Source organism: Neobacillus pocheonensis, assembly GCF_050477905.1.
In the GTDB taxonomy this organism is placed as follows: domain Bacteria; phylum Bacillota; class Bacilli; order Bacillales; family Cytobacillaceae; genus Neobacillus; species Neobacillus pocheonensis_A.
On the sequence record NZ_JBCNAD010000076.1, the window covers coordinates 1 to 53,267 of the forward strand.

42 protein-coding genes and 1 pseudogene are annotated in these 53,267 nt (G+C 35.8%); 41 read left to right on the forward strand and 2 right to left on the reverse strand.

The annotated features are described in order from the left end of the window. Nucleotides 1-210 precede the first annotated feature (210 nt). The 6 genes and pseudogenes from ABES02_RS28080 (at nt 211) to ABES02_RS28105 (ending at nt 4,971) form a co-directional block, all read left to right on the forward strand. The gene (locus ABES02_RS28080; protein ID WP_430141109.1) at nt 211-1,218 is read left to right on the forward strand and encodes a DNA/RNA non-specific endonuclease; all 1,008 of its coding nucleotides are present in this window, start codon (nt 211-213) and stop codon (nt 1,216-1,218) included. Nucleotides 1,219-1,288: 70 nt separating this feature from the next. Next, entirely contained in the window at nt 1,289-2,077 is a 789-nt protein-coding gene (locus ABES02_RS28085) for a DUF4230 domain-containing protein (protein WP_430141111.1), read from the forward strand. A 164-nt stretch (nt 2,078-2,241) separates the two neighbouring features. Beyond that, nucleotides 2,242-2,499: pseudogene (locus ABES02_RS28090) on the forward strand (ATP-dependent DNA ligase); the annotation flags it as partial. Further along, a complete protein-coding gene (locus ABES02_RS28095) occupies nt 2,447-2,887 on the forward strand; it encodes a type I restriction enzyme endonuclease domain-containing protein (protein WP_430141112.1) in 441 nt (146 codons plus the stop codon). The pseudogene ABES02_RS28090 and the gene ABES02_RS28095, both read left to right, overlap by 53 nt. A gap of 58 nt (nt 2,888-2,945) precedes the next feature. After that, a complete protein-coding gene (locus ABES02_RS28100; protein ID WP_430141113.1) occupies nt 2,946-4,082 on the forward strand; it encodes an AlbA family DNA-binding domain-containing protein in 1,137 nt (378 codons plus the stop codon). A 19-nt stretch (nt 4,083-4,101) separates the two neighbouring features. Next, nucleotides 4,102-4,971, forward strand: coding sequence for a hypothetical protein (locus ABES02_RS28105; protein WP_430141115.1), 870 nt, complete (start codon nt 4,102-4,104; stop codon nt 4,969-4,971). Nucleotides 4,972-5,060: 89 nt separating this feature from the next. Here the strand turns inward: ABES02_RS28105 and ABES02_RS28110 are convergent, their stop codons facing one another. Continuing rightward, entirely contained in the window at nt 5,061-5,399 is a 339-nt protein-coding gene (locus ABES02_RS28110) for a hypothetical protein (RefSeq protein ID WP_430141116.1), read from the reverse strand. A gap of 130 nt (nt 5,400-5,529) precedes the next feature. On the opposite strand from ABES02_RS28110, the gene ABES02_RS28115 reads away from it, so the two are divergent. The 27 genes from ABES02_RS28115 to ABES02_RS28245 all read left to right on the forward strand — a co-directional run bounded on the left by ABES02_RS28115 (nt 5,530) and on the right by ABES02_RS28245 (nt 43,589). After that, entirely contained in the window at nt 5,530-5,733 is a 204-nt protein-coding gene (locus ABES02_RS28115; protein ID WP_430141117.1) for a hypothetical protein, read from the forward strand. Between the two features lie 140 nt (nt 5,734-5,873). Continuing rightward, a complete protein-coding gene (locus tag ABES02_RS28120; RefSeq protein ID WP_430141118.1) occupies nt 5,874-6,020 on the forward strand; it encodes a hypothetical protein in 147 nt (48 codons plus the stop codon). A 27-nt stretch (nt 6,021-6,047) separates the two neighbouring features. Then, complete coding sequence (locus ABES02_RS28125; protein ID WP_430141119.1) at nt 6,048-6,272, forward strand: sigma factor-like helix-turn-helix DNA-binding protein; 225 nt, start codon at nt 6,048-6,050, stop codon at nt 6,270-6,272. A gap of 948 nt (nt 6,273-7,220) precedes the next feature. Next, nucleotides 7,221-9,842 (forward strand): tRNA-guanine transglycosylase DpdA, encoded by a 2,622-nt coding sequence (dpdA, locus tag ABES02_RS28130; protein ID WP_430141120.1) that lies wholly within the window; start codon nt 7,221-7,223, stop codon nt 9,840-9,842. Between the two features lie 127 nt (nt 9,843-9,969). Then, nucleotides 9,970-10,785: a hypothetical protein gene (locus ABES02_RS28135; RefSeq protein WP_430141121.1), complete on the forward strand. Its 816-nt coding sequence runs from the start codon at nt 9,970-9,972 to the stop codon at nt 10,783-10,785. Between the two features lie 216 nt (nt 10,786-11,001). Beyond that, nucleotides 11,002-11,184: a helix-turn-helix domain-containing protein gene (locus ABES02_RS28140; RefSeq protein WP_430141123.1), complete on the forward strand. Its 183-nt coding sequence runs from the start codon at nt 11,002-11,004 to the stop codon at nt 11,182-11,184. Between the two features lie 132 nt (nt 11,185-11,316). Beyond that, complete coding sequence (istA, locus tag ABES02_RS28145) at nt 11,317-12,819, forward strand: IS21 family transposase (protein WP_430141124.1); 1,503 nt, start codon at nt 11,317-11,319, stop codon at nt 12,817-12,819. Next, complete coding sequence (gene istB / locus ABES02_RS28150; RefSeq protein WP_430141125.1) at nt 12,819-13,538, forward strand: IS21-like element helper ATPase IstB; 720 nt, start codon at nt 12,819-12,821, stop codon at nt 13,536-13,538. The genes istA (ABES02_RS28145) and istB (ABES02_RS28150) overlap by 1 nt, the downstream gene beginning before the upstream one ends. A 15-nt stretch (nt 13,539-13,553) precedes the next feature. Next, nucleotides 13,554-15,005 carry an IS21 family transposase gene (istA, locus tag ABES02_RS28155; protein WP_430141126.1) on the forward strand — a complete coding sequence of 484 codons (1,452 nt, stop codon included), beginning with the start codon at nt 13,554-13,556 and terminating at the stop codon, nt 15,003-15,005. Beyond that, nucleotides 15,002-15,766 carry an IS21-like element helper ATPase IstB gene (istB, locus tag ABES02_RS28160; protein ID WP_430141127.1) on the forward strand — a complete coding sequence of 255 codons (765 nt, stop codon included), beginning with the start codon at nt 15,002-15,004 and terminating at the stop codon, nt 15,764-15,766. Before istA (ABES02_RS28155) ends, istB (ABES02_RS28160) begins: the two co-directional genes overlap by 4 nt. Before the next feature lie 152 nt (nt 15,767-15,918). Further along, nucleotides 15,919-16,812 (forward strand): queuine tRNA-ribosyltransferase, encoded by an 894-nt coding sequence (locus ABES02_RS28165; protein ID WP_430141128.1) that lies wholly within the window; start codon nt 15,919-15,921, stop codon nt 16,810-16,812. After that, nucleotides 16,812-17,552, forward strand: a complete 741-nt coding sequence (locus ABES02_RS28170) for a hypothetical protein (protein WP_430141129.1) — start codon at nt 16,812-16,814, stop codon at nt 17,550-17,552. Before ABES02_RS28165 ends, ABES02_RS28170 begins: the two co-directional genes overlap by 1 nt. Next, nucleotides 17,549-20,269, forward strand: coding sequence for a hypothetical protein (locus ABES02_RS28175; RefSeq protein WP_430141130.1), 2,721 nt, complete (start codon nt 17,549-17,551; stop codon nt 20,267-20,269). The genes ABES02_RS28170 and ABES02_RS28175 overlap by 4 nt, the downstream gene beginning before the upstream one ends. A gap of 171 nt (nt 20,270-20,440) precedes the next feature. Next, nucleotides 20,441-23,731 (forward strand): protein DpdE, encoded by a 3,291-nt coding sequence (gene dpdE, locus ABES02_RS28180; RefSeq protein WP_430141131.1) that lies wholly within the window; start codon nt 20,441-20,443, stop codon nt 23,729-23,731. Between the two features lie 3 nt (nt 23,732-23,734). Next, nucleotides 23,735-26,287 (forward strand): protein DpdF, encoded by a 2,553-nt coding sequence (gene dpdF / locus ABES02_RS28185; protein ID WP_430141132.1) that lies wholly within the window; start codon nt 23,735-23,737, stop codon nt 26,285-26,287. Continuing rightward, a complete protein-coding gene (gene dpdG / locus ABES02_RS28190; RefSeq protein ID WP_430141134.1) occupies nt 26,284-27,159 on the forward strand; it encodes a protein DpdG in 876 nt (291 codons plus the stop codon). The genes dpdF and dpdG overlap by 4 nt, the downstream gene beginning before the upstream one ends. Next, entirely contained in the window at nt 27,156-30,230 is a 3,075-nt protein-coding gene (gene dpdH, locus ABES02_RS28195; protein ID WP_430141135.1) for a protein DpdH, read from the forward strand. The genes dpdG and dpdH overlap by 4 nt, the downstream gene beginning before the upstream one ends. Then, nucleotides 30,220-30,930, forward strand: coding sequence for a hypothetical protein (locus ABES02_RS28200; protein ID WP_430141137.1), 711 nt, complete (start codon nt 30,220-30,222; stop codon nt 30,928-30,930). The genes dpdH and ABES02_RS28200 overlap by 11 nt, the downstream gene beginning before the upstream one ends. Nucleotides 30,931-30,950: 20 nt before the next feature. Continuing rightward, nucleotides 30,951-35,498 (forward strand): protein DpdJ, encoded by a 4,548-nt coding sequence (gene dpdJ / locus ABES02_RS28205; RefSeq protein ID WP_430141138.1) that lies wholly within the window; start codon nt 30,951-30,953, stop codon nt 35,496-35,498. Next, entirely contained in the window at nt 35,495-36,031 is a 537-nt protein-coding gene (gene dpdK, locus ABES02_RS28210) for a phospholipase D-like domain-containing protein DpdK (RefSeq protein ID WP_430141139.1), read from the forward strand. Before dpdJ ends, dpdK begins: the two co-directional genes overlap by 4 nt. Next, nucleotides 36,024-38,267 carry a protein DpdD gene (dpdD, locus tag ABES02_RS28215; RefSeq protein ID WP_430141140.1) on the forward strand — a complete coding sequence of 748 codons (2,244 nt, stop codon included), beginning with the start codon at nt 36,024-36,026 and terminating at the stop codon, nt 38,265-38,267. The genes dpdK and dpdD overlap by 8 nt, the downstream gene beginning before the upstream one ends. Before the next feature lie 236 nt (nt 38,268-38,503). After that, nucleotides 38,504-40,018, forward strand: a complete 1,515-nt coding sequence (locus ABES02_RS28220; protein WP_430141141.1) for a hypothetical protein — start codon at nt 38,504-38,506, stop codon at nt 40,016-40,018. Beyond that, nucleotides 40,011-40,760 (forward strand): HNH endonuclease, encoded by a 750-nt coding sequence (locus ABES02_RS28225; RefSeq protein WP_430141142.1) that lies wholly within the window; start codon nt 40,011-40,013, stop codon nt 40,758-40,760. Before ABES02_RS28220 ends, ABES02_RS28225 begins: the two co-directional genes overlap by 8 nt. Nucleotides 40,761-41,152: 392 nt before the next feature. Beyond that, entirely contained in the window at nt 41,153-41,809 is a 657-nt protein-coding gene (gene queC, locus ABES02_RS28230) for a 7-cyano-7-deazaguanine synthase QueC (RefSeq protein WP_430141143.1), read from the forward strand. 3 nt (nt 41,810-41,812) lie between these two features. Further along, a complete protein-coding gene (queD, locus tag ABES02_RS28235) occupies nt 41,813-42,289 on the forward strand; it encodes a 6-carboxytetrahydropterin synthase QueD (RefSeq protein WP_430141144.1) in 477 nt (158 codons plus the stop codon). Then, nucleotides 42,286-43,014, forward strand: coding sequence for a 7-carboxy-7-deazaguanine synthase QueE (gene queE / locus ABES02_RS28240; protein WP_430141145.1), 729 nt, complete (start codon nt 42,286-42,288; stop codon nt 43,012-43,014). Before queD ends, queE begins: the two co-directional genes overlap by 4 nt. 35 nt (nt 43,015-43,049) lie before the next feature. Continuing rightward, nucleotides 43,050-43,589 carry a VUT family protein gene (locus ABES02_RS28245; protein WP_430141146.1) on the forward strand — a complete coding sequence of 180 codons (540 nt, stop codon included), beginning with the start codon at nt 43,050-43,052 and terminating at the stop codon, nt 43,587-43,589. Nucleotides 43,590-44,259: 670 nt separating this feature from the next. On the opposite strand, the gene ABES02_RS28250 is transcribed toward ABES02_RS28245, so the two are convergent. Further along, nucleotides 44,260-44,550: a hypothetical protein gene (locus ABES02_RS28250; protein WP_430141147.1), complete on the reverse strand. Its 291-nt coding sequence runs from the start codon at nt 44,548-44,550 to the stop codon at nt 44,260-44,262. A gap of 694 nt (nt 44,551-45,244) precedes the next feature. On the opposite strand from ABES02_RS28250, the gene ABES02_RS28255 reads away from it, so the two are divergent. The 8 genes from ABES02_RS28255 to ABES02_RS28290 all read left to right on the forward strand — a co-directional run bounded on the left by ABES02_RS28255 (nt 45,245) and on the right by ABES02_RS28290 (nt 53,205). Further along, entirely contained in the window at nt 45,245-45,373 is a 129-nt protein-coding gene (locus ABES02_RS28255) for a hypothetical protein (protein ID WP_430141148.1), read from the forward strand. Then, a complete protein-coding gene (locus ABES02_RS28260; protein WP_430141149.1) occupies nt 45,370-46,248 on the forward strand; it encodes a phosphorothioated DNA-binding restriction endonuclease in 879 nt (292 codons plus the stop codon). The genes ABES02_RS28255 and ABES02_RS28260 overlap by 4 nt, the downstream gene beginning before the upstream one ends. Nucleotides 46,249-46,513: 265 nt before the next feature. After that, nucleotides 46,514-47,581, forward strand: coding sequence for a hypothetical protein (locus ABES02_RS28265; RefSeq protein WP_430141150.1), 1,068 nt, complete (start codon nt 46,514-46,516; stop codon nt 47,579-47,581). A 139-nt stretch (nt 47,582-47,720) separates the two neighbouring features. Continuing rightward, nucleotides 47,721-48,704 (forward strand): tetratricopeptide repeat protein, encoded by a 984-nt coding sequence (locus tag ABES02_RS28270; protein ID WP_430141151.1) that lies wholly within the window; start codon nt 47,721-47,723, stop codon nt 48,702-48,704. Between the two features lie 97 nt (nt 48,705-48,801). After that, nucleotides 48,802-49,596 carry a hypothetical protein gene (locus ABES02_RS28275; protein WP_430141153.1) on the forward strand — a complete coding sequence of 265 codons (795 nt, stop codon included), beginning with the start codon at nt 48,802-48,804 and terminating at the stop codon, nt 49,594-49,596. Between the two features lie 150 nt (nt 49,597-49,746). Further along, nucleotides 49,747-49,869 carry a hypothetical protein gene (locus ABES02_RS28280; RefSeq protein ID WP_430141154.1) on the forward strand — a complete coding sequence of 41 codons (123 nt, stop codon included), beginning with the start codon at nt 49,747-49,749 and terminating at the stop codon, nt 49,867-49,869. Nucleotides 49,870-49,966: 97 nt separating this feature from the next. Further along, a complete protein-coding gene (locus tag ABES02_RS28285; protein ID WP_430141156.1) occupies nt 49,967-51,445 on the forward strand; it encodes a MutH/Sau3AI family endonuclease in 1,479 nt (492 codons plus the stop codon). Nucleotides 51,446-51,660: 215 nt separating this feature from the next. Next, complete coding sequence (locus ABES02_RS28290; RefSeq protein WP_430141157.1) at nt 51,661-53,205, forward strand: hypothetical protein; 1,545 nt, start codon at nt 51,661-51,663, stop codon at nt 53,203-53,205. Nucleotides 53,206-53,267 lie beyond the last annotated feature (62 nt).

Below are 53,267 nucleotides of genomic sequence, written 5' to 3' on the forward strand. Positions count from 1 at the left end.
AGCCTTACCTATCTGTATGAATAAGGAGTTTAACATAACTAGGTTAATAACATTAGGATTATCATATGGGGAATGGAGTCAAGATTAAAGGGTTTCAGCTTTAGCTTGGAATCCTTTTTAAATTATATAAATTTATTCGTTTTTTGAAGTATTTTAGTAGTATAATAGTTTTGGTATTTCTACAGATATTTACAAAAAAGGGGACAATTTATGAAGAAATTAACCTACTTATTTATGGCGTTTTTATTAGTTTTCCTTGCATCTTGTTCATCAAATGAAACAACTAGCAAAGAGGAAAAAATCAAAATAAATGAAACTCAAGAAGTAAGCAAAAAGAAAGAAGCCACTGTTGAAAGCAAAAAAAGTACACCTAACGATGAAGTTGAAAAAACGACTAGTGAAAGTGTAGTCAGTCCAAGCGTTTCTGCCACTAGTACACCAACGATAACAAGTGTTAATGGGGACTTTGACTACAGTAAATATACACTAATTGTAGTAGATGGCGGAGATATGTCAGGTTATAGAAAGCCAAATGTCAGAGTTGATATTGGTTTTGGCGACAGGGAATATTGGGCCTTTACAAATGAATATGGACAGCTAATTCGGGTTGAGGCGAAAAATATAACACTTCAAAATTCGAATACGGATCATGTTTTGTCATCAGGTAGATATTACTCTGATGAAGCGGATGTTCCTGGTACAGAGAGTCCAACCTTGGATAAAGGGCATGTGATTGCTGATTCTCTTGGGGGAGTATCTAACGCCTATAACATTACACCTCAAGACAGCACTCTCAATAGGCACGGGGACCAAGCTTACATGGAAAAAGTGATTCGGGATGCAGGAGGTGCTACAGATTTCGTAGCAGTGATTCAATATCCAAATACTCAGACGCAAGTTCCTAGCCATTATAAATTCACCTACAAAATTCAGGGCAGATCCATTACAGATGAATTTGACAATGTAAATCCAGATGAAGTGAACAAAAATTTAGGGAGAACGACAGGTACGAGCAGAACGCCATCGAAAACAGACAGTGCACCAGCAACCGAAACGGTAAGTAGCAATGAAGATGTCAGCAAGGTGGATACCAATCATAATGGACAAGTTACGATTGCTGAAGCCAAAGCAGCTGGTTTTCAAATGCCAATTACACGAGATTCATGGCTCTATAAATATATGGATGATCGAGATGGTGATGGCTCAGTAGGTGAATAAATGGGGTTATGCGGCGACTCTTTCTTCTTATTGAAGTAACGGGCAGGAGATTAAAAGGATAAAAATTGTAATGTTAAAAATGAAGGGTGAAAAAATGAATACCAATAGAGAAATTATAGAAGAAAAAGATGAAAAAATTTCACAGCTAGAAAGACTATTAATAGAATTAAAAGAAGCACAACAGCAAAATGCTGCAACTATTGCGATAGATCATAACTTAAGATCTGTATCTCCACCGAAAGGAATATTTAAGTCTTTCTTAAAAGCTGGTAGATTGAAGATTATTTTGGTCTTGGTCATCCTTGTTTTTTTAGTCATCATAACTTCAGTAGGAATTCGGCAATTTGCGGGCAATACCTCCAAACAAGAGTCTGTCGTGTTTGTTGAACATGTTCAAAAGCTAGCCACATTGGCAACAGCTAAAGCTTATATGAAAGGGGTTATACACGAAAAGGATAATAAGCATTTCTTGAATATTGATCTACCAGGAACAAACCGAGAGCTAATATTAGTTGTACCTGCGACGGTTATTGCTGGTGTTGATTTGAAAGGGATTACTTCTAAGGACATGGTTATTAATGAAGAAACAAAAGAAATAGATATTACCCTTCCACATGCAAAATTTATCCAGGAACCATCAGTACAGTTAGATAAAATACAAGTAATGGACAAGGGTGGGATTTTCCGTGGTGATGTTAAATGGGATGAGGGGTTTGACATTGGAGCTAAGGCACAAGAGCAAATTCGTCAAGAAGCCCTCTCTGTTGGTTTACTTGATACTGCAGATAAAAACGCTGAAAAAGTTTTAAAGGAATTCTTTAAGAATATTGGCTATACGGTAAATGTCACGTTTAACTAATAGGGAGGCCTACCCATGCTACTTGAGACAGGCCTGTTCTGTAATTTATATTGAGGGAACCATAGAGGAATTGTTGGTGTTATAGTCAAACATTTCATAAATGACAACAAACCACCAATGATAATTGCTAAGCTATGTTTTACAATTATTATGAGGTGGTTTAATTGTTTTTTGCACCAATGTTATTACAAAAGGTAGACCAGCCCTTTGATGATGAAGCTTATCTTACAGAACTTAAGCTGGACGGTATCCGGCTAATACTTTCAAAGATTAATAATAAAGTCAGGCTTTACACCAGACACAACAACGAGGTTACAAGCAAGTTTCCAGAACTCTTAAATATAGACATTCCGGAAGGTACGGTTCTAGATGGAGAAATTATCGTCACTGATCCAGCTAGAAAACCCGACTTTGAAGCAATGTGACAGGGTTATTTCTGCTGCTGATGTGATTAGAATGATGATGGAAGTACGAAAAGGTATGCAAAGTGAATTGCGCTTCCAAGATGAACTAGGTCTTTCAGAGGAAGAAGTAGCTTTTTATCATATTATTGAAAACTTGGGTAATAAGGCATTCACAAATGAATTTATGGCTGAACTGGTTCATAAGGTGCTTGCAGCAATGAAAAAACAGTTCAAAGTTGATTGGACTAATCCTCACCGTTCTGATGTTCTTTCAAAGGTAAATCTCGCTGTGAAGATGGTCTTAATAAAAGAGAAAATTACAGGGGAGCAATTGAAGTTTTTGACAAATGCAATTGTAGAACAAGCCAAAGAACAGTACAAGGATTGGCCCAGAAATTTTGCTTAAAAGTAATGGTCCTCTCATTATTTTGAGAAGGACCTTTTAATTATGGAGGGGAATAAAAATGTTTAATAAGCCTTTTGATAATATTAACATCGACGATATTAATTTTCTAAAAGAAAATGCTGTACCAGAAGGAACAAGTATCGATTATAAAGAACAACTTCACCTCAATTCACGGGAGCAGAGAAAAGAATTTGCAGCAGATATCACTTCATTTGCAAATACAAATGGTGGCTACCTAGTGTTTGGCGTAAGTGAAAACGAAGGGGTAATTAATGAAATAAATGGTGAGGTATTTGGCAATATAGACCATTTAAAACAGCAAATAGAAAACCTTTTAAGAGATATGGTTGAACCAAGAATGAATGGGCTGCAGATGAAGGCTATTGAAATAAATGCTGAAAAAAGTATTTTTATTATACGTGTTCAGAGGTCATTTAGTGGTCCTCATATTGTGAGGGGGAGAGAGTTTTATGGTCGGAATACCTCTGGGAAATACCAACTTGAATATAATGAAATAAAGAGACGATTTTTAGAAAATGAGGGCTTGTATAAGGAGATTAAGGATTTTCATTTAGAAAGACTTTTTAAAGTAAAAGCCGACGAAGGTTATTTAAAATTAGCTCCTGGTCCCACGATTATGTTAAATGTTTTACCTCTAAGCGCATTCGGCTTCGATGCTTCTGTACTTGATTTGGGAAGTCCCTATGATGAAAGAGATTTTGGACCTTTGTACCAGGCAGGTGTAGACTATCACATAGGTTTTGAAGGGATTGGGTGGAGGACTACAATTCAACACCAATGTTATGGTTATCATCATATTAATAGAAGAGGAATTGTTGAAATTGTGGACCGTGGCATTTTAAGAATAATAGGAGAGGGACAGCGAATTACAATTAATATACCAATGATAGAGCAAAAACTTAATGAGGTTGCGAACAAAATCGCATCGAATTATTTAAGATATGGCGTAGAAGGTCCATTTGTTCTTAGATTTGCGTTATTAGATGTTGGGCAAGCAGTATTTATTAATCAAAATGGCGAAGTAACACAGTATAATATTTTACAAAATGATCTCCTGTTTCCGGACATGATAATAAATGATTTCTCAGAGTTCAGGTCGTTCTCAAGTCAAGTTGGGGATTTATTATATAATGCTGCCGGATATACTCAAAGACCGACTCTTTACATGCAATAACTAGAAAGGGGATGAATTTTTGTTAAAGATTACTTATGGAGAAGAAGAATATACCTGGGATGAATGGGAAGAAATGCATAAAAACTTCGCAGAGTCCCTTGAACTGCCACAAGATTTATTAATTGATAAGTTTATAGCAGACGGAATGATAATGCATGATGTCGGATATTCCATTTCAATATCTATGTTAACTGAGATTTATCACATTATTGCAAGTGCTCGTTTTAATCTAATAAATGCTTTTAATAAGTTATATGAAAGTAATGTAATTTCCCACGGGAATAGTTATTTAGCTCATACATGGATGAGGGGTGAATACCTTAAAAATAGTATTCTTATATATAATTCTGTCGAAGATTACGTTTATCAAATGATATGGTTTGCTTATGACCTCCATGGGACAAGATTGGATGGGCATAAAGCATACCAATCTGCTTTGAAAAAATGCAACTTTGGTAATTTATCAAATGAATTGGAAAGGATTAAAACGGACAATTCAAAAGAGTTACTTTCACTAATAAAAAAGTATCGGTTCAATCAAAATATTAAACATCTGAGAGAAAAATTGGCGAATAACCTAAAACATAGGGGTAACCTACAGTTTGATGAACTGAGCAGAACAAGACTTTTTGGCTACACTCAAAAAAATACTAAGGGTGAAGTTACCTTTAGCAGTGATTGGCTAGCCCCTGTTACTGTTAATATTGATGATACTATTGATGAATTATCTGAAATACATAGATATTCTATTGAATTTGTAAATGATATTTTTAACTATATCAATGTATTTGAATCATTTGAAATAGTAAAGGGTCCAACTTTTAATCCTTTGATCCAAATTAAAGAGATTAGTAAAAAAATTAATAAGTATTACAACAATGCAAAATAATAATCGGTAAAACGAGCCAATAAGCTTATATAGCTGGGTATCGTTCTCTTCCCCGATATAATAGGTTAAAAGTTGAAAGAAGACCACGTTTAGTGGTCATTATTTTTGTACCCAATTGAATCAGTACTAACGCATCGGCTATGTTTAGTTCTTTTTAAATACCCCGACTTCAACATTCGGTGAAGTTCGTCAGAAGATTTCCCGTTAATTACTGCAGAAACGTATTCCCTTCCAATCGGTTCCCCTTTTATCGTATAGCCCCGACGATTCAGTATCCTGGTGATTTCTTCAATGCTATTCGTGAATGCATATTCCTTAATGATGAATTTTTCTAAGGTATCGGCTTCGTAATTTTCGGCTAAATCCACATAATCCTGCAGCCTTTTTATTTCTTCTTGTGCTCTCCGAACAGTGATTAAAGTCGGCAAGTTAAACTCCCCCTTTTTTGAATCAATTCGCCAAATGCTCATTTCAACCTTCAAACAGTTTTGTGAACAATAACGGTTGGTCATACTGTAATTCTGGAGATTAATAAAAATTTCAAGAATGAGGGATAAAATGAACGAATTGCTTGAAGCCAAACTGACTATATCAAAAATAAAAACCCAACTGTTGGATCTTGCTGGTGAACTCGTTGCTGATGATTTAACGGATAAGGCGTATGCGATACAAAGGATAATGAGGGTTGTGGAGCATATCGAAGAGCATGATGTTGAGGTGAAGGAGATAATTGCAGAGTTACCGAAACCGAGGTTGAGATAATTTGTTCTTCTGTCAATACAAGGGTTAAGCAAAGTTAGCGTCTTTCATTCCGGAAAAGTTCACAACTCGCCCGTCAATATATTCCAAAATGATATATGCTTAATTTGATATGATAGCAAACGCTCTGAGGGGGCAATTTGATGGAGAATTTAATAAAAATAACGTGGGAAGACGCTGTTTATTTTATGGATATGGTGGATTCAACACAAAGTCCAAATTTTGTTCCAAAAATGTATAGATCAAAACCGTACTTGAAAATACTTTCCGAAAAAGATTCAAATGAATAGAAGCGTTTTATTGGGATAAATCAAGCTATGAGCCATGTGCTAAATGAGAGAGAGCAAATAATTCTAAATGAAATGTATGGTGTAAATAAAGAGAGGACCTACTTAAAAACAGTTGCAGAATTGTTGAATCTATCCCCGGAACGTGTTCGTCAATTACGTAATCGTGCTGAATACAAAATGATAAGACGTCTATTAGTTAGAATTAAAGATGAATCTAGTTTTACCGAGCGAGAAGGACAAAGTCGTTCTTGAATAATATCACTGGATAATAGGCATAAAAATTTTTGGGGGCATCAAGGCTTTAAGCCCTTATGTATCAAGGGTTTTGACCTGGTGTCACTTGGTGGCAGACTGGGGGCAAAACCAATCATACTACCACCAATTACATCTGTTTAAAACATACATAGTTAAAATAAAAGCCTATTAAATCAACAACTTCAAACTAAATCTGTTATAATCCGATTGGCTTTTCAACCTTGACAGGGTTGTGTTCAGTTGAAACCGTGGGATTCCTTTGGGCCGTTATAGGTGCCATGCTTGGTGCCCAAATTTTTAAAATTACAAATCACAAGAAAACACTAGAAGTAAAGAAACCTTGATTTATCAAGACTTGAGGGCACATCGAGAAACTAGGAAAACAGGTGCCAGCAAACTTCAAAACTGCTTGAGTCATGAATATCATAAATTGAATCCAGACATTATTAATATTATAATTTAGAGCGTTGTATTAAAGTACAATTCTCTTTTTTGTTCCCATTATATTATGAGGAAAAATTATCGTAGGACAGATAACATAAATATCAATTATTAACTTAACCATGCTACTTAGTATTTAACATATTCTGAAGGAAAGTTTCAAAATTCCCTTTGATGGATTTATGTCACCAAAATTTAAAACATAAGTTTCTATTAAACAAAGTAAAACTATCAAAAAGAACGTTAGTTCGAGTATAATGTATCTAGGAGAATTTAAAAGTCTTTAAGTTATTAGAAAAATGATAGACAAGAAATAGTTACTAATGTTTTCTTGCTTTTGTTATTGTACAATAATTAAGGAAAACGTAATGGTTTTTTTTGATGGGATATATAGTAAGGCTAAAATCGTATATGTATATAGGGAAAACGAAATAATATTTTCGCAAGGTGGAAATTGTTTTAAAACATTAATAATAAAAGTTGTATTACTTGAGGTGGGAGAACATGAAACTATTAATTATTACCTCGTGTACGAATTCTAAAATATATAGCCCTGAACAGCAATTAAATAAATCGGATTTTTCAGATTCTAATTCTCTTTTGGAAAAAGAAAATCAACTTGCACCTTTTAAGGCTATGGCAAAAGATATGTATACAGGACGACAGCATTTATGGATTATGGAGGGGATAAATAACCTAAGGGAAAAATATGGTGATAGTATAGTTGATTTGGCAATTGTCTCAGCTGGATACGGATTAGTAAGTGAGGACCAAGAAATTGTTCCTTATAATGTAACATTTGCTAATATGAAAAAGGACGAATTGACAGATTGGTCTAATAAACTAAAAATAAATGAACATACCAGTGAAAAGATTAAATCCTATGATATGGTATTTTTTTTATTAGGAGAAGAATACCTTAATAGTCTTCAATTACCTTTTGAGGAAACAAGACAGGATCAAAAGTTAGTGTTTCTTGGTAGTAAAGCTAGTGTAAAATTGATTCCAAATAATAATCCTTATCATTATGTTGAAGTGGGTAACAAAGATGCTAATGATTTTGGAAAGATGTCAATTAGTTTAAAAGGGTATTTATTCAAAATCTTGGCTAAAGAAATAGTTGAAAATGGGTTAACTGTACTGGATAAGATTTATGATGATCCTCAAAGTTTTCTACAAACACTAGAAAAGTACCGAAAAGATGATAGTCAGCAACTTTCACTCTTTCCCGATGAACGTAAGGAAAAAAGAAAAGGAAAAGTTATGAAAACAAAAATAAAACAAACAAGTAAAATTGTAATAGCAGAAAGTATGTATGCAAAAAACTATGGCATTCATAAATTAAATTATTTTATGCCAGAAAATGATGATCGAGTAGACCCTAACTTTAATTGGATTACGGAAGAGCACACAAAAGATAGAAACCCACTCGATGATTATTATTCACATGAAATTTATGATAAACCAAATTATGATGGCGTTCTTATTTCAAAAATAAATATTGATCAGAGTGAAAACCGTAAAGACTTGATATTAAATGCAGGTGGTTTGCATAAATTTTTGAGACTTCCTAATGATATTCCTTTATACGGAGATTGTGGAGCATTTAGTTATATAGAGGAAGAGATACCACCATATACAACTGATGAGATTCTTGATTATTATGATCAAATGGGCTTCAATATTGGTACTAGTATAGACCATTTGATTATTGGTAAAATTGCTGAAAACGAAGAAATGAGAAACTTCCGTTATAAATTAACATTGAAAAATGCAGCTGATTTTCTAATAAAACACTCCAAGGGTAATTATAAATTTACTCCAACTGGTGTTGCTCAAGGATGGGATGTTGAATCCTACAAAAACGCATTTGTGGAACTAATAAAAATGGGTTATAAGCATATTTCTCTGGGTGGTCTTGCACTCGCTAAGTCTGAGGAAATTTTAGAAATCTTAAAAGCAATAGCACCAATTGTTCCTGAATATCTAGAAATTCATTTATTTGGAGCGGCAAGATTGGAATATATCGACATATTCCACAAACTAGGGGTAACTTCTTTTGATTCAACAACATTCTTAAAGAAAGCTTGGGGAAGTGCTACTGGAGGAAATTATTTTACTGATATAGAAAAGTATGCGGCAATTCGTATCCCACAATCTGATATACATCCAAAAGTAAAAGAACTTGTTAATAGAGGAATTAATACCGCTGAAGCCTTTCTGGATCTAGAACAAAAATCTTTGAAAAGCGTTAGAGAATTTGATCAAGGGAACATTGATATAACTAATACAGTGGAAACGGTCCTTGAATATGATTCATATATCGAAACATTAAAGGATTATAATGATAAATATAAGAAGGAAAAGACGCTAAAAAATAAATTTATTTCAGAGAAACTTGAACTAAAAGAATCTGAAGTGTTAAAAATTGAAAAAGACATTGTAACTGTATTTAATAAACTTATAAAAAAGAAAGAACTTATGAATATGAATGAATTCCTATTAAGGGATTTAAGTTTTAACATGTTTATGAGTAATAACGAAAATATATTAAAAAATTCAGGTAGGGACCTACTACTTGCAGTAAAGGAAATTGCTGAAAGTAATCTGAAAAAGGCTTATACTGATAAAAATGTAAAAAAACAAATCTTGGATATTAAAGAAAAGATACTTCAATTAGAAGAAAAGGAAATAGAAAAAAAGGTAAAAATTAGCAAATATTTAATAGGATCCTTGAGTTTTAAATCGCTTATCATTGATTTTAATAACTTAGACGTTGATATTATTTCAAATGTGGTATTTAAACAACTACAAAAATTTCAGGTTGCGGAATCTGAAGCAATCCAGGAAAAGAAGTTAGCTTTATATGAGAGTACATTAAAAGATTACTTTGCGGCTAATTATGATCGGATATTTTCTGCTAATAAACTAAGATCCCTGTATCAGAAAGTATTAAACGACAAGCCTTGGAAACATTGTTCTTGTTCGATTTGTAAAGAAGTGGGGGTTGAAGTGATAATTTTTAGGGGAAATAATCGGAACCGTAGAAGAGGATTTCATAATACTCATGTATTCTATAATCAATTAAAAGAAATTCAATCGGAAAAAGAAAGGTCACTATCTTGACCTTTCTTTTTTTTACCCGTACTTAATAAGTATAAGTATGTTTATAAATATTGTATATTTACATTATGACTTGTTAACAAATTGACTAGACTTAATAAAAAAATTTATTTAATCATGGTGATGAAATTTGTTAAATTTAAACATTAATGATGTGCAGAAAATAATAATTAAAGAGAATAAATCAATTTATAGTTACGTTGCTACAAAAGAGGAAATTTTGAGTTGGAATGCCAATATGTCAGCAACTCCTTCGTATTTTTTAAATGATATTTTAATCGTTATTAGTAAAAGTATAAAGGAAAAAATAGGAAAAGATAATTTATCAATTGAACTATCTGATCCAATAATAATAAGCAAATTCAGTAATATTCAAAGTAATGAAAAACAACTCGTAATCTTTAAGGAAAAAAATTTACCAGAGCTTCTCCTTAATTCTATTTTAAGTAGTAGTACTTTGAATAATCTAGTCGAAATGAAAAGTACTAATCTGAGTAAAAAATCTTTAAAATTGATAACATTTTCATCACTTGAAAAATTAATAATTGAAATTTACGATACCAGTTATTTTGAAAACACCTTGGAAATTGTTGGATTATTTCAAAATTATTTAGAACAGTTAATTTGTGTAAATGATATGTATTTTCCTAATAGTTTGCGGGAAGTTCTCAATATTAAAGATGAAACAATAATACATAATATTAATTCATGGTATATATTTTTATGCTTTTTTAAAGAACAAATAGAAGATAATAAAGTTGATATTGTGATACCAAACCTATCAAAAGGAATAAAATATAAAAATTGGACTGGTTCATTTTTCAATCGAGCTAATCCAATCTGGCAGGAACTATACGGTAATACAAGACAACATTATCCTTCAAAGAAAAATAGGATCGAGATATATAAACATTGGAAAAGATTAACGGAATCGTCTTTTGAGTAAGGCGATTTTTTTATTGAAATTAATTTCTTTTTAGAAATTTTCGACCGGTTGAGAGTATATAAAAGATCGTAAAGATGGCTATATTTGTATTGATGTAAGTGCTAGACTAAATTGAACAGTTTTCGACGAATAATTTTGAACACTTATTTACTAAAACGATACTCCACCTTATGATAGATTTTTATACTTCTATGATTAGGCGGAGGATTTGAAAAGGTGGATAAGTTTGAAATGTATGTAGAAATTAGAGGAATGCTTAACCAAAAATACAGTATTTCCACAATTGCTAGGAAACTAAATATATCTAGAAATACTGTTTACAAGTATATTCGTAAATCACCAGAGGAAATGGCGGAGTGGACGGCATCAACAATGACTAGAATGTTTATGGCAGAATAAAAATGTAGGTTATGGCACCTAATTTGTGTTGGTCACAGGGGGTCTTTACAAATAAAAAAACCACTTGTCAACATTCCCAAAAACACATACACTTCCTGTTGGGTACAAAGCAGTGCAGGAGGTATTTAGGAGATGTTGGCAGTGGCCGAGATTAATTATATCAGACATGAAGTTAACAATAAAGACTGTACATATTCAGATGTAGCAAAAAGAACTGGAAGAGATCCAAGGACGATTAAGAAGTATGCAGAAAGGGAGGATTTCAACCAAAAGCCAAAGAAAAAACAAACTAGGGTTGCTCCTGTATTGGGGCCTGTAAAGGCAATCCTAGATGAATGGATTAAGGAGGATTTGAAAAAGAAAAAGAAGTTTCGTAGAACTGCCAAGAGGATGTGGGATTTGTTAAGAGATAACCATGGCTTTAAAGGCTCTGATCGTACTGTTCGAGAGTATGTTTCCATGAGAAAAACAGAGTTCCTCAATGTGGTAGATGAGGCTGCACTTCCACTAGAGTCGATACCAGGAACAGCCCAGGTGGATTTCGGGGAAGCTCCATTTATTTACGGAGGAGAAGATATCGTTTTGCCATACCTTGTGGTTTCCTACCCATTTAGTAATGCATTTTATTTTCAAGTCTTCCCTTCTCAAAACAAAGAGTGCTTTCTCGAGGGGATGAAAAGAGTCTTCCACCATATGGGAGGAGTTCCAAAAGCCATACGATTCGACAACCTATCACCTGCCGTTAAGAAAATACTGCCGAATGGCGAACGGCAATTAACAGAGGAATTCCAGAACTTCGTTCTACATTACGGTTTCCAATGTGAATTCTGCAATCCCAATAGCGGAAACGAGAAAGGTCACGTGGAGGCAATGGTCAAGTATGTCCGGAATAATTTTCTCTTACCGGGATTGCATGTTATCAATCTAGACGATTTGAATAAAGAGCTATGGGCCAAGGCAGAGAAAGACCGCGAAAGGAAGCATTACCAAAAGGAATGGACGATTTCAGAGCTATTTGAGGAAGATCGGGAAGCATTTCTCCTATTGCCGCCTAAAGAATATGAATGTGTAAGGTACGAGACCATGAAGGCCGATAAATATGGTTATATCAAGCTAGATCTTAACCTGTATTCGACTTCTCCAAGATATGCGCTAGGCAAGGTCTTAGCGAAAATCTCATATAACAAAGTAGAGATTTTGAACGATGACCATCAACTCGTTGTCAGCCATTCCCGAATGTATGGCCAATACAGAAAGTCCATGAAATGGCAGCCATATCTAAATTTAATGGCCAAACGGCCTACGGCACTTAAATATACCAGTTTCTATGATCAGCTTCCGGAAGAATGGAAAAGTTATTTTGGTGTTTGTACAGTGGCCGAAAAGCCAGAAGCACTAAATCTATTATCGATAATTTTGAAGGACCACGATTTCAGTGTAATTACGAAAGCATTGGTCATTGCCTCGGAACATGGGCATCCCTCCGTGGATGCCATTAAACAAGTATTCTACCAACTTATTAACGGACGTGGAATCCGTAGTGATATTAAGCCAAACATATCGCTACCTAAACTACCGGAAGCGACACGAGGCCTCGATCATTATGACCAGCTCCATAAAGGAGTGGACGCATAATGAATGAGCAAATTAAAACCTATGCAAAGCGATTGAAGCTGAGCTGGATCAAGGAACATTTTCATGAAGTGGAAGGCTCAAATAATAAAGAGTATTTATTTAAGCTCTTTGAAGCAGAAATCCAGCAACGTGAAGAGCGCAAGGTTAACCTCCTGTTAAACCAGGCTACGCTTCCAAAAGTGAAAGGAAAACCGTTTGATTGGAGCGAAGTTCAGATTCCGGCAGGAATGACAAAGGATTATCTGTTGAATGGAGAGTTCATAGAAAAGCAGGAGAATAACATTTTCTATGGAGGAGTAGGCGCAGGTAAGACCTACCTCGCCACGTTGATTGGTTTAAATGCCATACATAAGTTTGGCAAGTCCGTAAAGTTCTATACAGTTGCAGGATTGGTAAATAGGCTTCTTGAGGCAAACGAAAAAGGGACTTTATCGAAATTGTTTAAGCAAATTGAGAAACTGGATTTATTGATCCTCGATGAACTAGGATATATTCCTTTGCATAAACAAGGTGGAGAGCTATTATTCCAAGTCATATCAATGTGCTATGAGGCTAAGAGCATCATTATTACTACCAATCTGCAGTTCGGTCAATGGAACCACGTGTTTGGTGATCCAATTTTAACAGAGGCAGTCATTGACCGGCTGATTCACCACTCTCATCTGGTGGTATTCAACGGGGACAGTCATCGCTATAAAGAGTCATTATTACAAAACTAGAAAAAATGTTGGCAAGTGGTTACATTTTTAACTGCCGTTTCATGCATTTTTTGCTTGCCAAATACAACTAGAAGTAAGAAGTTAGACATTCATAAGGATTTGATCCTTTATTGGTTAAGAGAATATCCAGATTTAACTGCAGCTCAAGTGCAAGACTGGCTTAAAGAAAAATATCCTGAATTCGTAGTTGGGGAAAGTACAGTTAGAAGCTATGTAAGGTGTCTTCGAGAGGATTATCAAATCCAAAAAGAATCAAGCGCTAGGGATTATCAAGCAGTCCCTGACCCTCCAATGGGTGAACAAATCCAAGCAGACTTTGGATATAAAACGGTAAAGAACCAATTTGGTAAACCAGTTAAGTTAATGTTTATTGTATTTGTCTTGGCCCATTCAAGATACAAATACGTTGAATATCAGAATCGCCCTTTCACGACAAAGGATGTAATTTCGGCTCATAGGAATGCATTTAAGGAATTTGAAGGTGTTTCAAAAGAGATATTATATGACCAGGATCGGCTAATTGTTGTGTCTGAGAACGAGGGGGATATTTTACTCACTGAAGAGTTTCAACAATTTGTAAATGAAATAAAATTTGAAGTTAAACTCTGTAGAAAGGCTGATCCAGAAAGTAAAGGTAAGGTTGAAAACGCGATTAAGTTTATCAAGAATAACTTTATTAACAATAGAATTTTTCATAACATTGATTCTTGGAACGAGCAGTCTCAGAAATGGTTAAAAAGAACAGGAAATGGCAAAATTCATAACGGCACAAAAAGAAGACCCGCCGATGTGTTTCTCCTCGAAAAGCAACACATGAGACAGGTCAACTCTCTAAATCATATTCATAAAACAAGTATAGCAAGAAGTGTACGAAAGGACAATACAATCCTGTATCTCTCGAACAGATACTCTGTTCCGTTAGGAACATTTCAAAAGTATTCAGAAGTACATTATTATGTGACAGATGATAATAAAATAGTAATCTATGTCCAGGATTCAGGGGAAATACTGGCAACACATTACATTAACCCTGATAAAGGAAAACTCATTCAAAATAATTCCCATAAAAGGGATAAATCGAAGGGAATTAAAGAGCTTATTGAAGTCATTAGTGAGCATTTTTCAAATAAATCACTAGCTACCAAATACCTAAATGAGCTACGAAATAGGTATCCACGTTATATTCGAGACCAGTTAGGCCTAATAAAAAAGTGTATGGAACTTGGCTCAATAGAATTAATAGATGAGGCATTAGATCTCTGTATGGAAAGGCAACTATTTAGTGCGAATGACTTTCAAGATGTTGTATCCCTTCTTAAACGACAACGACAAGTGAACAGTGTAAACGTCAGCGATCAACAGATTGATACAGATTATAACGACATCGTTGAGTTAACGCTAACAAATACTGAGGCTAATCAGCGTCCATTAGAAGATTATTACACAATCATGGAGAGTACAAAATGAAACAAATTAAATATCTTCAAGACTCACTCATTTCGCTTCGTTTGGTGGAAACATCAAAAAGGCTCCCTTCTCTTCTAGAAGAAGCGGAAAAGGAGCAGCTTAGTTATATAGCTTTCCTGAACAATGTAGTAGAATACGAACGAAAAATGAGAGACGAGAAAAACATGGAAAAACGCTTGAAGCTCGCAGCATTTCCATGTATCACTCCGTTGGAACAATTTAATTTAGAGGAATCAGAATCCTTAAGCTTAAAACAGTTTAATCAATTAAAAGAATTAGCATGGGTTGAGCAATTATTTAATCTTATTCTATTGGGACCGCCAGGTGTGGGTAAAACTCACATGGCGGTTGGATTAGGATTGGAAGCCATTAAACGAGGTTACAGGGTCTCCTTTATAACAATGGGAGACTTGGTTCATACCTTGAAAACCATGGATATAACAAGAAAGTCCCAGACTAGGATTAAAAGAATAAAAGAATCACAATTAGTCATTATTGATGATTTGATGTACGCAGCAATGGATCCAAGGGAAGCCAATTTATTTTTCCAATTGATCAATGACTTGTACAACAACTCATCGATTATATTAACTTCCAACCGTTCTCCAAAAGAATGGACCGAGCTTTTAGGGGATGTAGGTGTTGCGACAGCTATTTTAGATCGTCTTATACATCGAGCAGAGATTGTTCACTTTAATGATTCAAGTTATAGAATGAAGCATCGCGAAACAATTTTTAAAGGAGAAAGTGTTCAAAATTAATAAGCAAAATTGTTCAAATGTACTTGACGCTTACAATTGACCATATTAAATGCTATTTTGAATTTACTTTTCTTTACTACAAGGAAATTAAAATGATATAATTTTAGTGTATTCACGTATAGTCACGTATCTGTTCAAAAAGGAGGTAAGAAATGGATTTTTATATTAGTTGGTCTCATAGTGACGCAATATTTTGTGATTATTTTGATGAATGTTGTATGTTAATCTCTGCTGTTCCAGACAACAAGCATGGGTTAAAGAAGTTCAAAAAAAAGCCCCAAAAATTAATTATAGACTCAGGAGCACTATTTTACTCAAAAAATCCAGGGAAATACAAGCTCAGGGATATATTAGAGATTCAGAAATACATCATTGACTCAGCTCCTTCTGATATTCCCATAAAGTTAGTCCACCTAGATGAACCTCTACTTAACAAAAAAACTTTATCAGATAAATACTCCTCTGTTGAAAAAACACTATTTAATGCCTATGAATATGTAAATTGTATGAGTAAAAGTAATTTACCAAATAACGTTTCACTGATGGGGGTTATTCAAGGTTTTGATATGCCAAGTACTAAATACTGTATTCATGAATTAAAGAAAATGGGATATCAAAATTTTGGGCTAGGTTCGATGTTAGCCAGGAGTCCAGTTGAACAAATAAAGTATATGAAATCAGTAATAGAAATTGTTGGCCCGGAACATTTACATATTTTCGGAGTCACTGGAATTCAGCAAATAAAAGAGATGGCCAGATTTAATATACTATCATTTGATTCGAGTAGACCCACCATGGTCGCAGCATTCCATCAAATCATTTATAGTAAACCATTCCGTACCTACGTAATATCACAATCAAATGTTAAGAGAAGAACTTTGCTAATAAGTAAACCACTCTTTTGTAAATGTCCAGTTTGTTTGAAACATCCTGAAGATATTCTAAACATATCTCATCGTGATTATATGAAACTTAGATCGATCCATAATTATTATCATTTAGCAAAAACGATAGATGAAATTAAAGTTAATGAAGGGGTGTTATAGTGTCTTTATTTCAAATATGTTATGGACCCGAAATAGGAGCGATACTACAAACGGTTCAAAAGTACCCAGGCATAGCAAGAGATGAATTAATAACAAGGTATCAATATCAAAAAAATGGTGATATATCTTCATTAATGGATGCAGCACTTATATTTTTAAGCAATCTAAAATATGTCAATCTTGATGAAAAAAAAAATATATGGCCACTCAATGAAAACGAAATTAAAGGATTTCATTACCTGCAACGGTTAAAAGAAGTAGCGGAATCTAATAATTCCGCTGATTCAAATTATATTTTTTCAACCATGTATTACCATTTGTTTGTTGTTCCTAATCAACTGTATCTAAAAGACTTATATTATGAAGCAAATTTAAAATTTGAAAAGCAAGCTATCAGCCAAGAAAAAGTCAATGCTTGGAAAAGAATCATGGAATATTTTGGTTTAGGGTATCGAGTATATGGGGGCTTTTATGCACTTCCGCACTTACACTTAATGGAGAGCATTGTTAGAGAAATTGGAGAGTGGGAAGGTCCGTTGCAGTTATTGTTTGAAAAAAAAATAAATCCAATATTTCCTTGTATCAATAACGGAAGCGTGTTTAATGGTGTCGTATATTCCATTCTTAATTTAGGTAAAGTTAATATTCTGGAATTATCAAAGAAACAGGATTTACCTCACCAATCTTTTGGTGAATCGAAGCAATGGAACTGGGTGAAAATTGGAGGTGATCAAGCATGATTCCATGTATTTCAGGAAAGAGCATAGGGTATTTATATGGTACAGCAGATGAGAGATACAACTTTTCAAGAGACTTTTACAGAAAGACTCATTTTCCTCAAATCTTGAATCGATATTATAAAAATATGCTAATTGAAAGTGTCTCTGAAAATGATTTACTTCAAGAGTTGGAGGAGGATCATCCCTTTGGAAATCGTGTGTATGTAATCTTTGGTTCCACTGGTTCTGGAAAGTCTGAACTCCTCTGTTGGATTAGAGATCAATGGGGTCTGTCAAATAATCCAAGACCAATTGTGAGGATTTCTAGAAATGAGTTAAACCCTCAAATACTTGTGAAAAAGTGTTACGAATCATTGGGATTAGAGATGGGTGATTTAGTAATTGATGAGAATAAGTGGGATTTATTACTTAGTAAGCCAATTACCATAATTAATCAAATTGTTTGGTCAACTATGTCAGAATTATTTGATCGTGATGAGGATATCGTTCCCGCAACTCTATTGCTAAGGCCAGTAATTGAAAGAAATATTTTGGAGTTTACACAGCAAATAAGTGATGGGCAAATTAATAAACCTTTAGAAATAATAAAAAAAGAAGAATATGAAGCATTGCTCGAAAGCACAACGATTAATATCGATATAAATTATAATAAATTTCGTTATTCATTGTTAAAGAAGTTGGACCAGTTTCTCTTCAAAGGAACTGATATTAAATCTATTTTTAAACAATTGTCAAATAAGTTAATAGAGAAAAAAGTTCGTCCTGTACTGCTTATAGATGATTTGGTCCAGTCTATAAATTTGTATGCAGCTGAACTTCTTGATTATTTTATTACATTAGAAGAAGGTAATTGGGATGTAGTGATTGGCCTAACTCCAGGTGTAGAACAAGGTGGAGATTATAATTTAGAATTAATGAATCGAATAAAGAATTTAGATACAATTGATGATCGAGTTAAGAAACTTTGGTTGTCAGACGAGGCAGGATCAAACTTCTTCACACTGGATAAGATTCAAGCACAAATATACCTACAAAATTATTTATTAGCATTAAAGGAAGCAAATGGATATTCTTGTTCAAACGAATGTCCGCATGCAAATTCATGTAATAAATTATTGAATGATCCAAAAAATCAATTGGAGATATTACCATTTAATTATTCTCTAATAAACAGAATATATGATGGAATCCCGGAGGGTAAGGGTGCATTACGATATTTGATTCTTCACTCAAGGGAAATTCTACAATTTTTAATAAAGGGTGAGACAAAAGCAATCAACAAAGTATTTAATTTAATAAATAGAGAAGTATTTGTTGACCATGATGATAGGATAATAAAATTTTTAGCAGAAATGTATGCTAACCCAGATAATAATCAATATACATTGTCCCATACTTTTTTAAAAAATTTTAGGTATGAATGTAGTGATAAAACTGTAAATGTTAGGAATCTTGAAAATTATAAAGAAGGTATGCTAGTAGAAAGTATTCCGCTCAAGAATAAACCAATATATTCACATATACGAGATTGGATTGAAGGGGAAAAAGTTAAAGAAGAATTATTAGAACCCGTCCGTTCTGGGATCGCAATAGTCATTCAAGAAATAGTGAAAGGGACATCTGTAGTAAGAGCAAATACTTCAAGATCTATTAAGTCGTCTGCAACCATACAAAGAAGTGAAGTGGTAAATCGCTACAAATATCCAATTGCATTTACAAGAACCGATACAACTCAAATAGTGATTACTAAGCATATAAACCTTCTCCAAATTGCAAAATTTCAACAATCAAAAATGCAAGATCGAGGAGATATTTTTTCAACCTTCTCAAATGATTGGAATATATCTGAATGGATATATCAAACAGAGATCCTGAAGAACCAATGGATAAAAGAACTTGAAGAAAACTTAGGTTATCCAGTCGCATATTTTGCCTTTTTCTTGAGAGACTATTTGTTAAAGATTAATACGATTGGAGACAGTGAATGGACGCAATCATTGAATAATCCAATCAAAAATGAATGGTTGGAAATTGCTGAGGAATTGTTTCTCGATTGGTTTGCTTTACGTGACAATATCATAGATGTAAATTCGATTGAAGAACTATCCAATATAAAAGATTTTGAACAAAAGTTTCTACAACTTAAACCATCAAAGTCGTTAAATAAGTTTCAAATCAGGAATTACCCTTTTATGAATTTTATCGTAGAGCTGCAAAAAGTAATAAAATCATATTTGGACTCTTTAGAACCATTAATAATGGAAAAGGGAGATGAAATACAAACACTTATTAGGTTTTCGCGTTATTTTACCCCTGAAGTGGTCGATAAAATAAATCAACTAAACACTATTATTCAAAAAGAGAATCGAACGTTAGATGATATTACACAAATGAATCAAATTATTAATTGGCTTTCCAGTGATGAAAACAAAGAAGTCATCAACAAAATCCAAAACGAGCAGTCGTACTTAAACAATATTCATAAGTTTCTTCAGTTTGTGGACGTAAAAATAAAGGAAGACACCTACGATCTAGACCAATACTTAACTAGCAAATTACATCTACGTAGTCAGGTAAGAAAGCACCTGATAAAATTAATGGAAAAAGGAGAGACAAAACTTCCAAAAAAACAATGGAAAGGCATACTAAGGGACATAGAAGAAGTGAACCCAGACTTCTTCGATTATCTTCAAATTAGGATCAACTTAATTAAATAGTATTTCTCATTAGGTTGTCGAACATCGACAGCCTTTTTTATATAACTGGGTAATTCCTACCTTATTTGTTAGTATGTTTACAAATTTCGGTAATCTCCTTCAAAAAATTGATTTTGATAGTATAATAGAACTACCGAAAAGTTATATACACACATATGGGTGGTCGATAGAATGAGTCTTAGAATTGGAAGTTTTGTTGTATACAAAGGGAATAAATACGGTACAGGAAAAGTAAAAGAAATTTCTAATACATATGTTACGATAGAATATTTTAAATCGGTAGCAGATAGAGAAATGGTTCAAGTTCCAGCGAAAAAGGTTACTCCAGTTGTTCTTCAAAAACAAACTCGATGTTATGTTTATCATGAAGCACAGGAACGCTGGGTAATGGGACGAATTATAAGAAAAGAAGGTCATACATATGAAGTACATTTTCCAGATTCATATGCTGCCTATATAGATGAATCCGACATATTTGTTCGTTGTAATGTAGCCATTGACGACCCGAGTGAAGTTCTTCGACATAAAGGGCATGATACTACTTTTTATCATGAACATCGATCTAAATTTGTAAAAACGTTACTAGAGCAGCGTGCGGTAACGCGAGGCATGACTGGATTAGTTTCATCTAATATCCAACTTTATCAGCATCAAGTAGAGGTTGTTCGTAGGGTTTTGGAGGATCCTATTCCTCGTTATTTGTTAGCCGACGAAGTGGGATTAGGCAAAACGGTTGAAGCTGGTGTCATCATCCGGCAGTACCTCCTTGACCATAAGGATAAGCAAATACTTATGATGATTCCGCCTTATTTGTTAGACCAATGGAAAAAGGAAATGGATGAAAAATTTAAATTCGACTATTTTGACGATCGAATTACCTGGTTATCAACAGAACAAATGGACCAACTCCACGAATTGTCAGAGTCTTATGGGATGGTGGTCATTGATGAAGCACATGAAATTGCGACAAAAGCTTTTCATTTTGATGAGAACAAACGTAGCGAGTTTGAAAGATTAGCCTCTCTAGTGCACCACTCAGAAGGGTTATTACTGTTATCTGCTACACCAGTACTAAATAATGAACAAGAATTTCTAGCCATGCTCTATTTATTAGACCCAAATTATTATCAATTATCTGATATTGATAGTTTCAAAGAACGTATTGCGAAAAGACAAGATGTAGGACGCTTTTTACTCTCATTTCGTGAAGATACGAGTGTATTTTTATTAAAGAGAAATGTCGCCAAACTATTTGACTTCTTTCCAAATGATTTTATTATTCAACAATTGGCAGAGAAACTTCAAAATGTATTAGCTGAAAATCGAGACAATGATGAAAAAAGACGTGACCTGATTAGACGCATTCGGGTTCATATGTCTGACACTTATCGCTTACATCGTCGGTTATTACGAAATAGAAGGGAATCCGTCACTGATATCCTGAAATATAGTCGAGATCTACAAGATTTTCATCCTGTTATTCATAGTGAATATGATTTGGATGAACGAACACCAACTCTTGAAATGTTACTAGATGAGTGGAGAAATGAAGCATGGGCTAGCGAACGTTCAGTTTGGGAAAATCAACGAGTGGAATCAACGGATCTATTAAAGATTTTTTATCTGCTCTTTGAAGCCCTTGGAACAAGCCCAACCTTTTTTCATAAAGTGATTCAATCAAGGTTGACAAAAGTAATAAATCCAAACTTATTGAACGAGAAGAAATGGCTGAATTTGGAATTGCTCACCCAAACACCTTTATTTCCAGGAGAAGAGCACCTTTTAGAGCAAATGCTTAAAGAAGTAAAATCATTGCCTGAAGATGGTGATCGCTTAGAATTGCTTTCACAAATCATCACTCATACCAAGCGAAAAGCGGGTAATTCAACAAAAAAAATCGTTGTGTTTACTGGTTTTATGTCAGTATGTAAAGAAATAATCACCCAATTGAAGGAAAAGTTTGGTGAAGAAACTGTTTGTGGGTACCATCATGAATTATATGACCAACAAATGGAGGATACCATAGAACAATTTAAGGAAAATGACAATTGTACGATTTTAGTTTGTGATCATACAGGAGAGATAGGAAGAAATCTTCAATTCGCAGATGTATTAATTCATTTTGATTTACCCTTGTCCCCTAATCGATTAGAACAAAGGATTGGTCGATTTGATCGAATTGGACGAAATAAACCATTTGAATCATTTGTATTAGTAGGTCCGGATGTTGAAAACTCACTGCATGAGGCATGGTATCAATACTTAAGTGGAGGTCTAAGAATATTTAACTCTTCGATTGCATCGCTACAATTCTTTATTGACCGAAAAATGGTTCAAGTACTTAAGCAATTTTATATCGAAGGAATTCAGGCCATTCAAGAAACATTAGGCAGGATTAGTCATGAAATTGAGAATGAAAAAGTCCAAATAGGGGAACAAAACGCATTAGATGAAATGGAAGCGAATAATCCTGAAGGGGCACAATTCTATGAATCTTTAATGAAGTATGAGCAAGAGTTTGGTGAAAACGAAAATGGATTTGATCCTTGGATCACGAAAGCGCTTCAATTTGATAAGCAGTATACAGGGATGCCAGGGTTTACCTTTAAATATAGTCCAAACCCAGAGCGCACGTTAGTGCCCGCCAAGTACTTAAGGAAACTGGTCAGCTATATGAATCAACCAGGATCGTATGATCGGGATGAAGTTCTCTATCATTCAGGGAGTTCCTTGTTCCGCATTGGGGATCCATTGATTGACTTCTTAGAGAAATATATTCATTGGGACGATCGAGGTCAAACGTTTGCCTTCTGGCGCTACGTTCCTGGGATGGATTCAAGAGAAGGAACGGAATGGGCGGGATTTGCCTTACAGTATGTCATTGAAGGTGACACAAGATTTGCTAAAAAGGTGCTAAAAAAATACCAGAATACACAAATGAATCCCAAAGCATTGCAGCGAATCATGGATCACTATTTTCCTCCCATCTATCAGCAAATGTTTATCGACATCAATGGGAAGGTAGTAGATGACCCAACTTTAGTGATTCATCTATCAAAAGAGTTTGTCAAAGTCCAGAATCGTGGAACAGATTTAAATCTGACGAAAAATCGGATCGGAATCATTGATCGCGTCATACCTAGTGCTTATTGGAAAGAAACGGTTACTACTGTTAAAGAGAAATCGATGATAGCATTAAAAACGAGTAAGAAATTAGAAGTATTATGTAAGGACAAAGCTAATTTCGCTCATGCCCAAATGGAATTGAAACTTACTCAACTTAAATTACGTATAAATAAAGAGCAACAATTACAAAACAAATACCAATTGAACTTTAATAAGGACCTAGAATTTGAATGCGAACTGACAGATGCTATTCTGAAGGGCATTCTTACGCCAAAAATAAAACTAGATTCAATTGGGTTAATCATATTATCAGGACAGGAATTAAGGGTGAGGTAAAAAATGGAAGAGTTTCAAAGATTTAGAGAGTTACTACATGATACGGAAAACATAGCCGAAATTGATGAAACTAATTTTACATCCTCCTATTATAAAAGATGGCTAAGGGCCATGAAAAATCCAAATGCCCTTGGCAGAATGGACTTAGCTTCGCTCATTCGAAATATCTTACGTTTTGAATCGGAAAAGCAAAATGGTGAGAGTATGCTGCTTAAGGTGCCGGGTAATGGTATCTGGCCAGACGAGATAGAATGGCGTCAATTTGGTGTAGAGGTAGTGGATAAACATGAGGATGGATACCTGATGCAAGCTAAACGCTGGATGCCAAATTGGCTGCCTGATGCAAATGTTAATCCTCCTGACAAAGATCTTTTTGCCCTAACAAAACGGAACAATTATGCTCCCGTTTCAGGTGATCCGTTTTTAGCAGAAGTAGGTCGGGAAACTTATCGAAGTGCAAGTCAAAAAGATGCGATCCGGTCTATTTTATCTGCACCACCGGGATCAACTTTAGTAATAAATTTACCTACTGGAACCGGCAAAAGTTTGTGTGCTCAATTACCAGGTGTTCTTCATGGGAAAAATTTTGGCTTAACAATTGTGGTGGTTCCGACGGTCGCTCTTTGCATTGATCAGGAAAGAGCGATGTCAGCCTTTGTCTCTCATCCTACTGCCTATTATGGTGGGAGCGAGCAAAGCGATGTAAATAAGGGAATTCGTGATCGGATCATGGATGGAACCCAACAAATTGTCTTTACTTCACCTGAAAGTTTGATAGGGTCGCTGCATGTACCCTTGCAAGTAGCGGCAGACCGTGGTTTCTTAAAAATGTTTGTAATTGATGAAGCCCATATTGTCGGTTTGTGGGGAGATGAATTTCGACCAGCATTTCAACAATTGGCTGGTTTTCGTAATTACTTGTTATCCATTTGTGAGGAGCCGTTCATGACGCTACTACTATCGGCAACGATTAGTGACGTGTGTCTTGATACCATTGAAACGTTGTTTTCAAAACCAGGACCTTTTCAAACGTTTTCATCCGTTCAACTAAGACCTGAGCCTTCCTATTGGATAAAAAAATGTGAGAATGATGAAAGTAAGCGAGATTATTTACTAGAGTCCCTTGCACATTTACCAAGACCATTAATTATTTATACAAGTAAAGTAAAGGATGCAAATGAGATTGCATTTCATCTCGCTGAACATGGCTATTCCCGTTGTGCTGTCTTTACCGGTGATACAACTTCACAAAATCGGAATAGAATTATTAAGCAATGGCAAAATCGGGATATTGATATTATCGTAGCTACGTCTGCTTTTGGCCTGGGCGTGGACCAAGCTGAAGTGCGAGCTGTTATTCATGCCTGTATCCCTGAAAATATCGATAGATTTTATCAGGAAATCGGCAGAGGCGGACGTGATGGCTGCGCGTCCCTTTCATTACTACTATATACCGACAATGATTTACGAACTGCAGAAAGGATGAATCGAACCATTCTCATTGGCGTGGATAGAGGGATGCAGAGATGGCAGCAAATGTTTTCTCATAAGCTCCTGGTTAATGGAAAGTCCGATGAGTTTTTTGTTCCCATCACCATCTCTCCTGGTTACACTGAAAAGGATATCGATATGAGTTCTCGGGAAAATCAAGTATGGAATGTTCGGACTCTTAATTTAATGTCACGTGCAGGATTAATTGAATTAATGTGGGAAGAAAGAAATAAGGACGAGGAAGCAGTAGGGAGCGATTATCGTCTTGTGAAAATTATCGATGAAAAGCACTTAGATGAATCACGGTGGGGACAAGGATTTGAACCGATTCGTCAAAAAAGCAGAGAATCAGAGGTTAAGAGTCTTAACCTAATGAAACAATTTTTAAAAGGGGAGTCTTGCGTTTCTGAAATTCTGCCGAGCATTTATCGGATTCCCAAACGGGAATTTCCTTACCGAAAAGAAATCAATGTAGCCATTGCTTGTGGGGGATGTCCATCCTGCCGAAGGTCAAACCTTAAACCTTTTGCAAGTCCTGCTTCTTCGACCGTCATACAATGGCCTTCTGCTGAACCAATTCAAACAGACTTTTTACAAACGTTTTTAGGGGATGTAGACCAGCGGATGGTTATGTTTTATCCATCTACAGTTGGAAGATTTATGTTACTTCCGAAAAGAGAACAGCATCAATGGCGAATGTTATTTCGCTGGTTTATAGAACAAGACGTGCAACATATTATTGGAAATAATGACTTTCTAGAAATGTTGAAGCAAGATGCTAAGTTGTTGAAGGACAAGATTGTGTTTTTAACAAATATTGACAGTATTTCTGGTTGGTTTGTTTGGCCGAATGTTCGAACTTTCGTTTTTCATCCGATCAATTCACAACTTATGAGGCCAATTCAAAGGCGTTTAAATGTAAACCACAACCCTTCAATGGTGGAAATCTATTTCTTACCAGACATGATAAAAGATCCATCAAATCCAAACAGACGTTTTAAAGATGTACTATCATTACGACATTATACAATGGATGAATTTAAGCTAGAGGTGGGATTGATTTGAGCGTATTAAACCAAATATATGCAACACCAAGCAGAGTAAGAGGCGCATACCGACTGGTATTAAACAGTGATCAACATAAACTTAATCGAAAAACAGCAGAAGAGATTCTTTCACCTCAATCACTTCAACCCGATGTGAATCACGATAAATTTGAGCATCTAAAGATGATTCGTGGCGTAATCAATGAAACGATAAAAATGGGGTTATTTGAAGCCAATGGCGAAGAAATATCTTTAACCAAGCAACTAGAGGGTATGACAGACGAAAACTTGGCATTAAACATTATTAGATTATTCACATCTGAAGAGAATAATGAAAATGATGATTTTTTACGATTGATGTCTTGGTTTTTAATGCAGGATCCCTACTGCGCACCCGGAACATGGGATGAAGCAAATATTGCTTTAGAAAAACAAATTGGTGGAAGTATGTTGGGATGTAATGATAATCGTTTTGGCCAATTTACTCATTGGCTTGTTTTTCTCGGATTTGGATGGCGATATTCCTTTAAGGGAGAGCGGGACAAGATAACACCAGATCCTAGTAAACTTATCTCAATGTTTTTACCACTTATTTTTGAAGATAATGAGATATTAAGTATACAAGAATTTATTCAAAAATTGGCAACATTATGTCCTGTCTTTGAAGAGGGGAAAATTCGTACGGAGATAAATCAGGAGTATCAAATTGAATCATTACCTCCTAAACATTTATCAAAGGTAACTTCTTTTGCATTATTCCATTTAGGTGAACAAGAATCTATCGAATTAGCTAGTAAATCGGATGCGGATCTCTATGTTCTTTCAGATGGGGATAAAGAGCAACGTGTTTCGGAAATAAAATGGAACGGGAGAGGAGTGCCACAAGGATGAATCAAACGATGAAAGCATATATGTGTTGGAACGAAGATATGATTGACCGAGTAATGGACCCCGATGCACTGGAAATCGCCGAACATATATTTCTTGCGACACACCACCCGATAAAAATGTATAGGGAAACGGCAACTGATACCACTGTATCATCCAAAATAGAATTCGATGAAGAGGGCTTTTTAAAGGGATTTTTGAAGGCGCCGCACTATATCTTTTCAACCATTCTTGGTGAAGCAGGTACAGGTAAAACTCATTTAATTCGCTGGATTCATTCAAATCTTCCGAGTACGGAAAAACGCCGCGTCATTCTTATTCCACGCTCGGGGATAAATTTAAAGAGAATCCTAGAAATGATTCTTGAGGGGGTAGAGGGACCGCAATTTGATCAATACCGCCAAAAAATAAGTAGTGCCTCAGAAAATTTAACCCAAGAAAGAGCAAGAGAAACACTATTAAATTACATTGCTCTAGCTATTGGACCAAATGGTGCCCATGGAAAACAAAATCTATCTGAGATGGAAGAATATTTTGTTGAATCTCTTCCAGACTTATTTCATGATGTGTTTTTTAGGAAAATATTGCTGCGGGAAGGGCAAATCATCGACCAATTAGTCGAGCATATCTTAGGGAAAAACGAAAAGACATTACGACTAGAAACAAGGCGGGAATTCACGGATGTCGACCTTCCTTTACAAGTAAGAGATATTGCAAAGGCAAGTCATGCTGCACAAGAAATATATGCAGCTTTAAATGATTCAGAGTTAAAGGAAGCAGCGATTAAGTGGATAAATAAAAACTTGAACGAAGCTATTACGCAAATGTTAAGTTTAAGAGGTGCTGACTTAGTTAATTTGATGACAGATATTCGCGAGGAACTAGGGAAAAAAGGAATTGAACTCGTCATCTTAATTGAGGATTTTGCAATGTTACAAGGAATTGATTTTCAATTACTCGATGCCCTGCTGGTAAGGCCAAATCAACATAGCCGGAAACTATGTAATTTGCGGGTGGCAATGGCCTGTACGAGTGGTTACTTCCAAACGCTTCCGGATACCGTACAACATCGGGTTGAATTAAGGGTTAGTCTTGATGTTCAGGCTGATGAAAGTTTATTCACAAAAGCAGATATTGATATGTTTGTGGGCCGTTATATGAATGCACTTCGTTATCATAATACCGAATTAATCAGATGGTATGAGCAAAATTTGGAGTTAGATTCTCCTGACTTGCTTCCATCCAAGTGTGTGGACTGTCCATTGATTGATAAATGTCATAGCTCATTTGGAAGTTCAGGCGGATTTGGTTTATACCCATTTAATTCCGATGCCCTTCATGTGATGTATAAACGCTTGAATTCTACTGAAACACCAAGTTTTAATCCACGAATACTTATTAAAGATATCTTGAAACAAACATTAGCAAACTATGGCTATCATATAAAAGACGGAACATTCCCGCCAAAAGCATTAATTCAGCTCTTTGGGGGTAAAACAAAAAATCGATTAAATGCACTTAAGAATAATGAATTACAAAAATTAGACCCAACTCATTCAGAACGACGTGAGGTTTTACTAGAGTTGTGGAGCACGACGAAAGATATCATCGATCTTCACCCTGGTATCCATGAAGCATTTTCTATTCCAGAATTACAAATTGGTGGTGGAACTGTACCAGACGAGCCTGTTATTGTTTTCACTCCAGAACCTGAAAAAACTAAAAAGGTTCCTAAAGTTCAAGTTAATCCTGAACCGGAAAATGCACTTCCACAAAAGGTCCAGGACCAAGTGAATTTGATAGAGAACTGGAAAAATGGTGGTAAACTACCACAAACACTCGCACAAGATTTGCGTGAGCATCTCTACGAGGCTATTAATTCATATATTGATTGGAATACCGAATTTCTGTCAGAACCCTGGTTTAAAAAGGACCTTTGGAAAGTAAAAGGAATCAACTTTCATGAACAGGCAACCGTCATTCAAAAGTCTCTCATACAAATTGTTCTTCCATTAGAAAAAGACGGGCTGGTCGATACTTCCATCGTGTTAACCGGGATCCTATTATATAAGCATAACAAACATTGGAATTTTAAAGAAGGTAAAACCTATTTCCGTTATTTTGCTATATACATTGAAAAGTGGAGCAAGAATATTCTCCAACAGATAAAGGAACTAAAAGCCAATGAAAAAGATGTCTTTAATCCTGTCCCATTTGCGGTAGAAGTTCTAGCAATCGGGGCAGCGTTGAACGGGAAACTAGACAAGGAATCATTGCAAAAGCAAACAAATGAACTACTTTCGAAGTCTTTAGCATCAGGTCCTTCTTACTCAGATGACTGGAATAAAGTGCAGGGAGAATTAATAAAAACACAAAAGGATATTCACGATATCTTATTAGCGAGAATTGCGTGTACCAAGGGGGACTCCCAAGACTATAAAATCATTGATGCTTCCCAGTTTATCGAGCCGTTGCAGACTCTTCTAACACAAGGAAAGTTAACCCTTGATTTAAACATGGAACATAGTGAATTTAAACACTTGAAGAAAACGTATCAATACCTGCAAAAGACAATTCCAGTATTTATAGAAAAGGAAAGAAATGTGAAAGAACAGCAGTTAGCGATGCTAAAATCGGCATTTGGTGAGGAGTCGTCCTTGACTGAAATCAAAGCGGAATTGAAAAGAGCAATTGACTTTTCAGTACAAGAAGGTTGTTATGTGGGACCTGATCGGATGAGCCTGGTTCAGAGTATCACACAATTGGAAGAAGATAAATTGAAAGAGTGTATGAATAATTTAACCACTCTGAGTCAGGATGGAAAATTAATAGACTTGCTCAATCAATTAGGGAAACTTGATCACGTATTCCTTTCTAATTCTATTTCCATTCTTCAGCAAGTAAGCGAATTTTTACAAAAAACAAGCACAGTACTGGAGAGAGATATTTCAGATTTATCAACCCAACAGGGTACTCAACAACTTGACCGCGTGAAGAAGGAAATTGAGGCTAATTTTGAAGAGTTAAATAAAATGTTAGATGTGATGCAAGGAAGTGAAGTCCATGTTAAGTAATAGTGCTGTAGAATTAGTAAGTAGTATAGAACAAAAGAAAACTATGCTCTTACAACGAAAAAACATCCAATCCTTTAACTCTCGGAAAAACCAGTTAGCGGGGTTATCAACGAAATTAGCTAAGGTTTTTCAGACGTATAATGTATTAAAAGAAAAAGGAATTCAAACTGGAGATTTCAACGGTCAACTTGCGGATGCTGCGCGAAAATTGAAAGAAGTGAATCAAAAGTATCTAGACGACCCGAGCTGGATAAAAGATCAAAACGCACTTGATCAACTTTCAAGAAAGATTGATAAATTAACAAATGACATGTCCGGAAATTTCCTTGAAGTTTGGAAAGGGTATATAAATAAGCAAGTTCCGGCATTAAATACAGAGATCCTATCGATTTTAGGAAAGATATCTTCCTTTAGAGTAACAACCAGTGAAATCAATAGAATTTTTAAATCTATTCAACAAGAGATTGGGGTATTACCTACATCAGCACAAGATATTTTGAAAATGGAAACTAAATGTAAATTACTGATAGACAAGTGGAATCATCTTGGAGCAGATGATGTTCCACATGAAGTACTAACTTTTTTAAGAGGTACTGGTACTCCAAGTGGAGCATCCTTATCGATGCTGACGGAGGAAGTTGTAAAATGGTTAGAACAACATCGTCTTGATTCATTTATTTCAATTAGAATGAATCAATAATGGGAAAGAAGAGGGATTCAATGAATTTTCATGAAGCCATACGAGAATTTCTTAGTTTCATAGAAGACCGAGAAGCTAAACTCTTATCTTGGGGCTATGTAGATGGTGGGTTTTCAGAAGAAGAGATTGTTGAAATGGCCGAGGATTGGATAGATAAACATGAACAAGACTTTTCTTCCAATGACTTAGTAGATGAATTATGGGAGAAAAGGATGCTGCTGGAGATCCAGGCAAATAATCAGGTTTTGTTTCGAACAAGAATGGCAGAGACCGTTCGGTTATTAGCAAGGTTAAAACAAATATTTTCTCCTGAGAAATGGAAAGAGTCACTGAATCTAGTATCAGATTATCGATTCCAGACGAGGCCAAGAAAGTATCCGAAGAGAGACATTTCGGTTGATACTGCAATAGATGAATTATCTCCACTTTTGAATGAGTATGGGATTGATGCCGTTATTCATTTATTGAATCGTGAGGGTTTTCTCCTTTCAGAATTTCAAATACGGGCAGCGAAGACGATGTTAAAGGACTTGGCAAGTATCAGCAATCGAGGAATGATTGTTTGCTCAGGTACAGGTACGGGTAAGACACTGTCCTTTTATTTGCCGGCATTAACCCATATTGCCGGCCAAATTGAAAAAAATGATTACTGGACTAAGGCATTAGCACTCTATCCAAGAAATGAATTGTTAAAAGACCAATTCATGGAAACGTATAAAGAAGCAAGGCGATTAGACCATTATTTACTACATCGCGGTGCTCGAAAATTACAAATAGGTGCTTTTTTTGGACCAACACCGAAATCAATAAATATAAAAGATATTGAGAATAAGTGGAGTGTTTCAAGTGATAAACAAGGGTATGTCTGTCCCTACATCACTTGTCCGAATTGTGAGAGACCAATGGTTTGGAAGAAAGAAGACATCATAAAGAAAATAGAACGTTTGACTTGCTCACTGCCTTTATGTCACACGGTAATTGGAGATGATGAGGTACTCTTAACAAGGGAAAGCATGCGTAAAGAATTACCGGATTTGGTCTTTACAACGACAGAGATGTTAAATCGAACCATGAGTGATAGTTGGTATGGGAAATTAATCGGTTTATTTACCAATCGACCACCATTGATGATGCTCCTTGATGAAGTTCATACCTATGAAGGATCCCATGGTGCTCAAGTAGCCTTATTAATTCGAAGATGGAGACGTGTTGTTAACAGCCCGGTTCATTTTACCGGATTATCGGCTACCTTAGAGGAGGCGGCTAATTTCTTTAGTCAATTAACGGGACTTGAAGTGCCACAGATTGAAGAGATTACACCATTTGAAGAGGACATGATTCCAGAGGGGAAAGAATATCAACTTATTCTTCGTGGGGATCCAGTATCTGGAACATCCCTACTCTCAACTACCATTCAAACATCGATGCTGTTAAGAAGAATGCTAGACAGAAACGGTGAACCTTCAAATGGAATGGCTGGACAGAAACTTTTTGTGTTTACAGATGATCTCGATGTAACAAACAGACTTTACCACAATATTCTAGACGCAGAAGGTCTAAATAGCTGGGGTAGACCGTTACGAAACAAAAAACCGTTAGCCATTCATCGAAAACATCATGCACCAGATGCAAAAGAACGGTTGAGATTAGGACAATCTTGGTACTTTGCAGAGCAGATTGGCCATGATTTAAGTCAAAGCATTACAATTGGACGAACAAGTTCTCAAGATGCTGGTGTAGCGGCGAATGCGGAAATTGTCGTGTCCACAGCCTCACTTGAAGTGGGTTATAATGATCCAGATGTTGGAGCGGTTGTTCAGCACAAAGCGCCAATGGATTTAGCATCTTTCTTACAACGAAAAGGACGTGCAGGACGAAATCGTGTGATGCGGCCATGGATGGTAACGGTTTTGTCTGATTATGGGCGCGATCGTCTTGTATATCAAAGTTATGAAACATTATTTGACCCTGTACTTGAAAAGCGCAATCTGCCGATTAACAATCGTTATGTCTTAAGAATGCAGGCTGTTTATTGTCTAATGGAATGGATTTCGGAAGAAATCCGCGGTCCATTAAACTCTGTAAATGTTTGGAATGATTTCAGCAGTCCTCATGGGGAAAGAACGTTAAAGAAGAAGCAAAGACAAGAAAAGGAAAGTGAACTTCTATTACGCTTAATGAATGATGAAAGATATCGGAATAAGTTTGCGGCATATTTAGAAGATGCCTTAAAAATTACCCGCGAAGATGTCAATTCTATTCTTTGGGAACCACCTAGAGCGATTATGTATTCCGTCATTCCAACCATCTTACGCCGCTTAAAAATGAATTGGAGCGTTTTTAATAAGCCAGGAATACAAGAAAGTTTTAAGCCAACATCACCGCTGCCTGAGTTTATTCCTTCCAACTTGTTTAGCGACTTAAATTTACCGGAAGTAATGATTGATTTACCTGAAACCAAATATAAGCAGGATGATAATGAAGAAATGATGCCAATCCTTCAGGCTTTAAATACATTTTCACCAGGTAAAGTAACAAGGAGATTTGGTGTCCATGTCAGTAACGAAAGTCACTGGATTGCACCATTGGTATTAGAAGCAGGTAAACAGGAATTACAAATACCATCCTTCTGTCCTGAACTTGAACCATTGGGTGAATTTGAATTAGTTGAAGATAATCAAGTGTTGGGAATCCCAGCGTTTCGACCATGGGTGATTCGACCTGTTCGCGTCGATGACAACATTACTCAAACATCCAATAGCCAATTGATTTGGAAAAGCCAATTGTTCCCGACATTTGAATTTTCAGGGGATCCCGATCAAAAGAATGGTTTGTCTTTATCCATTCCACGTGTTGCAACATGGAACAAAACGTTAAAGGAGATCATCGTACATAGCCATAATCTACGGTCGACAGTTACCGTTCGCCGCTTTGCCATTGGCACCTCAGCGAATATAAGAGTGAATGAAAATGGTAGTACGAATGAGTTGGAAACGGAAATTATCTTTACAGATGATACAAAAAATCCAGCAGCTTTAGGGTATACACTCCAAGTGGATGGGATTGTTTTTCGTTATGGGATCCCCGAAGGGGATATCATCTCACAATCGTTTACCGATCCTGTAACTTTACGTTCATTCCGTACTGCATATTTCCGCCATCTGATGATGATTGATAAACGATTAGATGGGATAGCGAATATTTTTCAGCGCGAGCGTTTAGGTGAAGTTTATTTGTCGTTTATTTCATCAAAAGCAATGAGAAATAACATTTCCCTTGAACAAGTCCATCGTGAATGGAAGAACGCGAATTTCATGGAAGGCATTAATGAAGTATTAGATGTTATCTTTCAAGGGTTATCAGAAAATGATCCAGCACCAGATGAAAACGGTGAAAAAAATCGCCAGAAAGTCCATCAAACCCTACTTGCATTGTGTGAAGAGGATATCATAGTAACGACCATGCATGATTTGGCCAAAGTACTTTGGGGGGAAATTGATGATAGCTGGCAAAAGTGGGCATTGGAACGATGGAAAACAACCCTCGGGGGAGCGCTTCTGCTAGCTTGTAAACAAATGATCGGTCAATTTAATAGCGGCGACTTAATCGTTGATATTGATGGTGGCCCTCGTCCACCAGAAATGGATCCGATTCCAGAAGGCATCGGGGAAATTTGGATTACGGAAACAACTTCCGGAGGCAGCGGGATTATTGAAGAGATTGTTAAAAAGTATCATGATGATCCGAAACGATTTTTCCGGTTAGTGGAAAGTGCATTAGATCCTTCAGACGCCGAATTAATTGATTCTGAATTAACCCGTTGTTTAAAGATAATGGATTCACAGCCTAATATTCATTTGCTGTTTCAGAATGTCAGAACTGCTGATAATTACAAAGAAACCCATCAACTTCTTGAAGAATTAAACCAGAATCTTTGTGAAGCAGGCATCTTGTTAACTCACTCGGTTAGAAATGCGATTTATAATCGTATTTTAAAACCAGGAAGTACAAAAGAAACGGATGATTTACTACGGAGTATCATGGACATCTGGAGACAAGAAGAAGAAAGGTTAGGTATAGAAACGGACGGGCGTGTCTTTGCGTATATGTTTAGTTCAAATCCGAAGATTATTAGTCAATTTAAGCAGGCGCTGCAACATATCGATCCACAAGCAGTGCAAGATGAAACCTGGCGCTACCAAGTCATATATGGTTTATTATGGCCAAAGGGTAATCAAATTCGCTCAAAAGCTATGGACTACTATAATCCATTTTCAAAAAATGTACCAATGGAAAGGGAACTCTTACGTCAGAGTATTAACCAGGAGCTAAAAGTTTGGATTACCGATGATAACTGGTATGAAAAAACGGTTGAGATTCTAAAAGGATCTTCTCATGTCCAACTATACGGATCAGTTGAAAATAAAGATGGGTTACGATATGCCTTGCTGCGTTTGGCATCACAGCCGATTGATGTCGGATATTTACACGTATATCCTCGTGTAGAAGGTATGAAAAGGGATTCCGAACATTATATTGTCACGGTTGATATCAGGGAGGAAATATGAATACAAACTATCCATCAAGATTTATTCATACAACGAATTATTCACAAGAGATTGCCGATGTCCTGCAATCGTTGTTTGTAATGGAAATCATACAACCAAGCCGTTGTCTCTGGATTGTTTCTCCTTGGATATCAGATATTCCTATAATCAACAATGAAGCAAATCAATTTTTAACAATTGAACCTCATTGGGCAAGGAAGAAGGTTACTTTTTCTGAGGTATTGGCGAAATTAGTTGAAAATGGAACTGTCATTCGTCTCGCCACACGGCCTGACCCACATAATAATCGATTTCTGGAAAAACTCAAAGCAGCAACTAAAGAATGCGAGGATCGTGTGCACATCTATTCCAGGTCTTTGCTTCATTCCAAGGGGCTGCTTGGAGATCACTTTTATTTAAGCGGTTCGATGAATTTTACCTTTAATGGTATCTCGGTCAATGAAGAATCTGTCCAATTGATAACGGACCCACAAGATATTTCGCAAAATCGAATTGAATTTGCCAATCGCTGGGGGGACGAGCACCTTGTTTAAGCCATTTTTAGATGTGTTTTTTGGACCAGATAACAAATGTTCACTTGAAAAAATTCATACAGAGGGTAACGGCCAGCACAAAATTTTGCCCTGGGTGGAAAGAATCCGTAGAGATGAACCAAAAGAAACGCTTTTACCCGTCATTCATCCAACAACGAAAGAAGTCATTTGGTATGGTATCGCTTTTTCCGATATCCAGTTCCGCCGCTTGGGGGAACATCTACTAAATTTTCTAGGGACAACATATTCTAACTTCAGTGGAATACGTGCAGTACCCATCAATAATAATGCGATAGACCAAGAAGTTAGTAGATTTACCAAAGGGCGTTATTACCGTTTTCAAGCTGATAATAAATACGTTTGGGATACCTTAGAAACGATGAGGACGCTATGGGCTGAAAAGCCAGAAGCTGAAGTCCAAACCATAAGAAGTTTGGGTAAAATGCTAAGGGATTTTCATCTCGCCCTGCAAACGGGCAATCGTAATATTGCTGAAAAAGAACTTGAACAATTAAAGCAAGGTCATTATTTAGATTCGAAAAACATCTTATTTTTAGAAGTTGAAATGCTTGTAGCTTTTAGAAGATGGCAGGATATATTAAACCTGAAACGCTTTCCAGACTTAATGAATATGCGCAGACCACCTGCGGTAACAGAGGCGATGATTAAAGCGGTATATCATGTCCAAGTGGCCCCAAATCTTGAAAACATTGATCGACTACTAAACAGCTTTAAAGAGGAAATTTATCCTCTATATCAAAGTCTTTTTTCGAATATGAGAAACTTTTCAAGCCGAGAAGCCATCACTTGTTTCTTAATACGCGCTGTTGTAATAGAACCACAGAAAAAGGATTGGATTGAATCCCTCTTACAACAGGTTGATCCTAAGGACGAACTTAGCAGTTTATTATCAAAAATTGCCGGGAAAGTCCATGTTGTTCATCATAAAATGAAATCAATAAACCTTGGATTAGTTGAAAAGAGTGTGTTAGAAGGAAATTTTGATGAGGCATTTGTCTTCCTTCAAACATTGCCACAGTCGGTTGAAAAGACGAAATTCCTTTTTGATTGTGCCTATGAACTTCAGTCACTAGAGTCAGAAAGGATTGCATTACAATCTTTTCAATTGCTTGCAGATCAGGAACAGCAGCAGTTCTTAAAAAGTAGAAGAAATAAAGAATTTCTTACGTATTTAACGAATGAAGAAATAAACAATCAAAGTAATTCCTTATATGAAATTCCGACAAATTGGGTGGTATGGCTCGAACAAATCAGCCAAAAGTCACATTTGGAGAACATTCAAATGGCTCAAAAAGGGTCGCAAGAATGGAGCGTTGAAGAACTCCTTGCCGAAAAGGCTGGCATTGCAAATTTTAAACAAAAATTAGAAGACTGCATTAATGATCAATATACATTAGAAAACTTGTATTATAGCTACCCACATATTCTTGAATTCTTTAAAAATGATCCTGCATGGCCTAGAAAAGAATGTAAGATGATTTACTTAACATTAATGGAATTGTTGACTCTGTCTGAGGATATAGGAGAAATGGAACTTTCAATTTATCAAGATTTATTGACTGCTCTTTTATCCGTTGGCTTGACGAGGAAGGAATATGAAGATGTTGTTTCTTCTGCTATAGACTTATGGAAAATGTCATCTTCTTATACTAATCTTAATTGGGCAATTGATGTGATTGAGGTATTAATCGTCTATCCATGTTTAAACAATGAAATAAGGTTGACCTTATTAAAGGAACTAAATCGTCAACTGGGTAATTTTTCTAGGTTCATTAAGACCAGCGACTGGGAAATGATTAAACTCTTGCATATGGATTTAAGAAAGTTTGAGGAATGGAAAGGAATTAAAGAGGCCTATCGGGTTGAAGAGAAGCACAATGATGGTGATTTAGAATCTGTTTGGGATAAATTGGAGGGTAAATCAGTAGGAATTTATACCTTAATGGATCGAGTTTCTCAACGAGTCAAAACCTTTCTTGATTCAAAGGTACAAAATATTAATGTTCATATCAACAATGATAAGGTTGGAACCGACGCATTGAAAATTCTATCAAGATCGTCTGATATTCTCATTGTTGCGACTGCAAGCGCCAAACATGCAGCTACCTTATTTATCCAAGATGAACGACCAAGTAACTTGCCATTAATCCTCTGTCATGCCAAGGGAAGTTCAAGTATGGTGAGAGAACTTGAAAAGTATATTGAAAAAATGTGAGATGCAATTTATTGTATCTCAATTTTTTATTAAACAATCCATACACCTTTTTTCCGTATATTTGTTTGCTATTACTCATGTAGTCATATATTTGTACTTATATATACGATACGTTATAGATATATTAGCAAAATTGATATTTCGTTGAAATTTTGACCTTTATGATAAGTAAATTTATACTTAAATAGTGGTTTATAATTCCTTTTTTGTTATTAGTTAATAAGTGGGAGGTATATATGGAAATTTTAAGTTATGAGGGATATGCTTATCGACAGAGTGAAGACCCTAATGCACCATGGTTGGTTAATTTAGTTATTCCGGCAGAAGAATTACTAAGATGGGCAGGTATTCCTCGAAGGTTAAATGAAGATATGATTGGTTTTCAAAGGGTAGATGATCCGAATAGAGTAATTAAGGCAAAAAAGTTCTTTTCAATGGGTTTAAATCAATCTCCAACCGCTCTGGTAGTGGGGATACACCCTGCAGAAGATGATGATGAAAGATTAGCAAATCTTGTATTTTCAGACATTGAGGATTCTGATCAGATTAAAAAATGTACTTTGACCATAAAAATGCCTGTAGAGTTTAATGAAACTGAGGAGTTAGATGAATTAATAAAAATATTAAGAAAACAAATTGAATACAGAATATCTGCACAAGATCAAGATTTACATATTGAAGACGAAGAAATAATAGAAATGGATTCAAATAAGGAAAATAGTGATGAAAATGATTCTGATGTCGACGAAGTAGAAATTGGTATGTCAAAATTACTTCATCTATTAAATAGGTTAGAGGATAGGGATTGGTGTTACCAAAATATTCAGGAATTAAGAGATATGGCAAAACCTGCAACCATCATTGACGGTCAACATCGCGTTAAAGGTGCAGAATTATGTGAACGTAACATACCATTCACTGTTTGTGCAGTATATAATTGTCCTTGGTCGGAACAAGTATTTCAATTTACAGTAGTAAATTATACTGCAAAGGGAATACCGGATCAATTTATTACAGCAAATGCTGCCCTTTCTCTAACGAAAACAGAATTAGAAAAATTGCAAGGAAGGTTAGTCCAGGCAGGAGTAAAGGTAAAAGAACATGAGCTAATGCAAGTTGTTCAGTGGGATAACAGAAGCCCTTTTTATGGATTGGTAAATCTTACTGAGAAGAAAGACAGTACAAAAATTGGTTATAAAACTATGGTAAGCATCGCCAAAACATTTTATGATGGCAAAGAACCTGCTCTCCAACAAATCATACAAAATCTATACCCAGAAGTTCAGGGTAGAGGAATGAAAACAGAAAGGTTAAATCGCTGGAAATCAGAACATTGGGGTCTATTCTTTTTGGATTTCTGGGAGAAAATCTATAACAACTATAAAGATACGCCGTCCTATGAACAAGGTTATAATCTTTGGTCGGTCGGACATTCTAATTTGGTTAAGGCGGTTGTATTAAAGGAATTACAATCTGCATTTTTACTCAATCTTGGACATCAAGATGAAGAGTTCTTTATTCCAAGAGACTCTTCAAATGCTTTAAATGAATTAAGAGAGAAGCTACGATCAAGAGCAGAAAAACTTGTTCAATGGATTCCTGCTGAATTTTTTGCTACTGAATGGAAAACTAAAGGTTTAGATACAGGACCTGGGCGATTGGCTCTTCAAGAAGCATTTCGGAATCTGGTGGATAAGAAGGGGGTGTATCAGTATACAAGGTCTTCTCTCGTCACAGGAGCGGTTGACTAAGGGTCAATCAATAAAACTTTTCAAAGATGTGTTTTCTTACTATTTGGGATTCTCTCAGGAAAATCATGAATTTTCAGAAATAGAGCGTTTTCAAATTTTACCACTTGTTTTCGGCTTATTACCAAGCCAATCAATTTTTAGAGAGCGTTATGACTTAAAAGTTAAACCATTAATTATATCACATTTAAAAGGATTAGGTATAAACCCCGATCCATTATTTTTAAGAATATTAAAAGACATTTCTGACCAATATTACATTACTGGCTTGGAAAATGGGTTATTACAAGAAAAATATACAATCGAAAAACTTAAAGCCAATTTTCCTGAAAAATACAAGGAACTCATTAATATTCAAAATAATAGGTGCAAATTATGTGGAGTTAAATTTACAGGTGAAGTAATCGAGACCCTAGACCATATTATTCCATGGAGGCTAGTAGGTGATACTTCAAATGGTAAAAATTGGCAAATACTATGTTCCTATTGTAATACCGGGAAGCGAGAATACTTTTCATCATTACAATCTAAATTAGCTTATAACTGGGTTTACTCCAGGAATATTACCCTTGATACAGATTTACCGAGCAAAGAATTAAGATTTGTAATTCTATCACAAAAAAATTGTTGTGAGAATTGTCATAAAGATAGTACGAAGGTTCACCTATTTTTAAGTAAAAAGTTAATTACTGGCCTTGCTGTTGCAGATAATCTTAAAGTTGTATGTGAAAATTGTATCTGTTAGGGCCAAAATAATAAAGAATAATACTTTTTAGATTATATCTAGGAAATCTGATAATAAATGCTATGATATAATAAATCAATCAATTTTTTTGAGTTAATTTATTAAGGTCTGGATACCTTCAAAAAAACTAAGATGAATCAACAATTGTTGGTATAGTTTGAAAAGTGAGAAACAATCTTCGGTTACATTATGGTAGGATTTAACAATACACTCGAAAATTGTCGACAAGACTGCGTAAAAATAGTAATATACTTATTGTGAATAATTCCAAATAAATAAATCCGCACTTCTGCGGTGGAGGTTGTAGCACCCCTCCTTAAAAAAACTAAGATGAAGCAGTACTTCTATCTTGGGGTACTGTTTTTTCTATTTTGAAGGGGGTTTTCCTTAGTATGCTAAGAGATGAAAAAGCAATTGTTGTGTTTAGTGGCGGACAAGATAGCACCACTTGTTTATTTTGGGCCTTAAAACAATTTAAAGAAGTAGAAGTTGTTACATTTGATTACAATCAAAGGCATAGGTTAGAAATTGAATGTGCCAAAAATATAGCCAATGAACTTGGTGTTAAACACCATATTTTAGATATGTCATTATTAAATCAACTTGCACCTAATGCGTTAACACGGTCAGATATTGAGGTCACAGAGGGCGGCGAAGGGGAACTTCCTTCGACTTTTGTTCCTGGTCGTAATCTGTTATTCCTTACGTTCGCAGGTGTATTAGCACGCCAAGTCGGTGCGAAGCATTTAGTGACCGGTGTGTGTGAAACAGATTTCAGCGGCTACCCAGATTGCCGTGACATTTTTATCAAATCACTGAATGTTACTTTGAATCTATCCATGGACGATAATTTTGTCATTCATACGCCATTAATGTGGATCAACAAAGCACAAACATGGGCACTAGCAGATGAATTAGGCGCATTGGATTTTGTTCGAGAAAAAACATTAACTTGCTACAATGGTGTAATTGCCGATGGATGCGGCGAATGCCCTGCTTGCGTTTTACGAAAAAGAGGGCTCGAAGACTTTTTAAGCGGGAGGTTTTAAACGATGGGTTTTAGAATCGTCGATAAACTTCAGAAAATAAATGAGGACATTCATCCACATCAATTAAAATATCATTCAAAACGTGTACTCGTGAGCAAAGAATTTACTTTCGATGCATCGCACCACTTGCATTGCTATGAAGGAAAATGCAAGAATTTGCATGGTCACACGTACCACGTTATTTTCGGCATCAGCGGTTTTGTCGATGAACGTGGCTTAATGATCGACTTTGGTGATATTAAAGAGATTTGGAAAAATGAAATTGAAATATTCCTTGACCATCAATATTTGAATGAAACCCTGCCATTCATGAATACAACAGCGGAAAACATGGTGGTTTGGATTTATGAGAAAATGAAGGAAGCGTTAGCTACAGAAGAGCGGAAGGATCAATATCATGGAGCAAGAGTGGAATTTGTCCGCCTCTTTGAAACGCCAACAAGCTATGCTGAGGCTAGAAGGGAGTGGATGGAGGAATGAGTAAGATTCCTGTGTTAGAAATTTTTGGACCAACCATCCAAGGAGAAGGCATGGTGATTGGTCAAAAAACAATGTTTGTGCGCACAGCCGGCTGCGATTATTCATGCAGCTGGTGTGATTCTGCCTTTACGTGGGATGGCAGTGCCAAAGAGGATATTCGACAAATGACAGCAGAAGAAATCTGGACTGAATTAAAAAGAGTCGGCGGCGATAATTTCTCCTTTGTGACCATCTCAGGGGGCAATCCGGCGCTGCTGAAAAATCTAGATGAGTTTATCGATTTATTAAAAGAAAAAGAAATCAAAATTGGCATCGAAACACAAGGCAGCAGATGGCAAGACTGGTTCGTCAACGTTGATGAACTAACGATTTCACCAAAGCCGCCAAGTTCTAAGATGGTAACAAATTTTGAAATCTTAGATTCTATTTTTCAAAATCTAAGAGATTATGATTTTAAATATCAAGTGAGTCTAAAAGTCGTCATTTTTGATAAAAACGATCTTGAATATGCGAAAAAGGTTCATAACCGCTACCCGGAGATTCCTTTTTATCTTCAGGTTGGGAACGATGATATCACGAATGTGAATAATAGTGAATTGATTCAAAAACTACTGATGAAATATGAGTGGTTAGTTAATTGCGTGGTTTTGGACCCTCAATTGAATGATGTAAAAGTTTTACCGCAATTACATGCCCTTCTTTGGGGAAATAAGCGAGGCGTGTAAGGGAAAGTTGAGTTCACAAAGAGAGTAGGGATAAAATGAGAATCCTTTTGTATTTAATTTCAATTGTTACTGCGAACGTTGTTACTGCAGCTTTTGCACCATTACAGCTGGGCCTATTTATTGTTCCGATGGGAACATTGTTTATTGGAGCCACTTTTATCTTTAGAGATTTGGTCCAAAACAAATATGGAAGAAAAAAGACTTATATTTTCATAGGAATTGCATTATTTTTATCTGCTGTTTTGTCATTCATATTAGGTGATACTCTTGTTATTGTATTAGCTTCTGCCATTTCGTTTGCCGTGGCAGAAACTACAGATACAGAAATTTATACAAGATTAAATCTACCAATGAGTTGGCGAGTTTTTTATAGTGGAATCGTAGGAGGCTTACTGGATTCGGTCATATTCGTTATTATTGGTCTAAGCCCAGTGGGAGCAAATTTCTTGCCATGGGAGGCTGTTCCGGCAACTATCCTTGGACAAGTAATTGTAAAAACAATTATCCAGGCGATTGCAGCAATAATTTTAAGCCAGGTAAATAACTCTTCGGGTAAAAATGCCGTTTCAAATTAATGAAAAAAAGCACTTACTAGGGAAAGTGAGATACTCAAGTTCAAAGTAAGTGCTTTCTCATTATGATCAGAGACCTAATTTTTTTTAGATAGTATATGTAAATGCTAATCTATATTTCTTACGCCTTTTTATGAATCAATGTACGCTTTAGTGTGACGAATGTCATTTTTCATTAAGGACCTATATCATTATTCTGGTGAAAACGTGTTTTCAGAAATTTGGGGACTAAGAAAATAGTACTATTACTAAAAGAAGTTTTATTTTATAAAATTATTGTCAAGAACTAAGGAATAAAAATAAAAAAAATCCCCAAATCTTTAAATAGAAAGGGGATTTTGTTATATATTGTATGAAAATAGTTATTTACATATTTTAGAAACTTGTAATTATAGTTTTGCAACATTACCTATTTCTTCATTATCTTACTATTCATTAGTTCAAGCCATTTTACAAACTTATAACGGTGCCGTTCATACCAGTCATTACAAACGATATATATCCCACTATTAATAATAAATGCCTCACTCCAATATCTACCTTTACCATTGACAAACTTTTTTTCTTTAATAGTTTGTCCTTTTTCAATTTTTCGTAGGAATACATAATTTAAATCGAATGTCTCATTCGAATAATTTTCATCTAATAAATGTGTAACCACTTCGTCTTAAATTTACCCAGTGTTTGCAAGTTTCCTGAATTCTGTTCGAACAAGGAGACCTATTTTTAGCTGTTCATCAGTAACAGCCACTTTTCTTAAGTGTTGCTGAGTAGTTTCAGAAACATGGTTATCAATATTAGGAGATATACCATACTTTACCTGTGGAGAAGACTTTATTACTTTTGTTTTTTCAGCTAAAGGCTGATATATAAATTTTTGAAATTCCTCATTTACGTAATGAATAAAGGAAAATTTAAATCCGTATACTTTAAAAATTTCATTGAGAAATTTTACAGAATCCATCAGTTGTTCATGTACAGATTATTTGAGTTCTGGTGCTACAAAAATAATCTTTCCTTTTGCAATATCGTAATAACCGTGGATTAACATAGCTGTTCTAATCATACTATTTATTATTGTTTCAACTTTAAAATTATCTTTTATGAATATGAAGTCCGTTTCCAGAAAAGAAGTATTAACCGCATAGATGTTGGCTATTGCTCCAGATTTGATTTCAAGCCCCAGGACGTCAATATCCCCATGAATTAATACCTGTGAAAGGGTGACTGTATACTTTAAAATATTAAATTTATAACGTTCATAAAATAATTCTTTCGTCGACTGAATGACTTCTTCAATGGTATCCTCATTAATGTAACTCCCATGAACTTGGAGGGATATTCCAGATCTTTTGTGTTACTTGGCATTTCTTTAACACCTTAAGCCACGATTCAATCAATGAAACTCATATCCTCCAGAGTCTAATTTACTACCACTAATTTATCATATTAAAACATAAATTTTCATATTTTGAGAGATGTTTACATTAACATTGTGATAAATTGTTATAAAAACACTTATTGATTTTTAAAATGTCATGAGGAGAGAGATACTTAGTGGATGGCTATTTAGTTCTTTTAGACGAATAATACAAACCCCATTTGGCTCCCCTCTATATTCTCATCTTAGGCCACTAGAAATACCAGGAGAAGCACTTTTGGAATTATTAAAAGCTGGATTAGAAAATGGAGTTTTCTCTGAAAAATTTAAGGAAAATCTTAAAAATATTTTAATTAAGAGCTATACTAATTGGAGAACAGTATTTGAAAGGGATTGCATTGAATGAATGGTAATGAGCTAAAACAAAATATTCAAAATATAAGTATTTGGAAAAAGGGTGATCAAAGAGCCCCGCATAATCCCTTATTACTGTTGTATGCATTGGGTAAAATTCAAAATGAAGTTGATCGGTTCCTACCCTATAAGGAAGTAAAAGAAAAACTAACATCGTTGTTAATCGAGTTTGGCCCTAAAAGAAAGTCTTATCATCCTGAGGAGCCTTTTGTAAGGTTAAGTAATGATGGCATTTGGGATTTTAATACAGTTAATAAAATAGATACAAAAAATCCTAGCAACAGATTTTTATTAGAAAACCAAGTAAGTGGCGGATTTAATAAAGAGGCATACAACCTTTTAAAAGCAGACAAAGCACTTATTAAAGAGGTAGCAGAGATTATTTTAAATAATCATTTCCCTGACACGATTCATGAAGACATTCTAACTAGCATAGGCCTTGATTTAGAGTTCGTTGGGAAGCGAAGACGCGATCCAAATTTCCGAGAAAGGGTCTTAAAAGCCTATGAATATAGTTGTGCCGTTTGTGGTTTTCATGTTCGCCTTGGACATAACATAGTTGGTTTAGAGGCTGCCCATATAAAATGGCATCAAGCTGGGGGGCCAGACACTGAAACAAACGGGATTGCACTATGTTCCATGCATCATAAACTTTTTGATAGAGGCGTCTTTACCTTAACGGAAGAAAAAGTGTTCCTGCTGGCGGAAGAGGCACATGGGTTTAATGGTTTCAATGAATGGTTAATGAAATTTCATGATAAACCGATTCGTAAACCCATTCATCCTGATTACCTTCCTTCTCAAAATTTTCTACATTGGCATGTTCGTGAGGTTTTTAGAGGTCCTTCGAGGTATATTGTTGGATAAAAAAATGAATGTATTTTTGAATACATAATAATAGTTTTTATTGTAGCTAATTAATTTTTTTAGCTGTTTGAGAAATTTACTGCACCCCAAATGTACGTCATTTCTAACATTTGGAGGTGCTTTTCTTATGAAATAACTTTCTAAAAAAACCCATCGTACATTTTACGGTATGAACTAGACATACTTATGTATAACCTTTGAACCTCTCCGATAAAGTAAATATAACGATGGAATGTTACAAAAATAAATAGAAGTGGTGAATTTCATGAAAAGCTTACTTGGATATTTAGGAAAGAACTTTATCACAAATAATGAGTATCTAGCAACAGAAGCCCTTAATTATATTTTAAACAATAGCATGGCTGCTAGAAATGCCCTTACAAAGATAAACCGTCAAGTCAACGCTGAAATCAATTCTGATCTCTCCTTTCAAAGCCAGGTCTATTCGAATGATAAAGGGATTCCAGACATCGTTGGGTTTGATGCTAATAATGATCCTGTATATATTATTGAAGGCAAATTTTGGGCGGGACTTACCAGTAATCAGCCGGTTGCTTATTTAGATCGTTTGGATGATGGAAAACCGTCGATTCTCTTCTTTTTAGTGCCAAAGCTAAGAATGGAATTTGTGTGGGGAGAATTAATCCAGCGTCTAAAAGAGGCACAAATTCAATATATGGATATGACTTCTTTTGAAAATATCATATTTGTAAAAATCACTGAAAATAAACGATTAGCGATTACGAACTGGGATTATTTGTTGAATGAGATGATTTCGCAAATGGCTGTCCAACAGGATGACCTTCTAAAAGGGGATGTCATTCAATTATTAGGATTATGCTCTGAAATGGATAATGAAGCATTCCTTCCTATCCAGGAGGATGAGCTAACGTCAGCTATTGCCAGAAGAAATATGAATTATAGTGATATTGTGGATGAGTTATTAGCTAAAGGAATAGCTGACGGTATTTTTTCAACAGAAAACGGAAAGTTAAGGGCTTCTGGTGGTCCCTATCATTATAAAAAATACTTTAAATGCGGAGAATTTTTTGGCGATGTTAGTTTTGATAGCAGGGCTTGGATGCAATTATATAACACCCCTTTCTGGTTGAAAATCTACGGTAAGGAATGGAGCAATCCACATGAATTGGACAAAGTAAGATTAGCTTTAAGCCCCTTACTTTCCACCACTCCTAAACAGCTCTATATCATGGATCGAGTGCCTCATATCCCTTTATTCGTGAAATATAGAGTTGAAAAATATAAACTAGTAGAAGAGCTGTTAAATCAAGCTGAAGAAATCTTTACATTGTTGAAGGATAATTATCTTTAACCGTATTCGTTATTCATGATGAGCGTGTTTTTAAGTGATGGAAGAAAATGATTAACAATGAATATATTATGTTAACTTATTAGAAACTATTAAACTATCCCTAAAAAAAGTATTCTGCCATTGAGGAGAGATCGGATAAATGTCAATGAGAAAATATCAAAACTATTCCCTAGTCGAACTGGAAAAAATCGAAGAAAGATGGGAGATAGGGGATGAAGACGAAGAGGAGGATTTTCGTCAGGATTGGGTAGAAGAGGGAATCGAAATCTATGAAGCTCTTCTTCGCAAAAGAGTGAGCGATGAGCAAAAGTCATACTATCATCACGTATTGGCCAAGCTGTATTTAGAATTTGGCCGGTCTGAAAAGATGCTTCAATCGAATTTTCAGAAGGCGTTCCGATCCTTACAAAGAGCAGCCCACTATTATCCTGAAAAGGGTGATACATTTTACCACCTAGCCTTTTTAGCAGAAAAAATGACCTTTGGGAAGGAAAAATGGGAATCCGCCGCTTTTTATGCCAAGGAAGCACTCGAAAGAGGAATTTCAACAGAAAAACAAATCAAAATTTGGTGTTTACTAGGGAAAGCATACTTTGAATTGGGGCTTCAGAAGGATGCGGCTCAATGCTTTAGCCAATCAAAAAAACTGGATCAGGATGATGATTTTGCCCGATTTCGCCAACATTACGCTAGTAGTGATGTCGAAAAAGCTTCCTTTACGAGGTTAAACCAGGATGGAACCCGAATCAACAAACGGGCGGAACGTGACCAATTGCTAGAGAAAAGCAGCCGGGGAGAATGCTATGTGCTTGAAATCGATAGGCGCGGCACGACCCTGCATGGCAATGGTGCCTCCGTCGTCATGAACACGAAGGAAGCAGAGCTTATGAGGTTAATTTTCGAGTGGGAGGAAGGATTGACCAAATTTGACATTCTCGAAAATACCGTATTTTCACTAACTGTCAAACAAGCAGGTTCGGTTAAAACGGATATTAGCCGTTTAAGGTCCGTCATCAAAAAGGGTTTGGCAGTGGATGGGAAGACACTGATTCAAACGGTCGGAGAGAAGGATGAACAAAGGTATCGATGGAATCCCGAGATTCCAAAACATTTGATTGAATAAGAAGAATGGGTTTCAACCGGTTACAAAGGATGTAACCGGACCTTGGTATATTAAGTTTAGCAAGGAAATAAAGGAAAATACCAAGGAGGAATTGTCCATGAAATCATCTAATTATTTATCAATTGAAATGCAATCTGGTACGGAGAAGCTTGCAGAGGCATTAGTATTAAGAGGATTTCCGGTTGAGGTCAACAACGATTTTATTTCGCTACGAAACGGAAGTCAGCATGATCAACAGCAGCTAAAAACGTTCCTAGATACGTTAGAAATTCCTGTTTTTTGGAATGGCGACGGTTTTCAATTGCTCGTTAATCACTTCCCAATCCCCAAAATGAGGAAAATCATCCAGTATCCTGGCCGCGAGCATATGGTCAATATGGAAGGCTACCATTTTCAATGGAGGAGCTTTGTAACCCGTCGTTATGGCATCCGTACTAATACGATCGAATTATGCCCTTATACGGCCATCCTGGTAAAAGCGTTGAATGAAGCGGGCATTGTGACCTTAACGGGCTGTAATGGTCATGGACAACATGATCCCAATTTTCAATTATCTGGAATCTATCACGGAATCTGGTTTTCTATTATCCAGCAACGATATTTGAAAGATTTGCCCCTCCATTATCAGTGGGATATGCAATTTATCCGAGGAGGCTGCAATGCCGGAATTTTTGCGCAAAAAAGCTCAGATGACAGATGGGATATGAACAAGGTTTTAGCTGACTGCTATCAAATGGCCCAAATGCTCACTTCTCATGCAGCAGAAATCCGTGCTTGGAAACGACGCACCTTCAAACGGAATATGAAGCAATCTGCAGAGGCAATGAAAAAGGGTGGGAACATCCATCAACTGTTTGAATGGATGATTGAAGCAGCAGAGCTAACGAAATAAGAACTTCTTAATATGCAAGGATTCATTTTGTTTGTTCAAACATGTAACCTCAATCCAACATGAGGTGTTTATTATTCTAATAAATAGGAAAAAGTACCGGTATTACTGTCTTCCAAACTCGCGAAGGGAAAGATGGAGCATGGTGGAATAATGGTCCGTCCAATATTTTATAACTTTGTCCAAACTGCCAAGCACGGGGGAGCCAGCATGTACTTGGAATATTTTTCAGCACTGCTTGAACATGCTGTGGAAAGTGAATCATTTATTCAATAAATCCAATAAACTCCCCTCTATCTGCGTGGGTATGAGGGGCGATTTGTCGTAATAAGAATGTTATTATCAATTTGACAATTAAGTTGGTCCCAAGGGAGTGTTTCTTTTGGCAGGACATGTTTTTTCAAAAAAACAGCTAGAAACGATTTTTAATAATGTCGTTGGCAAAACATTAGGGGAAGTAGATCGAAATAATGTTTTTCAAAGGGCACTGACAAAACCTAAAATCACAGGTATTGCAGGAGATGTCATTGAACAGTCAGTGCTTGGGTATCCACCGGATTCTAAACAAAGGGCAGATCTTTTTGTTGATGGTAAAGATGTAGAGTTAAAAACTACAGGGATTAGAAAACCAGCTAAAAAAGGCGACCATCAATTTGAAGCAAAAGAGCCGATGTCTATCACTGCCGTTTCTCCCAAAAACATAACCAATGAACATTTCGAGACCTCTCATTTTTGGCATAAACTGGAAATTATGCTATTGGTCTATTATCACTATGATTCTAATGAAACGGTAAAAGCGATCGATTATGCTAATTTTGTTATTATGGACTATCAATTTCACGAGTTTTCTGCAGAAGATACGGAAATCTTGAAGAATGACTGGCAAATCGTCAGGGACTTTATCAAAAAGTTACAAGAGGAATATGACAATCCAGAAAATGAGTACCATCGCATTTCTTCTGAATTAAGAAAAGACTTAATGTTTATTGATACGGCTCCTAAATGGCCTCACCCTCCAAGATTTCGTTTAAAAAGGGCAACCGTTTCAAATATTGTCCAAAAACACTTTGGAGAAAAGTTTGAAAAATTATCGACTCAATATTCAACTTTTAGAGAATTAGACGAAAAATTACATCATTTAACAGAATTGTATCGTGGCAAAACGATTATGGAACTGATGTTGGAGTTTAATATTCCGATTATTTTAAATGAAAAAGGGGATGTCAATAAGGCTATTTCCGAACAAATAGTGGTGAAAATGTTCGGTGCAGAAACCAAAAAAATCAGTAGGATTGAATTGTTTAATAAAATCGGAATTACGCCAAAAACTGTCACTCAAACCAAACAGGGCACCAGGACAGAGGATACGAAATTATTTACCATCGATTTTACAGAATGGACAGATGAACAGATTGATTTTGAAGATTCCTTTGTTTTTAATTATTTTACCAATCAGCATTTTTTGTGCATTCTATTCGAAGAGCCGTCGCCTACTTCAAAATTGCTTGAGAATCGATTTTTAGGATTTAAACGAATCATTTTTCAAGACCATATGATTGAAAAGGATGTAAGGAAGGTTTGGAATGAGGTTAGATGGTTAATCAATAACGATCAATTAAAAGAAACTCCAGAATTAGATAAACATGGCCGTCCTATCATAAATAAAACAGGAAAAGTGAAGACCTCTATTAATTTTCCAAAATCAAAAGATCACAATATTTTTCTAAGAGGGACAGGTTCCGATTCTAATAAAAAACCCAAGGTTCTTAATGGGATCCATATGTATCATCAGAATTTATGGGTGAAAGGAAAAACATTGGTAACCATGCTCAATGAAATTGATTTTATTTGATATGAAAAAAAGGAGCCATGAAGTAATTTCCATTACTCACTTATTCCTTATATCTGCTCGAACAGCAAGGAAATGAACGCTCTCCAGTGTTACAGTATTAGAAAAATCGAAGCAACCCATGGGTTGCTTTTATCGAATTTCTCAACGGAGTCACCAGGTTATTTTTTGGATACTGAATTATTTTACTATTTTTATTGGAAGGGTGGAAATGAACCGTGGGTATGCCTGTCTCAAGTTATTCCTATTTTCATGCGATAAGTCAAATTTATTACAAAAAGCACAATCCCGATTTATTTGACCGTTTAAGCCCTGCTTATCAAAATGAAATGTATGCGTTGAAGCGCTTAACCAACAAAATATTTGAACCATATAACCTATTTGCGTTTATCATCCATGATCCGGCAAAACATTGGGATTTCGCTGAAACTTTAAAGGAGCAATTCAACAGCCTTCACTATCAAACTGGCGAAAGACTGCTCTTTTTCGCCTTGACGCAACCGCCAAAACAATGGAAGGATGAAACGGTTCAGCCAAAATATTATCAACACCTACAGCAGGTATTCAAAGAGGAAAATCGGTTAGCCGCATACCCGGATCAGAGCGGCAGCCATTTATTTAAAGATTCGTTTAATGTCCAAGCCATTGCCAAAACACTGAATATCCCATATGACCAGTTACCAGCCATCGTCATTACAACCCATCCATCAATATGGTCTTTCAAATGGTATCGGACCTGTGCGAAACATATTAGAAGCCAGTTGAGGCAATTGGGATCTGCTGCCAATCATTTAAGTGAGTTTAAAAACCAATGTGCTGGACCCATCGAATTCCAGGAGAAAATGTTCGAAATTGTTAAAGAGGATTATGATGACGATTTGAACCTGTGCGAAGGGAAAGGGAACGAACTTTTAACGGAGAGCCTAGCAACCGCTTTGTCGGAATTACTTAGTTTCCTTATCAATCAAGAAGACAATTATTCCAAATTTAATGAAATGGCTGAGTCCCAGATTGACATCGCCATGGCCAGAGTGATTGAGGCAATCCAACTGACCAAAGGGAAATATGCGGGGGAAGGTGGTAATCAAGGTTATTTAGAGACTTTAGATCGATTGAGTGAAAAGGTTGGGACCTTCCTTACTCTTTTGCAACCATCTCGGAGGAATCGGGAGGATAAAAGAATACCAGGTTTTGAATTGGATTCTAATCAATTGATCAACATCGGGAATCATGTCGGGGATTTCTTGAAATCCTATCAAAATAAATACCCTGACCTCGATTATACGCCTGCTGTCATTTGCTTAGCGAAGGCTTTTGAAATGGAAATAAATAAATCCATTGTTCATTGGATCAGGAGAAGAAACCATATTAGGCTGCCAGATTATTATTTCAAAGTTCAGCCTGATGCAAACGGGCTCGTTATTCCTAATATGAAAATTGGTGAGCCGATTGATTTCAATAAGTCCCGCCAAAATGGAGCGTGGCAGCCCCCCGCGATGGGGCAGTCTTATTTAGTGGCTTCCAAGAATATCGAAAAACCTGATTGGACCCCATTTTGGGAACCAGCAGAACGAAAGCTGTTGTTAAGGGAATGGGACAAAATTGCGAGGGTGAGAAATCACGCTGCCCATTCGGAAAAGGTATCATCCGAAAATATGAACGACTTACTAGATTCGATGAAAACCTTGGAATCAAATAAAATTTTTAAGAAAATGGCGGATTTGAGGGAATCCTTTCGTGGTTTTGAGGTTTTACCATATTAAGAAAACTTCATATATATTTTTTAATGAGCCTTGTAATGACAGAGGGCACTGAAAAACTTACG

Excerpts from the sequence above, each read along its gene's own strand:
- ABES02_RS28265 (WP_430141150.1), top strand. The coding sequence starts at position 46,514 with ATGAAAAGCTTACTTGGATATTTAGGAAAGAACTTTATCACAAATAAT.
- ABES02_RS28175 (WP_430141130.1), top strand. The coding sequence starts at position 17,549 with ATGATTCCATGTATTTCAGGAAAGAGCATAGGGTATTTATATGGTACA.
- ABES02_RS28270 (WP_430141151.1), top strand. The coding sequence starts at position 47,721 with ATGTCAATGAGAAAATATCAAAACTATTCCCTAGTCGAACTGGAAAAA.
- queD (WP_430141144.1), top strand. The coding sequence starts at position 41,813 with ATGGGTTTTAGAATCGTCGATAAACTTCAGAAAATAAATGAGGACATT.
- dpdF (WP_430141132.1), top strand. The coding sequence starts at position 23,735 with ATGGAAGAGTTTCAAAGATTTAGAGAGTTACTACATGATACGGAAAAC.
- ABES02_RS28250 (WP_430141147.1), bottom strand. The coding sequence starts at position 44,550 with ATGGATTCTGTAAAATTTCTCAATGAAATTTTTAAAGTATACGGATTT.
- dpdE (WP_430141131.1), top strand. The coding sequence starts at position 20,441 with ATGAGTCTTAGAATTGGAAGTTTTGTTGTATACAAAGGGAATAAATAC.
- ABES02_RS28115 (WP_430141117.1), top strand. The coding sequence starts at position 5,530 with ATGAACGAATTGCTTGAAGCCAAACTGACTATATCAAAAATAAAAACC.
- ABES02_RS28095 (WP_430141112.1), top strand. The coding sequence starts at position 2,447 with ATGGAGAAATTATCGTCACTGATCCAGCTAGAAAACCCGACTTTGAAG.
- queC (WP_430141143.1), top strand. The coding sequence starts at position 41,153 with ATGCTAAGAGATGAAAAAGCAATTGTTGTGTTTAGTGGCGGACAAGAT.
- ABES02_RS28100 (WP_430141113.1), top strand. The coding sequence starts at position 2,946 with ATGTTTAATAAGCCTTTTGATAATATTAACATCGACGATATTAATTTT.
- dpdK (WP_430141139.1), top strand. The coding sequence starts at position 35,495 with ATGAATACAAACTATCCATCAAGATTTATTCATACAACGAATTATTCA.
- dpdA (WP_430141120.1), top strand. The coding sequence starts at position 7,221 with ATGAAACTATTAATTATTACCTCGTGTACGAATTCTAAAATATATAGC.
- ABES02_RS28245 (WP_430141146.1), top strand. The coding sequence starts at position 43,050 with ATGAGAATCCTTTTGTATTTAATTTCAATTGTTACTGCGAACGTTGTT.
- ABES02_RS28080 (WP_430141109.1), top strand. The coding sequence starts at position 211 with ATGAAGAAATTAACCTACTTATTTATGGCGTTTTTATTAGTTTTCCTT.
- queE (WP_430141145.1), top strand. The coding sequence starts at position 42,286 with ATGAGTAAGATTCCTGTGTTAGAAATTTTTGGACCAACCATCCAAGGA.
- ABES02_RS28260 (WP_430141149.1), top strand. The coding sequence starts at position 45,370 with ATGAATGGTAATGAGCTAAAACAAAATATTCAAAATATAAGTATTTGG.
- ABES02_RS28125 (WP_430141119.1), top strand. The coding sequence starts at position 6,048 with ATGAGCCATGTGCTAAATGAGAGAGAGCAAATAATTCTAAATGAAATG.
- ABES02_RS28275 (WP_430141153.1), top strand. The coding sequence starts at position 48,802 with ATGAAATCATCTAATTATTTATCAATTGAAATGCAATCTGGTACGGAG.
- istA (WP_430141124.1), top strand. The coding sequence starts at position 11,317 with ATGTTGGCAGTGGCCGAGATTAATTATATCAGACATGAAGTTAACAAT.
- istB (WP_430141127.1), top strand. The coding sequence starts at position 15,002 with ATGAAACAAATTAAATATCTTCAAGACTCACTCATTTCGCTTCGTTTG.
- ABES02_RS28220 (WP_430141141.1), top strand. The coding sequence starts at position 38,504 with ATGGAAATTTTAAGTTATGAGGGATATGCTTATCGACAGAGTGAAGAC.
- dpdH (WP_430141135.1), top strand. The coding sequence starts at position 27,156 with ATGAATCAAACGATGAAAGCATATATGTGTTGGAACGAAGATATGATT.
- dpdJ (WP_430141138.1), top strand. The coding sequence starts at position 30,951 with ATGAATTTTCATGAAGCCATACGAGAATTTCTTAGTTTCATAGAAGAC.
- ABES02_RS28165 (WP_430141128.1), top strand. The coding sequence starts at position 15,919 with ATGGATTTTTATATTAGTTGGTCTCATAGTGACGCAATATTTTGTGAT.
- ABES02_RS28120 (WP_430141118.1), top strand. The coding sequence starts at position 5,874 with ATGGAGAATTTAATAAAAATAACGTGGGAAGACGCTGTTTATTTTATG.
- ABES02_RS28200 (WP_430141137.1), top strand. The coding sequence starts at position 30,220 with ATGTTAAGTAATAGTGCTGTAGAATTAGTAAGTAGTATAGAACAAAAG.
- ABES02_RS28280 (WP_430141154.1), top strand. The coding sequence starts at position 49,747 with ATGGTCCGTCCAATATTTTATAACTTTGTCCAAACTGCCAAGCACGGG.
- ABES02_RS28085 (WP_430141111.1), top strand. The coding sequence starts at position 1,289 with ATGTTAAAAATGAAGGGTGAAAAAATGAATACCAATAGAGAAATTATA.
- istB (WP_430141125.1), top strand. The coding sequence starts at position 12,819 with ATGAATGAGCAAATTAAAACCTATGCAAAGCGATTGAAGCTGAGCTGG.